This is a genomic window from Actinacidiphila sp. bgisy167 (assembly GCF_057707665.1).
In genome coordinates this window covers 1-47,776 of the sequence record NZ_JBYIQP010000050.1, presented here as the reverse complement: position 1 = coordinate 47,776, position 47,776 = coordinate 1, and the positions used below count along the sequence as shown (strand labels likewise).

Annotated in this window: 50 protein-coding genes; 20 read left to right on the top strand and 30 right to left on the bottom strand. The window is 73.3% G+C overall.

Annotated features, from left to right (window positions below; all coding sequences use genetic code 11):
• Positions 1-159 precede the first annotated feature (159 nt).
• A complete protein-coding gene (locus AC3ET4_RS19530; protein ID WP_431951065.1) occupies positions 160-1,128 on the bottom strand; it encodes an alpha/beta fold hydrolase in 969 nt (322 codons plus the stop codon).
• 265 nt (positions 1,129-1,393) lie between these two features.
• Between AC3ET4_RS19530 and AC3ET4_RS19525 the strand changes: the two genes are divergently transcribed.
• The 4 genes from AC3ET4_RS19525 (at position 1,394) to AC3ET4_RS19510 (ending at position 3,297) form a co-directional block, all read left to right on the top strand.
• Positions 1,394-1,612, top strand: a complete 219-nt coding sequence (locus AC3ET4_RS19525; protein WP_431951063.1) for a hypothetical protein — start codon at positions 1,394-1,396, stop codon at positions 1,610-1,612.
• Positions 1,613-1,712: 100 nt separating this feature from the next.
• Complete coding sequence (locus AC3ET4_RS19520; protein ID WP_431951061.1) at positions 1,713-2,348, top strand: TetR/AcrR family transcriptional regulator; 636 nt, start codon at positions 1,713-1,715, stop codon at positions 2,346-2,348.
• Between the two features lie 135 nt (positions 2,349-2,483).
• On the top strand, positions 2,484-2,714 hold the full coding sequence (locus tag AC3ET4_RS19515; protein WP_319158819.1) for a DUF3107 domain-containing protein: 231 nt from the start codon (positions 2,484-2,486) through the stop codon (positions 2,712-2,714).
• Between the two features lie 307 nt (positions 2,715-3,021).
• Positions 3,022-3,297, top strand: a complete 276-nt coding sequence (locus AC3ET4_RS19510) for a hypothetical protein (RefSeq protein WP_431951059.1) — start codon at positions 3,022-3,024, stop codon at positions 3,295-3,297.
• A gap of 49 nt (positions 3,298-3,346) precedes the next feature.
• Here AC3ET4_RS19510 and AC3ET4_RS19505 read toward each other — a convergent pair whose 3' ends face one another.
• The gene (locus AC3ET4_RS19505) at positions 3,347-4,093 is read right to left on the bottom strand and encodes a ferritin-like fold-containing protein (RefSeq protein ID WP_431951057.1); all 747 of its coding nucleotides are present in this window, start codon (positions 4,091-4,093) and stop codon (positions 3,347-3,349) included.
• Positions 4,094-4,570: 477 nt separating this feature from the next.
• On the opposite strand from AC3ET4_RS19505, the gene AC3ET4_RS19500 reads away from it, so the two are divergent.
• Positions 4,571-6,244, top strand: coding sequence for a DEAD/DEAH box helicase (locus tag AC3ET4_RS19500; RefSeq protein ID WP_431951075.1), 1,674 nt, complete (start codon positions 4,571-4,573; stop codon positions 6,242-6,244).
• 142 nt (positions 6,245-6,386) lie between these two features.
• Positions 6,387-7,286 (top strand): alpha/beta fold hydrolase, encoded by a 900-nt coding sequence (locus tag AC3ET4_RS19495; RefSeq protein WP_431951055.1) that lies wholly within the window; start codon positions 6,387-6,389, stop codon positions 7,284-7,286.
• Positions 7,287-7,352: 66 nt separating this feature from the next.
• On the opposite strand, the gene AC3ET4_RS19490 is transcribed toward AC3ET4_RS19495, so the two are convergent.
• Positions 7,353-8,261 carry an NYN domain-containing protein gene (locus AC3ET4_RS19490; RefSeq protein WP_431951053.1) on the bottom strand — a complete coding sequence of 303 codons (909 nt, stop codon included), beginning with the start codon at positions 8,259-8,261 and terminating at the stop codon, positions 7,353-7,355.
• Positions 8,262-8,493: 232 nt separating this feature from the next.
• Here AC3ET4_RS19490 and AC3ET4_RS19485 point away from each other — a divergent pair, with 232 nt between their 5' ends.
• Positions 8,494-8,634 (top strand): hypothetical protein, encoded by a 141-nt coding sequence (locus AC3ET4_RS19485; RefSeq protein WP_488175947.1) that lies wholly within the window; start codon positions 8,494-8,496, stop codon positions 8,632-8,634.
• A 278-nt stretch (positions 8,635-8,912) separates the two neighbouring features.
• Here AC3ET4_RS19485 and AC3ET4_RS19480 read toward each other — a convergent pair whose 3' ends face one another.
• The 4 genes from AC3ET4_RS19480 to AC3ET4_RS19465 all read right to left on the bottom strand — a co-directional run bounded on the left by AC3ET4_RS19480 (position 8,913) and on the right by AC3ET4_RS19465 (position 12,001).
• Entirely contained in the window at positions 8,913-9,527 is a 615-nt protein-coding gene (locus tag AC3ET4_RS19480; protein WP_431951051.1) for a MarC family protein, read from the bottom strand.
• Between the two features lie 107 nt (positions 9,528-9,634).
• Positions 9,635-10,501: a PHP domain-containing protein gene (locus AC3ET4_RS19475; protein ID WP_431951049.1), complete on the bottom strand. Its 867-nt coding sequence runs from the start codon at positions 10,499-10,501 to the stop codon at positions 9,635-9,637.
• A gap of 96 nt (positions 10,502-10,597) precedes the next feature.
• On the bottom strand, positions 10,598-11,236 hold the full coding sequence (locus tag AC3ET4_RS19470) for a DUF6758 family protein (protein ID WP_431951047.1): 639 nt from the start codon (positions 11,234-11,236) through the stop codon (positions 10,598-10,600).
• Positions 11,237-11,410: 174 nt separating this feature from the next.
• Positions 11,411-12,001, bottom strand: coding sequence for a suppressor of fused domain protein (locus tag AC3ET4_RS19465; protein WP_431951045.1), 591 nt, complete (start codon positions 11,999-12,001; stop codon positions 11,411-11,413).
• A gap of 445 nt (positions 12,002-12,446) precedes the next feature.
• Between AC3ET4_RS19465 and AC3ET4_RS19460 the strand changes: the two genes are divergently transcribed.
• Positions 12,447-13,559: a magnesium and cobalt transport protein CorA gene (locus AC3ET4_RS19460; protein ID WP_431951043.1), complete on the top strand. Its 1,113-nt coding sequence runs from the start codon at positions 12,447-12,449 to the stop codon at positions 13,557-13,559.
• A 72-nt stretch (positions 13,560-13,631) separates the two neighbouring features.
• Here AC3ET4_RS19460 and AC3ET4_RS19455 read toward each other — a convergent pair whose 3' ends face one another.
• A complete protein-coding gene (locus tag AC3ET4_RS19455; protein WP_431951041.1) occupies positions 13,632-14,579 on the bottom strand; it encodes a DMT family transporter in 948 nt (315 codons plus the stop codon).
• A gap of 147 nt (positions 14,580-14,726) precedes the next feature.
• Between AC3ET4_RS19455 and AC3ET4_RS19450 the strand changes: the two genes are divergently transcribed.
• Complete coding sequence (locus AC3ET4_RS19450) at positions 14,727-15,260, top strand: hypothetical protein (protein ID WP_431951039.1); 534 nt, start codon at positions 14,727-14,729, stop codon at positions 15,258-15,260.
• 138 nt (positions 15,261-15,398) lie between these two features.
• On the opposite strand, the gene AC3ET4_RS19445 is transcribed toward AC3ET4_RS19450, so the two are convergent.
• Positions 15,399-16,100 (bottom strand): hypothetical protein, encoded by a 702-nt coding sequence (locus tag AC3ET4_RS19445; RefSeq protein ID WP_431951037.1) that lies wholly within the window; start codon positions 16,098-16,100, stop codon positions 15,399-15,401.
• Between the two features lie 175 nt (positions 16,101-16,275).
• Here AC3ET4_RS19445 and AC3ET4_RS19440 point away from each other — a divergent pair, with 175 nt between their 5' ends.
• The 3 genes from AC3ET4_RS19440 (at position 16,276) to AC3ET4_RS19430 (ending at position 19,318) form a co-directional block, all read left to right on the top strand.
• Positions 16,276-17,586 carry a magnesium transporter MgtE N-terminal domain-containing protein gene (locus AC3ET4_RS19440; RefSeq protein ID WP_431951035.1) on the top strand — a complete coding sequence of 437 codons (1,311 nt, stop codon included), beginning with the start codon at positions 16,276-16,278 and terminating at the stop codon, positions 17,584-17,586.
• A complete protein-coding gene (locus AC3ET4_RS19435; RefSeq protein WP_431951073.1) occupies positions 17,550-18,077 on the top strand; it encodes a DUF1003 domain-containing protein in 528 nt (175 codons plus the stop codon). Before AC3ET4_RS19440 ends, AC3ET4_RS19435 begins: the two co-directional genes overlap by 37 nt.
• Positions 18,078-18,157: 80 nt before the next feature.
• A complete protein-coding gene (locus AC3ET4_RS19430; RefSeq protein ID WP_431951033.1) occupies positions 18,158-19,318 on the top strand; it encodes an Mrp/NBP35 family ATP-binding protein in 1,161 nt (386 codons plus the stop codon).
• 85 nt (positions 19,319-19,403) lie between these two features.
• Here AC3ET4_RS19430 and AC3ET4_RS19425 read toward each other — a convergent pair whose 3' ends face one another.
• From AC3ET4_RS19425 to sigE, 5 genes are all read right to left on the bottom strand, one after another.
• Positions 19,404-20,015, bottom strand: coding sequence for a hypothetical protein (locus AC3ET4_RS19425; protein ID WP_431951029.1), 612 nt, complete (start codon positions 20,013-20,015; stop codon positions 19,404-19,406).
• A 79-nt stretch (positions 20,016-20,094) separates the two neighbouring features.
• A complete protein-coding gene (locus AC3ET4_RS19420) occupies positions 20,095-20,547 on the bottom strand; it encodes a sec-independent translocase (RefSeq protein ID WP_431951028.1) in 453 nt (150 codons plus the stop codon).
• A 161-nt stretch (positions 20,548-20,708) separates the two neighbouring features.
• The gene (locus tag AC3ET4_RS19415; protein ID WP_431951026.1) at positions 20,709-22,241 is read right to left on the bottom strand and encodes a S1C family serine protease; all 1,533 of its coding nucleotides are present in this window, start codon (positions 22,239-22,241) and stop codon (positions 20,709-20,711) included.
• Between the two features lie 69 nt (positions 22,242-22,310).
• On the bottom strand, positions 22,311-23,291 hold the full coding sequence (locus AC3ET4_RS19410) for an anti-sigma factor (protein ID WP_431951024.1): 981 nt from the start codon (positions 23,289-23,291) through the stop codon (positions 22,311-22,313).
• A complete protein-coding gene (gene sigE / locus AC3ET4_RS19405; RefSeq protein WP_431951022.1) occupies positions 23,288-24,064 on the bottom strand; it encodes an RNA polymerase sigma factor SigE in 777 nt (258 codons plus the stop codon). The genes AC3ET4_RS19410 and sigE overlap by 4 nt, the downstream gene beginning before the upstream one ends.
• Before the next feature lie 136 nt (positions 24,065-24,200).
• Here sigE and AC3ET4_RS19400 point away from each other — a divergent pair, with 136 nt between their 5' ends.
• A complete protein-coding gene (locus AC3ET4_RS19400) occupies positions 24,201-24,866 on the top strand; it encodes an O-methyltransferase (protein ID WP_431951071.1) in 666 nt (221 codons plus the stop codon).
• 107 nt (positions 24,867-24,973) lie between these two features.
• Here the strand turns inward: AC3ET4_RS19400 and AC3ET4_RS19395 are convergent, their stop codons facing one another.
• Positions 24,974-25,141 carry a DUF3117 domain-containing protein gene (locus tag AC3ET4_RS19395; RefSeq protein WP_018561471.1) on the bottom strand — a complete coding sequence of 56 codons (168 nt, stop codon included), beginning with the start codon at positions 25,139-25,141 and terminating at the stop codon, positions 24,974-24,976.
• Positions 25,142-25,400: 259 nt separating this feature from the next.
• Between AC3ET4_RS19395 and chcB the strand changes: the two genes are divergently transcribed.
• Positions 25,401-26,219 (top strand): 2-cyclohexenylcarbonyl CoA isomerase, encoded by an 819-nt coding sequence (gene chcB / locus AC3ET4_RS19390; RefSeq protein ID WP_431951069.1) that lies wholly within the window; start codon positions 25,401-25,403, stop codon positions 26,217-26,219.
• 10 nt (positions 26,220-26,229) lie between these two features.
• Here chcB and AC3ET4_RS19385 read toward each other — a convergent pair whose 3' ends face one another.
• Positions 26,230-26,820, bottom strand: coding sequence for a DNA-3-methyladenine glycosylase I (locus tag AC3ET4_RS19385; protein WP_431951020.1), 591 nt, complete (start codon positions 26,818-26,820; stop codon positions 26,230-26,232).
• Positions 26,817-27,197, bottom strand: a complete 381-nt coding sequence (locus tag AC3ET4_RS19380) for a DivIVA domain-containing protein (protein ID WP_431951018.1) — start codon at positions 27,195-27,197, stop codon at positions 26,817-26,819. Before AC3ET4_RS19380 ends, AC3ET4_RS19385 begins: the two co-directional genes overlap by 4 nt.
• A 124-nt stretch (positions 27,198-27,321) precedes the next feature.
• On the opposite strand from AC3ET4_RS19380, the gene folP reads away from it, so the two are divergent.
• Positions 27,322-28,182: a dihydropteroate synthase gene (gene folP / locus AC3ET4_RS19375; RefSeq protein ID WP_431951016.1), complete on the top strand. Its 861-nt coding sequence runs from the start codon at positions 27,322-27,324 to the stop codon at positions 28,180-28,182.
• A 13-nt stretch (positions 28,183-28,195) separates the two neighbouring features.
• Here folP and AC3ET4_RS19370 read toward each other — a convergent pair whose 3' ends face one another.
• Both AC3ET4_RS19370 and dapE read right to left on the bottom strand, forming a co-directional pair.
• Positions 28,196-28,990 carry an LOG family protein gene (locus AC3ET4_RS19370; protein WP_431951014.1) on the bottom strand — a complete coding sequence of 265 codons (795 nt, stop codon included), beginning with the start codon at positions 28,988-28,990 and terminating at the stop codon, positions 28,196-28,198.
• Positions 28,991-29,071: 81 nt separating this feature from the next.
• The gene (gene dapE / locus AC3ET4_RS19365) at positions 29,072-30,139 is read right to left on the bottom strand and encodes a succinyl-diaminopimelate desuccinylase (protein WP_431951012.1); all 1,068 of its coding nucleotides are present in this window, start codon (positions 30,137-30,139) and stop codon (positions 29,072-29,074) included.
• Between the two features lie 63 nt (positions 30,140-30,202).
• Here dapE and AC3ET4_RS19360 point away from each other — a divergent pair, with 63 nt between their 5' ends.
• Positions 30,203-31,219, top strand: coding sequence for a VldE C-terminal domain-containing protein (locus AC3ET4_RS19360; RefSeq protein WP_431951010.1), 1,017 nt, complete (start codon positions 30,203-30,205; stop codon positions 31,217-31,219).
• Positions 31,220-31,502: 283 nt separating this feature from the next.
• Positions 31,503-31,916, top strand: a complete 414-nt coding sequence (locus tag AC3ET4_RS19355) for an ATP-binding protein (protein WP_431951008.1) — start codon at positions 31,503-31,505, stop codon at positions 31,914-31,916.
• 70 nt (positions 31,917-31,986) lie between these two features.
• On the opposite strand, the gene dapC is transcribed toward AC3ET4_RS19355, so the two are convergent.
• Together dapC and fdxA are read right to left on the bottom strand one after the other, a co-directional pair.
• A complete protein-coding gene (gene dapC, locus AC3ET4_RS19350; protein ID WP_431951006.1) occupies positions 31,987-33,099 on the bottom strand; it encodes a succinyldiaminopimelate transaminase in 1,113 nt (370 codons plus the stop codon).
• A gap of 94 nt (positions 33,100-33,193) precedes the next feature.
• A complete protein-coding gene (gene fdxA, locus AC3ET4_RS19345) occupies positions 33,194-33,514 on the bottom strand; it encodes a ferredoxin (RefSeq protein ID WP_431951004.1) in 321 nt (106 codons plus the stop codon).
• Between the two features lie 113 nt (positions 33,515-33,627).
• Between fdxA and AC3ET4_RS19340 the strand changes: the two genes are divergently transcribed.
• Together AC3ET4_RS19340 and AC3ET4_RS19335 are read left to right on the top strand one after the other, a co-directional pair.
• Positions 33,628-34,653: a GNAT family N-acetyltransferase gene (locus AC3ET4_RS19340; protein WP_431951067.1), complete on the top strand. Its 1,026-nt coding sequence runs from the start codon at positions 33,628-33,630 to the stop codon at positions 34,651-34,653.
• 8 nt (positions 34,654-34,661) lie between these two features.
• Positions 34,662-35,486, top strand: a complete 825-nt coding sequence (locus AC3ET4_RS19335; RefSeq protein ID WP_431951002.1) for a transglutaminase family protein — start codon at positions 34,662-34,664, stop codon at positions 35,484-35,486.
• A gap of 214 nt (positions 35,487-35,700) precedes the next feature.
• On the opposite strand, the gene AC3ET4_RS19330 is transcribed toward AC3ET4_RS19335, so the two are convergent.
• The 4 genes from AC3ET4_RS19330 to AC3ET4_RS19315 all read right to left on the bottom strand — a co-directional run bounded on the left by AC3ET4_RS19330 (position 35,701) and on the right by AC3ET4_RS19315 (position 39,487).
• Positions 35,701-37,803: a hypothetical protein gene (locus AC3ET4_RS19330; RefSeq protein WP_431951000.1), complete on the bottom strand. Its 2,103-nt coding sequence runs from the start codon at positions 37,801-37,803 to the stop codon at positions 35,701-35,703.
• A gap of 192 nt (positions 37,804-37,995) precedes the next feature.
• Entirely contained in the window at positions 37,996-38,352 is a 357-nt protein-coding gene (locus AC3ET4_RS19325; RefSeq protein WP_431950998.1) for a DUF6113 family protein, read from the bottom strand.
• Positions 38,349-39,242: an N-acetyl-1-D-myo-inositol-2-amino-2-deoxy-alpha-D-glucopyranoside deacetylase gene (gene mshB, locus AC3ET4_RS19320; protein WP_431950996.1), complete on the bottom strand. Its 894-nt coding sequence runs from the start codon at positions 39,240-39,242 to the stop codon at positions 38,349-38,351. Before mshB ends, AC3ET4_RS19325 begins: the two co-directional genes overlap by 4 nt.
• 50 nt (positions 39,243-39,292) lie before the next feature.
• On the bottom strand, positions 39,293-39,487 hold the full coding sequence (locus AC3ET4_RS19315) for a hypothetical protein (protein WP_431950994.1): 195 nt from the start codon (positions 39,485-39,487) through the stop codon (positions 39,293-39,295).
• A 189-nt stretch (positions 39,488-39,676) separates the two neighbouring features.
• Here AC3ET4_RS19315 and AC3ET4_RS19310 point away from each other — a divergent pair, with 189 nt between their 5' ends.
• Positions 39,677-41,809, top strand: coding sequence for a S9 family peptidase (locus AC3ET4_RS19310; RefSeq protein WP_431950992.1), 2,133 nt, complete (start codon positions 39,677-39,679; stop codon positions 41,807-41,809).
• A gap of 160 nt (positions 41,810-41,969) precedes the next feature.
• Here the strand turns inward: AC3ET4_RS19310 and AC3ET4_RS19305 are convergent, their stop codons facing one another.
• Genes AC3ET4_RS19305 through AC3ET4_RS19285 form a run of 5 tightly spaced genes read right to left on the bottom strand, consistent with a single transcriptional unit; the run spans position 41,970 to position 47,576 of the window.
• A complete protein-coding gene (locus tag AC3ET4_RS19305) occupies positions 41,970-43,019 on the bottom strand; it encodes an ABC transporter ATP-binding protein (RefSeq protein ID WP_431950990.1) in 1,050 nt (349 codons plus the stop codon).
• Positions 43,003-44,028, bottom strand: coding sequence for an ABC transporter ATP-binding protein (locus AC3ET4_RS19300; RefSeq protein ID WP_431950988.1), 1,026 nt, complete (start codon positions 44,026-44,028; stop codon positions 43,003-43,005). The genes AC3ET4_RS19305 and AC3ET4_RS19300 overlap by 17 nt, the downstream gene beginning before the upstream one ends.
• The gene (locus AC3ET4_RS19295; RefSeq protein ID WP_431950986.1) at positions 44,028-45,032 is read right to left on the bottom strand and encodes an ABC transporter permease; all 1,005 of its coding nucleotides are present in this window, start codon (positions 45,030-45,032) and stop codon (positions 44,028-44,030) included. The genes AC3ET4_RS19300 and AC3ET4_RS19295 overlap by 1 nt, the downstream gene beginning before the upstream one ends.
• On the bottom strand, positions 45,025-45,948 hold the full coding sequence (locus AC3ET4_RS19290; RefSeq protein WP_431950984.1) for an ABC transporter permease: 924 nt from the start codon (positions 45,946-45,948) through the stop codon (positions 45,025-45,027). The genes AC3ET4_RS19295 and AC3ET4_RS19290 overlap by 8 nt, the downstream gene beginning before the upstream one ends.
• Before the next feature lie 5 nt (positions 45,949-45,953).
• Positions 45,954-47,576 carry a peptide ABC transporter substrate-binding protein gene (locus AC3ET4_RS19285; protein ID WP_431950982.1) on the bottom strand — a complete coding sequence of 541 codons (1,623 nt, stop codon included), beginning with the start codon at positions 47,574-47,576 and terminating at the stop codon, positions 45,954-45,956.
• Between the last annotated feature and the right edge of the window lie 200 nt (positions 47,577-47,776).

The window sequence follows — 47,776 nt, the reverse complement described above, 5'->3', positions numbered from 1 at the left end:
CCCCCCCCCCCCCCCCCCCCTCCCCCCCCCCTCCCCCCCCCCCCCCCTCCCCCCCCCCCCCCCCCCCCCCCCCCCCCCCCACCCCCGCCGTCGGCTATGCCCGGTACGTCGTCGCGGCGGCCGTCTCGGCCGCCGGGTGCGCTGTGCCTGCCCATGAAGTCAGTGATCCGTCCGCGCGTCCGTGGCGTCCAGCAGCTCGCGGAAGGCCCGCTCCACCGCATCGGGGTGCTCCATCATCGCGACGTGCCCGCTGTCGGGGAGCAACAGCAGCCGCGCGTCAGGGAACGTCCGGGCGGCACGGTACGCCATCCGGGGGGCGACCAGCTTGTCCCGGCCCCCGTACACCAGCAGCGTCGGCGCGAGGACCCGCTCGGCCTGCCGCCACAGGTTGTGCTGGCCGCCGAGGGTGTAGGCGTCGACGATGCCGCGTGTCGAGCGGGTCAGCGCGTCCCAGAAGTAGGGCAGCTCCAGCCGGCGGCCGTACTCCGCGGCGTGCTCGGCGAAGGCCTCCTCACCGACCTTCGCCGGGTCGCCGTAGCAGAGCGCCAGCAGCTGGCGGGTGCGGCGCTCCACGGACCAGCCGCGGGTGGCGCGTCTCACCACCGTGCTCACGCCCGGCAGTCCGAGGACGGCGGTCGGCCAGGCGCCGCGCTGCGGCGGCACCTCCGGCAGGGCGGGCGAGATCAGGGTCAGGGTGCGGACCAGGTCGGGCCGGGCCGCGGCCACCTTGGTGGCGACGGCGCCGCCCAGCGAGTTGCCGACGAGGTGCACCGGCCCGCGCCCGGAAGCCTCCAGCAGGCGCACGACGGCGCGCGTGTGCCCACCGATCGAGTAATTGCCGTCGTCCGGCGGCGGGGAGTACCCGAAACCGGGCAGGTCCACGGCCTCGCAGGACACACGGTCGGCCAGCAGGCGCATCAGCTCCGACCAGTTGGCCGAGGACCCGCCCAGGCCGTGCACGAAGAGCGCGGGCGGCAGCCTTTCGGCCTGCTCCACCCGCACGCGTACGGCCAGCGTCCTCCCCGCAAGCGCCACGGTCCGCACCGTCTCCCCGTCCCCGGCTCTGGCTCCCGAAGGGGGTACGGGCACGGCGGCGAGTGCGGCTTCGGAGGACTCCGTCGAGGACATGGCCCAATGTTACGAGGTGATCACGCGTGCGCTCTTGTGTTCGCCCTCACAGCCCCTCGACGATTCCGCGCGGTGTCGCGACGCCCCCGTGGCCGGCGCCGCCCGCGCTTGTCGCTCTGCGCACGGGGTTCCCGTCTCCTACCCTCGCAGAGAGGGAAGGAGGGAAAGGGAAGGAGGGAAGGAGGGAAGGAGGGACAGAACGGGAAGGAAGCGGACAGTGGGTAGCAGCGGGGGACGGCAGCACACGACCAGACGGGAGGTCCCCGTGTCCGACGACATCGAGGGCTTCGAGGACGACGCCATCGACGACCTGGAGGACGCCGAGGCCGACATCGAGGCGCCCGAGGCGGACATCGCCGAACAGCATCTCGACCTGCTGCAGCACCGCGACGTCCCGATCACCGAGCGCCCGGACGACGCCGATCCCGCGGACGTCGCCGAACAGCGCCGGGTCGTGGAGCTCGACGAGGACGACTACCGCTGAGTTCCACCTGGTGAGAATGTGCGTTCGCACAGCGCATGGCCCCACTACCGAAAAAGTACGATGGCACCCGCAGCGCAGAACGACACCACTTGGAGGCGGCGTGACAGCCATCGAGCAGACTGAGGCGCGCCCCCGCGGCACCCGCCTGCCGCGCCGGGCTCGGCGGAACCAGCTGCTGGGCGCGGCCCAGGAGGTGTTCGTCGCCCAGGGCTACCACGCCGCCGCGATGGACGACATCGCCGAGCGCGCGGGCGTGAGCAAGCCCGTGCTGTACCAGCACTTCCCCGGCAAGCTCGAGCTCTACCTGGCCCTGCTGGACCAGCACTGCGAGGCCCTGCTGGACGCCGTGCGCACCGCGCTGGCCTCCACCACCGACAACAAGCAGCGCGTGGCGGCGACCATGGACGCCTACTTCGCGTACGTGGAGGACGAGGGCGGCGCCTTCCGCCTGGTCTTCGAGTCCGACCTCACCAATGAGCCGGCCGTCCGCGAGCGCGTCGACAAGGTCGCGCTGCAGTGCGCCGAGGCGATCAGCGAGGTCATCGCCGAGGACACCGGGCTGACCACCGAGGAGTCCATGCTGCTCGCCGTCGGACTCGGCGGCGTCTCGCAGGTCGTGGCCCGCTACTGGCTCTCCAGCGGCAGCTCCATGCCCCGCGACACCGCGGTGCAGCTGCTGACCTCCCTCGCCTGGCGCGGCATCGCGGGCTTCCCACTGCACGGCGCCGAGCACTGACCCCACTCCCGCGGCGGCTGTTCGCTCTGGGCGTGCCCGTCGGCCGGTGGCCCGGCGCGCGGCGCGGCTAATGTGTCTGCGTACGGCGCGATTTCCAACCGCGCACACCGCAGACCGTTCGGAGGGACGAAAGCCGTGGAGGTCAAGATCGGCGTGCAGCACGCGCCGCGTGAGATCAGCATCGAGAGCGCGCAGACGGCCGAGGAGGTAGAGAAGGCCGTCGCGGAGGCGCTGACCGGCACCGGCAAGCTGCTCAGCCTCACCGACGAGCACGGCAAGCGCGTGCTCGTGCCGGCCGACCGGCTGGCCTACGTGGAGATCGGTGAGCCGGCGGCGCGCCGGGTGGGCTTCGGCGCCCAGCTCTAGCTCCGGCATCCGCCTCCGGAGCGGCTCCCCGCCGTCGCGGGGAGGCGCTTCCCGGGCGGCGGCACGGGACGGCGGGCCGGCGAGCCGGCGTGCCGCCCTCGCGGAGGGCTTCTCGGACGCGGCGGACGACTCCCCCGGGCACGGCCCGGCAGGGCACGGACGCCCTCATCCGAGGACGGCCGCGGCCTCGCCCCCCTACCGGAACGCCTGACGGCGGGTCGTCCCCGAATGGGGTGACCCGCCGTTTCGCCAGGTGGCGCCGAGGGGTAGGACCCGTAGGACCGAAGTCTCCGGGAGGGGCCGCGCCATGCTGTGGGAAGCGCTCGCGTACGCCGCCGTCGGACTGTCCGTCGCGTTCGCCGCGACGCGGCTGCTCCCCCGCCGCCGCCTTCCCGCCGCGACCCTCGTGCTGGCCACGGGGACGGTCGCCGCGGTGCTCGGCGGCCTCGTCACCCGTACGGTCCTGGGTTCCGACCGGTTCCTGATCAGCCTCGCCGTGTCGGTAGGGGTCGCGGCGGCCCTGCTCTCCCTGCTGGTGCGCCCGCCGCGCGCCGCCCGCCGCTCCGCGCCGCGCGCCGCCTGAGGCCGCGTGACGGCACGGACCGGGCGGTCCGCGCCGTCGTCCCCACCGCTCAGGCGGACAGGCTCAGCGCCGCCATCCGCTTGGTGTGGGCCTCGGTGATCCGGGTGAACATCCGGCCGACCTCCGCGAGGTCGAAGCCGTCGGCGACCCCGCCCACCAGCATCGTGCTGAGCGCGTCGCGGTCCGCCACGACCCGCTGCGCCTGCGACAGCGCCTCGCCCATCAGCCGGCGCCCCCACAGCGCGAGCCGCCCGCCGACCCGGGGGTCGGCCTCGATCGCGGAGCGCACCTTCTCCACCGCGAAGGAGGCGTGGCCGGTGTCGTCCAGCACCGCCAGCACCAGTTCCCGGGTGTCGGTGTCCAGCCGGGCGGCCACCTCGCGGTAGAAGTCGGACGCGATGGAGTCGCCGACGTACGCCTTGACCAGGCCCTCCAGCCAGTCCGACGGCGCGGTCTGGCGGTGGAACTCGTCCAGCGCGGCGGCGAAGGGCTCCATCGCCGCGGTCGGGTCCGCCTCGATGGCGGTGAGCCGTGCGCGAAGCTGCTCGAAGTGGTGGAACTCGGCGGACGCCATCGCCGCGAGCTCCGCCTTGTCCGCCAGGGACGGCGCGAGCTTCGCGTCCTCCGCCAGCCGCTCGAAGGCGGCGAGCTCGCCGTATGCCAGGGCCCCGAGCAGGTCCACGACCGCCGCGCGGTACTGCGGGTCCACGGAGGCGGCGGCCCAGTCCTTCGCGGCGACGGCCGTTCCGGAGGAGGTCTCGGCAGGGGTCTTCGCGGGGGTGTCAGGCGTCTCCATGCTGCGCACAATAGCCAACCCCACCAGCGCGGCAACCACCTCGTACGGCCCGTCGTGCGGGAGCCGCGGCACGACCTGTCCCACAGAGCGTGAAATCCATCCGCCGCAGGTGCGTGATTCCGGGGTACAGTGATATGGACCCGCCAGGTGACCCGGCGGGTCACGCATGAATGGATGCCCGGTCGGTGGCCCGATCGGCTCCTACCGACCGCCCTTCCCCGTGGGGAGGGACAGCTTCGCGGCGCGCACGAGGGCAGTGGTCCCGCGCACCTCGGCCATCGACGGCCGGACGACACTCCGCGCGGTCAGCGCAGTTCCTTGCGCCCGACCCACCCCGGAAACCGCTCGACGCCGCGTCCCAACAGAAGAGGCAGCATCCTGACCACCACCACGACCTTCCGCGATCTGGGGATCCTCCCCGAGACCGCCGAGGCCCTCGAGGCCGTCGGCATCACCACTCCCTTCCCGATCCAGGAGATGACGCTCCCCGTCGCCCTCGCGGGCAACGACGTCATCGGCCAGGCGAAGACCGGCACCGGCAAGACCCTGGGCTTCGGCCTTCCGCTCCTGGAGCGGGTCGTCGTCCCGGCAGACGTCGAGGCCGGGCGGGCCAGGCCCGAGGACGTCGTCGACGGTCCGCAGGCCCTGATCATCGTCCCCACCCGCGAGCTGTGCACCCAGGTCACCAACGACCTGCTCACGGCGGGCAAGGTGCGCAACGTCCGCGTCCTGGCGATCTACGGCGGCCGCGCCTACGAGCCGCAGGTCGAGGCCCTGAAGAAGGGCGTCGACGTGATCGTCGGCACCCCGGGCCGACTGCTCGACCTGGCGGGCCAGAAGAAGCTCGACCTGCGTCACGTCCGCGCGCTCGTCCTCGACGAGGCCGACGAGATGCTGGACCTGGGCTTCCTCCCCGACGTCGAGAAGATCATCGAGATGCTGCCGGCGAAGCGGCAGACCATGCTCTTCTCCGCGACCATGCCGGGCGCCGTCATCGGCCTCGCCCGCCGCTACATGTCGCAGCCCACGCACATCCGGGCCACCTCGCCGGACGACGAGGGCGCGACCGTCGCCAACATCACCCAGCACGTCTTCCGCGCCCACTCGCTGGACAAGGCCGAGCTCGTCTCGCGCGTCCTGCAGGCCGAGGGCCGCGGGCTGGCCATGATCTTCTGCCGCACCAAGCGCACCGCCGCCGACGTCGCCGAGCAGCTCGAGCGCCGCGGCTTCGCCTCCGGCGCCGTGCACGGCGACCTCGGCCAGGGTGCCCGCGAGCAGGCGCTGCGCGCCTTCCGCAACGGCAAGGTCGACGTCCTGGTCTGCACCGACGTCGCCGCCCGCGGCATCGACGTCGAGGGCGTCACGCACGTGATCAACTACCAGACGCCGGAGGACGAGAAGACCTACCTCCACCGCATCGGCCGCACCGGCCGCGCGGGGGCGTCCGGCACCGCGATCACCCTGGTCGACTGGGACGACATCCCGCGCTGGCAGCTGATCAACAAGGCGCTGGACCTGCCCTTCAACGAGCCGGAGGAGACCTACTCCACCTCGGCCCACCTCTACGAGCTGCTCGGCATCCCCGACGGCACCAAGGGCGTGCTGCCGCGTGCGGAGCGCACCCGTGCCGGGCTCGACGCGGAGGAGGTCGAGGACCTCGGCGAGACCGGCGGCCGCGGGCGCGGCCGCGGCGGCCGCAAGTCCGGCCCGGCCGCCTCGGCCGAGGCGGAGGAGCTTCCGGCCCGCACCCGTACGCCGCGCCAGCGCCGCCGCACCCGCGGCGGGCAGGCGATCGGCGAGGCGCCCGCCGAGGCGGAGGCGGTCGTCGAGACCGTGGCCCCGGCCGCCGAGGGCCCGGACATCGAGACCCCGGCCCCGCGCCGTCGCCGCCGCACCCGTGCGGGCGCCGCCGGGACCACCACGGGTGCGGGCGCCGAGACCGCCGCGGACGCCGCCCCGGCGGCCGAGGAGGTCCCCGTCCCGCGCCGCCGCCGTACGCGGTCCGGTGGCGCCGCCACCGGCGCCAAGACTCCGCCCGCCGCGGAGACCGCGGCCCCTGAGGCCGCCTCCTCCGAGGGCGAGGGCGCTGCCAGGACGGTCCGCCGCCGCCGCACACGGGCGGCCAAGCCGGCCGACGAGGCCACCGGCTGACGCGACGCGTCCGCACCGCATCCGCACCGCCGACGGCCGGGCGCCCCTGATCGGGGCCCCGGCCGTCGGCGTCCTGCCCGGTCCCGCCCGGGACCGGGGCCCGCGTCCCGTGCGGACCGTCCGGCCCCGCTAGCCTCGGCCCATGAGCCGACCGCCCTTCCTGACGCTGCCCGAGAACGCCACCGCGCACCTCCTCCAGACGGCGCGCGGCGCCTTCGCCGTGCTGGACGCCCTCCCCCCGGCCGGCACGCCCCGGCGCGGCACCGCCTTGCTGCTGCCCGGGTTCACGGGCAGCAAGGAGGACTTCGTCGCCCTGCTGGAACCGCTCGCGGCCGCCGGCTACCGCGTGGTCGCCGTGGACGGCCGGGGCCAGCACGAGTCGCCCGGCCCGCGGGACGAGGCGCCGTACGCGCAAGGAGAACTGGCCGCCGACGTGGTCGCGCAGACCGCGGCCCTCGCCACCCCGGCCGGGGAGCCGGTGCACCTGCTGGGGCACTCGATGGGGGGCCTGGTCGCCCGTGCCGCCGTCCTGGCCGCGCACGACGGGGGCGGCGCCCTGCCCTGGGCGTCGCTGACCCTCATGAGCTCCGGCCCGGCCGCCATCGAACCCGCCCAGCAGGCCCGTACCAAGTTGCTGCTGGAGGCGCTGTCGTCGATGGACATGGAGGGCGTGTGGCGCGCGATGCGCGAGCTGGACGCCGAGGATCTCGAGGGCACGGCGCGCGCCTCGGGTGCGGTCGAGGAGTTCCTGCACCGGCGCTGGCTGGCGACGGTGCCCGAGCAGCTGATCGTCACCGGCCGGCAGCTGATCGACGAGCCGGACCGGGTGGCGGAGCTGGCGGCGGTCCCGCTGCCGAAGCTCGTGCTCTCCGGCGCGGTCGACTACGCCTGGCCCCTCCCCTGGCTGGACGCGATGGCCGAACGCCTCGGCGCACGCCGCGTCGTCGTCGAGGACGCCGAGCACTCCCCCAACGCCGAGCAGCCGGCGCGGACCGCCCGGGCCCTGCAGGACTTCTGGAACAGCGCCGAGGCCGCGGACTAGCCGCGCCCGCAGGTACGCGTGCGGGTTCGCCCGCAGGCCCGCCTGCAGGCGGGCCTACAGGCGGGCCTACAGGCGGGCCTGCAGGTGCTCCCAGAAGCCGTCGCGCAGCACGCGCCGCAGGTCGGCGTGACCGCGCAGCGAGATGTTGAGCATGCCCTCGGCCTCGACGAGCAGTTCCTGGTCGAAGGCCGGCGGCAGGTACGGGTGCCCCGGCAGCAGCTCGGCCAGGGCGTCGCGGCCGCGGGTCGCCAGCCACTGCGAGGCGACCCGGGCCCCGACGAAGTGCACGTCCTCGCGGGTGGGGATGGGACCGGTGGGGATGGCCGCGTCTCCGTAGACGGGGACGGTGCGCCGGGTGATGTAGGGCTTGCAGAAGTCCAGGTCGAGGGTGCGGAGGCTGTCGACCTCCCACAGCAGCGGGTCGGCCTGGTTGCGGCCGTCGGCGGCCTCGATGCCCCACAGGTGGACACGGGCGCCGTAGCCCTGGGCGGCCTCGACCGCGGACACCAGGTCCTCGTCGCCGCCGATCAGGACGGCGTCGCTGATGGCGCGGTGCCGGGCCAGTGACTCCAGGTCGCTGCGGATCAGGGAGTCGACGCCCTTCTGCTGGCGGCTGGCGTTGAGGTTGCCGAGCCGCACCTTGACGTCGGGCAGCTCGGCGATGCGTTCCTGCTCGGCGGTGTGGATGCGGCGGCGGGCCCCGTCGTACCAGTAGACGCGCAGCAGGCGGCTGTCGGCGAAGAGCGTGCGGGCCCGGTCGATGAAGGCCTCGATGATCCCCTCGGCGTCGAGTTCGAAGGCCCTCCGGTCCTCGGTGCCCGCGACGAGGCGACCGGCCGCGGCGTACACGTACCCGGCGTCGACGAACACGGCGTGGGTCGCCGGGGTCGTGGCGACCTCGGCGAGCACCCGCTGCAGGAGCTCGTTCGTGCGCTCGATGCCGGCGGCGATGGCGGAAAGGGCGTCGTCGTTCATAGAGATGACATTGTCCGGCGCTTGTGTCCGCACACACAACCGGAACCAGGACCGCCGGTACCGGTGGTTACCCGCGAGTAGAAGCGTGGCGGGAAAATTTCCTTAGGACAAGGAAGGTTTTCGCCGGTACAACAGTTGTCGATACATGAATGACCCCGGCAGGTAACGGCTGCGAAGCAGCCCCGTACTCCAATGGAGGAGTGCCCGGACGAAGGGAGAAGCCGTGAACACCATGCGCTTCGAGATCATGCGCCTCAACGACCAGGACGGCCGTGCCGTCGACTGCACGGTCGTGGACGCCGCCTCCGTCGATCAGATCGTTCAGCAGGCCGCAGCGCTCGGCCAGCGCGTCTACATCCGCCCAGCCGAGTAAGAGGTCGCGCGGATAGGCGGGGTGGAGAAAGGAGCGGGTCGAGGGCCGAGCCCGGCAAGGCGGAGAAGGGAGACGCAGCGGAGCTGCGGCGACCGACGACAACGCCGCCAGGCGAGAGCCACCGACCCGCGACGCCGGCCCGCCTATCCGCGCGGCCTCCAAGGCCCCGTCACCACGCCGGCACGGCGCGGCCGCACGGCCGGACACCCCGCACGCGAAAGGGCCCCGTTCACACGGAACGGGGCCCTCGTCGCGCCCGGACGCCCCTCGACGGACCGTCAGCCCTCGCCGCGGATGAAGCCGAAGACCCCGCCCGCGACCTGCTGCACCGCGATCGCCGAGAGCAGCATGCCGGAGAGCCGGGTCACCAGCACCACACCGCCGTCCCTGATCAGACGGATGATCACCAGCGAGTAACGCATCGTCAGCCAGAGCACCACGTGCATCGCGGCGATGGCGACCCATACCGACAACTGCTCCCCGAAGCCGTGCGCGCGCTGCACCGCGAGGATCACCGTGACGATCGCGCCCGGCCCGGCGAGCAGCGGCATGCCGAGCGGCACCAGCGCGACATTGACGTCCTTGGTCTGGGTGGGCTCGTCCGCCTTGCCCGTGAGCAGGTCGAGGGCGATGAGCAGCAGGAGCAGACCGCCCGCGATCATCAGGGCCGGCACCGAGACATGCAGGTAGTCGAGGATCTGCTGGCCGCAGATGCCGAAGACGGTGATGACGCCCAGCGCGACGGCGGCGGCCTGCCAGGCCATGCGGCGCTGGACCTTGACCGCGCGGCCGGAGGTGAGGGCGAGGAATATCGGGGTGATCCCGGGCGGGTCCATGATCACGAACAGCGTGACGAAGACCGAGCCGAACAGGGTGAGCGAGAACAGATCCATGGGCCTAGCGGTGGTGCGGTGGGAGGAAGGTCGGGGCCGGCGGTGCTCGGCGCGTCAGCGCGCGTCAGCGCGCCGCGGGGACGGCGGGCGGGCGGCGGGTAAGCGCGTCACGGCATGATCGGCGCCGCGCCGGTGGCCCGCCGGACGAGCTCCCGGTAGACCTCGGGGTCCGTGGTGTACTCGCCGAGGCGGACGGTCTTGCGGGTGCCGTGGTAGTCGCTGGACCCGGTGGTGAGCAGGCCCAGTTCCGCGGCGAGGGAGCGCAGACGGGCGCGGGTCGGCTCGTCGTGGTCCATGTGGTCCACCTCGATGCCGTCCAGCCCGGCGGCCGCCAGGTCGCGGATGACGCTCTCGGGCACGCAGGTGCCGCGCTTGACGGCGGCGGGATGGGCGAAGACCGTCACCCCGCCCGCGTTGCGCACGAGCCGGACGGCCTCGAAGGGGTCGAGCTCGTGCTTCTCGACGTAGGCGCGCCCGCCCGGCCCTATCCACACGGGCGTGAACGCCTCGGCGATGCTGCCGACCAGCCCCGCCTCGATCAGCGCCTGGGCGATGTGCGGCCGCCCCACGGCTCCGTCGCCGGCGATCTCGGCGACCCGCTCCCAGGTCACCGGTACACCGTGGTCGCGAAGCCGGGCGACCATGGCCCGCGCTCGGGGCACCCGGTCGTCGCGGACGAGTTCCCGTTCCCGGTGGAGCTCCGGTTCCTGCGGGTCGAAGAGGTAGGCGAGCAGATGCAGGCTCACCCCGTCGATGCGGCAGGACAGCTCGGCGCCGGTGACCAGCGTCGGGGCCGCGGCGCCCGCGGCACGCAGTTCACCCAGCGCCTTCTCGGCCTCGGCGTAGCCGCCGACCGTGTCGTGGTCGGTCAGGGCCACGACGTCCAGCCCGGCCGCGGCGGCGGCCCGGACCAGCTCCGCGGGGGTGTCCGTGCCGTCGGAGGCGGTGGAGTGGGCGTGCAGGTCGATGCGCACTCAGGTCACTCCAGACGCTCGGTCCTCGCTGCTCGCTGCTCGGACGGAATCAAGGGTTGCGATTACCAGGATAACTGCCTGGCCAACCTCTGATTCTCAGGAGAGCAGGCGAGGGGAGAGCGCCCCGCACGGTACGAGATCGATTTCCGCGCCGGCCTCGCGCAGATCGGTCAGTATCAGTTCGTCGTACATGAGCAGGCCCGACTCCTCCGGCCACACGACCGCCCACAGCCAGAGCCCGAAGGACTCCCCCGCGAAGACCGCGCGGTCCGGGGGCGTCCCGTTCACATGCCACAGACCGGTCGGCCTCCCGGCCGCGATCACCTTGGCGGCGGGCGGCTTGCCGAGGCACATCGCCGGACCCGGGTCCGGCCCCGGGATGCCGGCGAACCTCGCCCCGAGCCCGACCCCGGGCTCCTCCGCCACCAGCACCATCTCGCCCTGCCCGCCGAGCGGCCCCGGCCCCGAGCAGGCCAGTGCCGTGGCCCGCCCGCCGCTGCGGTCGTCCCCCGCGGAGACGACTCCCGTGAACAGCCAGCCGACCGGCAGGGGCCAGGGCATCCATACCGGGACGCGCGCACGGCCCACGACCACGCCGAGGGCCTGCACGCTCGGCGGGACGACAGGCTGCAACGGGTACACGGCCCCGTGCTCGTCGCACTGCCAGGAGTCGGCGAAGAGCCCGGGCGCTCGGACCCGGCCACCGCACTTCGGGCAACTGGGTTCGCCCCTCATACCGCCCCACGGTCCTCCGGCGGCGTGCCCGCGTCAAGGACGATCACCCGTCCGGGTTCGGCCCGTGGCGCGGCCCGGCGCCACACCTTTCCCGCCGGCCACGCCTCCCGCCGGCGGCACTCCCGCTCGGGTCGCGCGGGCCCGGACTGACATCACGTCAGCAGCGGCCGGGGCTCAGTCCGTCAGCGCGACCGCGGCGCGGTGCGGGTCGCGCAGGTCGGTCCCCTCCCGCAGCCACCGCTCCTGCAGCGCCCCCGCGCCCCGCACCCGCTTCCAGGCGGCCTCGTTCGCCGTCATCGGCAGCAGCGGGAAGAAGCGCACGGGGTCCATCGGCGCGCCGAGTTCCACATCCGGCACGAGACCGCCGGGCTCGGCGACCAGGACGGCCGAGAACGGAGCCCCGGGCCACAGCGGTTCGCCCACGTCCAGCGAATTCCCCGGCGCCACGACGACCCCCTCGACCTGAGGGCCGGCCGCCAGCACCGCGAGCGGCCGCAGGACCTTGTCGGTGTCGGCGCCGCGCCCGGCGCGCAGGGTGAGCACGAGTTCCGCGCGCGGACCGCGCACGGGGTCCGCGACGACGGCGACGGGATCGTTCATCGGCGCGCGCGCCATGCCGAGCGTCACATACCGCAGGAGCTCGCCGTCGCGGAAGCGCAGCACCTCGATCCGTTCGGCGCCTACGAAGGTCACCGCGGCGCGGGCGTCCGGCTCGCCGAAGGCCGTGCGCAGGCGCGCCTCCACAAGCCCCAGTACATCCACCATGGGGCGAGCATAGGGCCCGTATGGAAGGGGTAAAGGCGCGGTTCCGCGCCAAGGCCGCCTGCTATGGTGAGGCGTCGGCTACGCCGCTCGAGGCGTGCTCGTCTTCCCCAAGCGGGGATCGGCCGGAGGAGGTGGGGCTGCGATGGATCCCAGTCGACCGTGCAGTACCGGCAGCTCTTCCGCCCGGCAACCCTCCTGATCCCCCGCGTTCCGTACCCGGTCACCCGGGCGTGAAACCAGAGAACCACGGAACCGCCGGAGATTCCCGGGATTTTCCGCGGACGCGCGCACACATCGCGTGACGGTGCCGCGTGCCCGCTCCCGAGACCCGCACGGGTCCCGCCCCGCCGCTTCCGGAAGAGCTCCCTGAACTGCGCAGTGATCAACGGTGATCACCCCTCCCTGATCCGCATTTCAGCTCGGCCAGTCCGTGAAGGAGCTTGCCATGTCGATGATCCGCGACCTGCGCGCAGTCGTCCGCCCCGCCCTGCGCAAGAGCAGCACGTCATACGACTACGGCCCGGACCGCTCCCGCACCGTCACCGACAGGCCCAGCTCGGTCGTGGACTGCGCCGTCTACCAGGAGGGCCGCCGCAACGGCGACCACCTCTCGCCGCGCGAGGCGCTGGAGAAGGTGCGCGGCGGAGGCGGCTTCGTCTGGATCGGCCTGCACGAGCCGTCGGAGCGGGAGTTCGCGGAGATCGCCGAGGTGTTCGGCCTGCACCCGCTGGCGGTGGAGGACGCCGTCCACGCGCACCAGCGGCCCAAGCTCGAGCGCTACGACGACACGATCTTCATGGTCTTCAAGACCATCCGCTACGTCGAGCACGCCGAACTCACCGCCACCAGCGAGGTGGTGGAGAGCGGCGAGGTGATGGTCTTCACCGGCCGGCACTTCGTCATCACCGTCCGGCACGGCGGCCACGGCTCGCTGCGCGCCCTGCGGCACCGCCTCGAGGACGACCCCGAACTGCTCGCCAAGGGCCCCTCGGCCGTGCTGCACGCCATCGCCGACCAGGTCGTGGACGACTACCTGGCCGTCAGCGAGGCCGTCCAGGACGACATCGACGAGGTGGAGATCGACGTCTTCTCCGCCCAGGGCAAGTCCCCGCGCGCCACCGACGCCGGGCGCATCTACCAGCTCAAGCGCGAGGTGCTGGAGTTCAAGCGGGCGGTCTCCCCGCTGCTGCGCCCGATGCAGATGCTCAGCGAGCGGCCGATGCGCGTGGTGGACCCGGAGATCCAGAAGTACTTCCGGGACGTCGCCGACCACGTCGCGCGCGTCCACGAGATGGTGGTCGGCTTCGACGACCTGCTCAACTCGATCCTGCAGGCCAATCTCGCCCAGGCCGCCGTCGCGCAGAACGAGGACATGCGCAAGATCACCTCCTGGGCGGCGATCATCGCCGTCCCGACCATGATCTGCGGTGTGTACGGGATGAACTTCGACCACATGCCGGAAGTCCACTGGCGCTACGGATATCCGATGGTGCTGGTAGCCATCGGCGGGATCTGCCTCACCATCCACCGCATCCTGCGCCGCAACGGCTGGCTGTAGGGGCCCGGCCCCTACCAGGAGGCCACACGGATGGGCGGGCCGGCGTCGCGGCCCCGCCTCTCCGCGCGACCTCTAAGCGGCCTTCCGGCGGTCCGCCAGGATCACCAGGGCGAGCCCGGCGAGGATCACCGCGAGCGCCGGGTAGGCCGCCACGGGCGGGGTCTGGCCCAGCCAGATCGCCGCCACCAGGGCGGCGCCCGGCGTCTCCAGCAGGATCGCCGTGGACGTCGTCGACGCCCCGAGCCCGCGCACCACACGGTTGAGCAGGCTGTGGCCGAGCAGTTGCGCGGCGACGGTCAGCGCGACGAGCTTGGCCCAGGCACCGCCGTCGTAACCGCCGAGCGCCGAGCCCGAGGCCAGGCAGACGGCCAGCAGGGCCACGGCCGTGGTGGAGTAGCAGACATAGGTGTACGCGGTCGTGCTGACGGTCCGTCGCACCTCCGCGCCGAGCAGCACATAGCCGGCCGCCGCGATGCCGCCGCCCAGCGCCAGCGCGTCCCCGGCCAGGGCGCGCGGCGACAGCGACAGGTCGACGCCGGTCAGCAGCACCACTCCGGCCACCGCGAGCGCCGAGCCCAGCCACACCATCCGGGGCGGGCGGTGACCGCGGATCCACAGGAACAGGGTGGTCCACACGGGCGTGGTGGTGCCCAGCGCCGTGGCGGACGCCACCGACGTCATGGTGAGGCTCGGCAGCCAGAGGCCGAAGTGCAGCGCCAGCACCAGGCCGGAGGCGAGCGAGAGCTTGAAGGGCCGTCGGCCCATCCCCAGCAGCTCCCGCCGGTGCCGCAGCCACACGAAGGGGCTCAGCACCCCGATGGCCATCGCGTTCCGCCAGAAGGCGATGGCCAGCGCCGGCGCGGCGGTCGCGGCGACCAGCGGCGCGGACAGGGAGACCCCGGCGATGGCGACGGCCAGGAGCGCGAAGTCCAGCGGCACCTTCGCGTGGAGGGCCGCGCCCGGCTCGGCGTCCGCCGTCGATGCGGCGGGCGTGGTTTCGGCGGACGGCGCGGCGGACACGCGGGGCACTCCTCGGGGGCGGGGGGGGCAGGGCGGGCGGTGACGTCCTTAGCGTAAGGCCCGTACGGGGCCTGAGCTCCTGTCGTCTCACCATGTGTGCAGCACCACTGCGGCGCCCGGCGCGGGCCACGCCATAGGGTGGGACGCATGACCGACACCGTGACGCAGCCGCAGCTGGACCAGGCCCTGATCGATGAGGCCGCGAAGAAGTCCGGTCTGCTGTGGGCCGACGGTCAGGCCCTGTGGCACGCCTGGGTCGACGGCGCCGTGGTGGTCGTCGGCGGCGGTCCCGGCGAACAGCCGCTTCCAGGCCCCGGCCTGACCGACGGCGGCACCGCCACCGTCACCGTCCGCAGCAAGGACAAGGGCGGCCGGCTGGTCGTCTTCCCGGTCCGGGTCACCGAGCTGCGCCCGGACGGTGCGGCGTGGACGGCCGCGGTGGAGGAGCTCAAGGGCAAGCGGCTCAACGCGCCCGACGCGGAGACGATGACGGGGCGCTGGGCCCGCGAGTGCCGTGTGCTGCGCCTGGAGCCCGCCGGCGCCCCCCTGGAGCGTCCGGGCGCGATGCCGGACGCCAGCGGCGCGGCAGCCCCGGCGCCGACGAACGCGATCACCCGCCGCCCGATCCCGGCAGGCCTCCCGAAACTCGTGCTGCGACGCCGCAAGAAGAACAACGTGTGACCGCGGTGCGGGGCACGCGGCCTGAGCCCGCCTCCCCCCGCCCGAACCCCCCGCCGCAGCCGAGCGCGACGCCCGCGTGCACCCCCCGGCGCGACCCCGGCGCCGACGAAGGCGACCACCCGCCGCCCGGTCCCGGCCCTACCGCATCACGGCCTTGCCGTAGTCGACGACATCGTCCTCGTCCGGCGCGCGCAGCGTGAAGTCCTTGCCCCAGTCGTCCATGGTCAGCGTCCCGGCGCCGCCCGCGCGTTCGTAGCGCAGCGGATACGGCTTGCCCTCCAGGGACACGTCGAGCGTGCCTCCCTCGCCGCCGTCCGCGGTGACGGCGATGGTGCGGACGCCGTCGACCGTGCGGTGGTCCCCCACGGCGAGCGCGCCGTGCAGCACGAAGAGGCCGTCCAGCAGCACCTTCTTGTCGGTGAAGCCGCTGAACTGGTCGTACGCGGGGTCCGCCGCGGGCACCTTGACGTACTTGTTCTTGAGCTTGGCGCCGACCTGGTCGCCGTAGAAGCCGGCGCCCGCCTTGAGGTAGAGGTCGTCGCCCACGCGCAGCAGCTCGAAAGTGCTGCCCTCGGAGGTGACCTCGCCGAGGCCGCCGTTGCCGCGCAACCGCATGTCGAGCGTGTAGACGCGGCCGCGGCTGACGACGGTGCCGCTCAGCCGTACCGTGGCGGCCGCCGCGGCGGCGGCCCGGGCGCGCTTCTCGATGCTCTTGGCCGGCAGTCTGCCGACGCCGTTGGTCCCCGCGTCCGGATCACCCGAGCACCCCGTCGCTCCCACGACCAGGAGGACCGCGCCCAGAAGACTCACCAGGACGGACGACGTGCGGCCGGGGATCACGTGTTCTCTTCCTCCTGCGGGTGTACGCGCCCGTCACACCGGGGCAGCGGCGAACCGGAGCCGAAGCTACCGCAGCGTACCGCTGGCCGGGTGAACCGTGGTGAACGCCGTGCGAAGCCCCCGTGGAGAGCAGCATCGCGCGCCCCGCCGACCGGCGCGGCGTTAGCCTGGCGGCATGCCAGCGGGAACCTCCCGGGTGTTCGTCTCGCACCTTTCCGGGGTGCGGGTCTTCGACCCCAACGGCGACCAGGTCGGCCGGGTCCGGGACGTCGTCGTGATGCTGCGGGTCGGGGGCCGGGCGCCGCGTGTGCTGGGACTGGTGGTGGAGGTCGTCAGCCGCCGCCGGATCTTTCTGCCGATCACCCGGGTGACGGGCGTGGAGTCCGGCCAGGTGATCACCACGGGCGTCGTCAACATGCGGCGCTTCGAACAGCGCCCGAGCGAGACCCTGGTCCTGGGAGAGCTGCTCGACCGCCGGGTGACCCTCGTCGAGACCGGCGAGGAGGTGACCGTGCTGGACGTGTCGATGGTGCGGGCGGCCGCACGCCGCGAATGGACGATCGACAAGGTCTTCGTCCGCCGGGGCAAGGGCGGCCCGCTGCGGCGCGAGATCACCGGGCGCGTGCTTCCGTGGCGGGGTGGGGGCGGGCGGCGGGCCGGAGGGGAGACGCTGACGGTGCCGTGGTCGGCGGTCACGGGCTTCTCGCTGGACGAGCACGCGCAGGGCGCGGAGGCGCTGCTCGCCACCTTCGAGCAGCTGCGCGCGGCCGACCTGGCGAACGTCCTGCACCACCTGTCGCCCAAGCGCCGCGCCGAGGTCGCCGCCGCCCTCGACGACGACCGGCTCGCCGACGTCCTGGAGGAGCTGCCGGACGACGACCAGGTGGAGATCCTCGGCAAGCTGAAGCAGGAGCGCGCCGCCGACGTGCTGGAGGCGATGGACCCGGACGACGCCGCCGACCTGCTGGCCGAGCTGCCGGAGGAGGAGCAGGAAAGGCTGCTCGGTCTGATGGAGCCGCACGAGGCGGCCGACATGCGGCGGCTGATGTCGTACGAGGAGCGCACCGCCGGCGGCCTGATGACCACCGAGCCGATCGTGCTGCGCCCCGACGCCACCGTCGCCGACGCCCTGGCGCGGGTCCGCAACCCCGACCTGTCGCCCGCACTCGCCGCCCAGGTGTACGTGTGCCGGCCGCCGGACGAGACCCCGACCGGCACGTACCTGGGCACGGTGCACTTCCAGCGACTGCTGCGCGACCCCCCGTTCACCCTGGTCAGCGCGCTCATCGACAGCGACCTGCAGCCGCTGCCGCCGGACACCCCGCTGTCCGCGGTCACCAGCTTCCTCGCGGCGTACAACATGGTGTCCGTGCCGGTCGTGGACGACGGCGGCTCGCTGCTGGGCGCCGTCACCGTCGACGACGTCCTCGACCACCTCCTGCCGGAGGACTGGCGGGAGACGGAGCTGCACGAGGTGCCGCGGTGAGCGACGAGCGCCCCCGCGTCCGCCTCGACCAGCCGCAGGTACGGCGGATCAGCCCGCTGCCCGCCTACGACCCGGAGGCGTTCGGGCGGCTGTCGGAGAAGATCGCCCGTTTCCTGGGGACCGGCCGCTTCATCGTCTGGATGACGGTGGTGATCGTGGTGTGGGTGGCGTGGAACGCGCTGGCCCCGCGCCACCTGCGCTGGGACCCGTATCCCTTCATCTTCCTCACCCTGATGCTGTCGCTGCAGGCCTCGTACGCCGCGCCGCTGATCCTGCTGGCGCAGAACCGGCAGGCCGACCGCGACCGGGTCAACCTGGAGCAGGACCGCAAGGCGAACGAGCGCAGCATCGCCGACACCGAGTACCTGACCCGCGAGGTGGCCGCGCTGCGGCTGGGCCTGGGCGAGGTCGCCACGCGCGACTGGATCCGCTCCGAGCTGCAGGACCTGCGCCGGGACATCGGACCGCGGCAGCGGGCCGACGCGGAGTGATCGCCCAGCGTGCGGTCGCGGCCGCACGGACCCGTGCACGGGGGTCCTCCCGGGCACGGTACGGGACGTACCATCGACGCATGGCTACCGATCCTCCCCCAGGCTCCGCCCCCTCGCCCGACGCGGTGCGCGCCGCGCTCGCGACGGTGAACGACCCCGAGATCCACAAGCCGATCACCGATCTGGGCATGGTCAAGTCGGTCGACATCGCGGACGACGGCGCGGTGCGGGTCGGCGTGTACCTGACGGTTTCGGGCTGTCCGCTGCGGGACACCATCACCCGCTCGGTCACGGCCGCCGTCGCGAAGGTCCCCGGCGTCACCGGGGTGGCGGTCGAGCTGGACGTGATGAGCGACGAGCAGCGCCGCGAGCTGGCCACCTCGCTGCGCGGCGGCCAGGCGGAGCGGGAGATCCCGTTCGCCAAGCCCGGTTCGCTGACCCGGGTGTACGCGGTCGCGTCCGGCAAGGGCGGCGTCGGCAAGTCCTCGGTGACGGTGAATCTGGCGGCCGCGATGGCCGCCGACGGCCTGAAGGTCGGTGTGGTCGACGCCGACATCTACGGCCACAGCGTGCCGCGGATGCTGGGCGCGGACGGCCGTCCGACCCAGGTCGAGAACATGATCATGCCGCCCTCGGCCAACGGCGTGAAGGTCATCTCCATCGGCATGTTCACCCCGGGCAACGCCCCGGTGGTGTGGCGCGGCCCGATGCTCCACCGGGCGCTGCAGCAGTTCCTCGCCGACGTGTACTGGGGCGACCTGGACGTCCTGCTGCTCGACCTGCCGCCCGGCACGGGCGACATCGCGATCTCCGTCGCGCAGCTGGTCCCGAACGCCGAGATCCTCGTGGTCACCACGCCCCAGCAGGCGGCGGCCGAGGTCGCCGAGCGCGCGGGCACCATCGCGGTGCAGACCCACCAGAAGATCGTCGGCGTCATCGAGAACATGTCCGGGCTGCCCTGCCCGCACTGCGGCGAGATGGTCGACGTCTTCGGGACCGGCGGCGGCGAGCGCGTCGCCGAGGGGCTGACCCGCACCACCGGCGCCACCGTTCCCGTGCTCGGCCAGATCCCCATCGACGTGCGCCTGCGCGAGGGCGGCGACGACGGCCGCCCGGTCGTGCTGACCGACCCGGAGTCCCCGGCCGGCTCGGCGCTGCGGGCCATCGCGGGCAAGCTCGGCGGGCGCCAGCGCGGTCTCGCGGGCCTGTCGCTGGGCATCACCCCGCGCAACAAGTTCTGATCGGCACGCCGGGCCCACCGGGCCGGGGGTGACCGCCGAAGACACCCTCAGGGGCGCCTCCCTGCCGGGAGGCGCCCCTGCCGTCTCACGCCCGGTACGCGCCGATGTCCTCCACCTGGGCGAGGCCGAGCCCGTAGGCGCTCATCCCCTGCCCGAAGGCGCCCAGGTGCACCCCGCGTGCCGACCCGGCCAGCACCCAGCCGTACTCCGACTCGCGGTAGTGGAAGGGCGTGGGGACGCCGTCCACCGGCAGGGTCAGCGCCGACCAGGCGGAGCCGTCGAGGTGGTCCGCGAGGTCCCAGGCGATGGCGGTCTGCTGCTCGAGCCAGTCCTGCCGCAGGTGCCGCTCCATCCGGGTGGGCCAGGTGCAGCTCAGCAGCCCGGAGCCCGCGAGCCAGGCCGCCGTGGCGACGGAGGTGGCCTCCAGCACGCCGGTGCCGTCCGAGGTCTGCCGGAGCGGGCGCTCGGGCACCGTGACGACCACCACGAAGCGGCGGTTGCCGGGGGTGGGCTCGACCTTCACGGACGGCTCGTCGCCGTGGCCGGTGGAGCCGTGCTCGACCGTGCCGTCGGCGTTCAGCCCGACGGGGGCGAGCCAGCGCTCGCCGGTGAAGGCCTCGTCCAGCCCGTACCAGGGGAAGTCGGCCTTCAGGTGGCCGTCGGACGTACGATCCGCTGGGTCAGCTGTGGTCTCCATACGCGCGGCGCCTCCTCCATAAGGTCAGACCAGAGGGAGAATAGCCACTCACACCGCGTGAACGAGGCAGGCCCCCGTGTCAGGTGGCGTCGGAGTCGAAGGGCGGGGCCTCGCCGGGCGTCAGGCCGTCGCGCTTGCGCAGCAGGTCCGGGGTGCCGGAGGAGCCCGAGGTGCTCGCGGAGCCCGAGGCGCCCGAACCGCCGCTCTCGCGGCCGTGCACGGCGTCGGTGACCGCCGACAGCTCCTCCTTGAAGTCGAATCCGTTGCGGATCTCCTTCAGGCCCAGCTCGTCGTTGTCCAGCAGCTGCTTGCGGACGAAGTTCTTCGGGTTCAGGTCCTCGAACTCGAAGTCCTTGAACTCCGGACCCAGCTCGTTGCGGATGTCGGCCTTCGCGCTGTCCGAGAATTCCCGCACCTTGCGGACGAACTGCATCACGTCCCTGATGACCTTGGGCAGCTTGTCCGGCCCGAACACGAGAACGGCCAGGATCACGAGCGCGACGACCTCCAGCGCGCCTATGTCTGAAAACACCGTGCAGCTCCTCGTGGTCCTCGGCCGGCGGACGGAATCCGCGGGTCTCACCGTACCTGCCCCTACCGTCCACACGGGAGTGGGCAGGGTCAACAGTAGGCCGCGCCCCGGTAAATCCCGAACATCCCGTGCTGAGAGGCCGCGCGGACAGGCGGGGCCGCCTAGTCTCCGCTGGCAGAGCCCAGCGTCAGCTTCACGGCGCGCTCCTTGCCGTCCCGCTTCACGGTCAGCCGCAGCGTGTCGCCGGGCCGGTGCGCGCGGATCCGCACGATCAGCTCCTCGCCGCTGTGCACCCGCTTGCCGTCGACGGCGGTGATCACGTCGCCCGGCTCGATGCCCGCCTTGGCGCCGGGGCCGTTCGGGGTCACCGAATCGCCCTCGCCCTGGCCCTCCGGGCTGACCTGGGCGCCGTCACCGGAGTACGCCAGGTTGATGCTCACGCCGATCACCGGGTGCGTGGCCTTGCCGTCGTTGATCAGCTGCTCGGCGACCCGCTTGGCCTGGTTGACCGGGATGGCGAAGCCCAGGCCGATGCTCCCGCCCTGGCTGCCGTTGCCGAAGGGGTCGGTGCCGCTGTCCGCCGAGCGGATGGCGCTGTTGATGCCGATGACCAGGCCCTTGGCGTCGACCAGCGGCCCACCGGAGTTGCCGGGGTTGATCGGGGCGTCGGTCTGGATGGCGTCGACATAGCTGACGTCGCCGCCGTCGGTCTCCCCGCCCGCGGTGATCGGGCGCTGGGTGGCGCTGATGATGCCGGAGGTCACGGTCCCCTCGAGGCCGTAGGGCGCGCCGATGGCGACGACCGGGTCCCCGACCTGGGCGGCATCGGAGTCGCCGAGGGTCAGCGGGTGCAGTCCCTTGACGCCGCCCACCTTGATGACGGCCAGGTCGTAGCCGGTGTCACGGCCCACGATGGTGGCGGGTTCGACCTGGCCGCCGTTGAAGGTCACCGAGATCGTGCCGCCCTTGGCGACGCTCTCCACCACATGGTTGTTGGTGAGGATGTGCCCCTGGCCGTCCAGGACGAAGCCGGTGCCGGTGCCCTCCCCGCCGTCGCCCTTGACGTGGATGTAGACGACGCCGGGAAGGACCTGGGCGGCGATGCCCGCGATGCTGTCCGGAGGCCGGGTGCCGGCCTGCGCGGTGGCCTGCGGCAGGGTCACGTCCGGTGCGCCGCCGCTGTCGTGCACATAGGCGCCCAGCGCCCCGCCGATGCCTCCGGCGATCAGGGTCACGGCGACCAGGGCCGCGGCCAGCGGGGCGCGGCGGCTGCCCGTGGGCCGCGCGGGCGGCTGGGGTCCTGCGGGGCTGCCGGGAGCCGCCCAGGGGTCGTGGCGGTGCCACTGGCCCACGGACAGCGGCGGCGGGGACGCGGGCGGGCCGGCGGGCGGCGCGGCGGCGGGGTGGTACGGCGGGGGGGCCGCACCGGCGGGGTGCTGCACGGGCGGCGCGGGGGCCCATGGCCCGGGCTTGCCGTACGGCGGGGTGTCGTGAGGGTCCCGGGCGTGCCCGGGAGCCGCCTCCGCGGAGGCGGCGTCGGTGGCGTCCGGCGCGTCCGGCGCCTCCGCCACGGCGGGCGCCTCGGGCGCCTCGGGCGCGTCCGGGGCCGGCCGGTCAAGCGGCTCAGGGGGAGCCGGCGCGACCGTCTCCGGCCGGCTCCACCACTTCGGCCCTGCGGCCTTCCCCTCGTCCACGGTGCTCCCCTACGACGACCAGTCCTCCCTGGATTGAACCAGGAGTCGGCCCTGCCCGCAGCCGACCGCTCAGCGGGTCATGGTGAAGTGGCCGAGCAGGGGGGCGACCGCGTCGCGCGTGACGGGCGCCGCGGGGGAGGGCGCGGCACCGCTCGGCGCGCCGACCGAGGCGGCGACGGGGCCGGTGGCCGAGGGCGCGACGGCGGGCCCCGGGGTGACCCCGGGGACGACGGAGGCGGTCGAGCCACGGCCCGGCCGCTCGGCGCCGGCCAGGCCCAGGGGCCTGGTGACGGTGCCCGCGGGCACGGGGCCGTCCGCCGCCCCGGAGCCGTACGGGTGCATGCCCTCGGCCACGGGGGGCACCACGTCGCTGGTGGTCATGTTCCACACGTCGGCGGCCGCACGCGCGCTCCCGCCCGCGAACGGTGTCGCGGGGGCACCCGCACCCGCGCCGCTGCGGGAGAGCGGGGTGCCGCCCGCACCTTCCACGGCCGCGTCCAGCGGCAGGGCGCCGCCGAGCGCGATGGCCGCCATGGAGACCGCGCCGGCCGCGGCGAAGGCGAAACGGCGCCGGCCGCGGACCGCGGCGGGGGACGCCGGAGCGGCGGGGCCGACAGGCGTGACCGCTCCGCCGGAGCGGCCGCTCTCGTGGATCGGGAAGCCGCCGGAGCCGGAGGGGGGCAGCGGCAGGGAGAACTCCTCGCGCGCCTTGCCGAAGAGGCCGCCGCCCAGGCGCTCACCGCCGAGGCTGGCCGTCTCGATCAGCCCGCCGTCCCCGAAGGGCCCTCTTCCGCCGTCGCCGTCGTTCCCGGGCAACTCCTGGAGTCGGGCGAGCAGGGCCGCCGAGAGGGCGGGCGGCGCGGTGGCGGCCACCACGTCCTTCATCCGGCGCTGCTCGTCGGCCGCGGTCTTGCAGTCGGGGCAGGTCGCCAGGTGCGCGAGCACCCGGTCGCGGGCGTCGTCGTGCAGCTCGCCGTCGACGAAGGCGGCGAGATGGTCACCCAAGTGCTGGTCGGCACAGGCGAGGTGCCGGCTGACACCGCTGCTCACGTGCTCCCGCCCTCCAGGGCCGGCCGGGCGGCGGCCAGGACGGGCGCGGGACCGGGACGGGTGGCCGGCGCCCGGTGCTCCAGCGCCTTGCGCAGGTGGGAGCGGCCGCGGTGGATGCGGCTGCGCACGGTGCCCAGCTTGACCCCGAGCGTGGCGGCGATCTCCTCGTAGGACAGGCCCTCGATGTCGCAGAGCACCACGGCCGCGCGGAACTCCGGGGCGAGGGTGTCGAGCGCCTGCTGGATGTCCGCGTCGAAATGGGTGTCGGCGAAGTGCTGCGCAGGGGAGGGCTCGCGGCTCGGCAGCCGCTCGGCGGCGTCGTCACCGAGGGCGTCGAAGCGGATCCGCTGACGACGGCGGACCATGTCGAGGAAGAGGTTGGTGGTGATGCGGTGCAACCAGCCCTCGAAGGTGCCGGGGGTGTACGTCGACAGCGAACGGAAGACCCGGACGAAGACCTCCTGGGTGAGGTCCTCGGCGTCGTGCTGGTTTCCGGTGAGGCGGTACGCGAGGCGGTAGACCCGGGCACTGTGCGTGCTGACGATCTCCTCCCAGGAAGGGGGGGTCCACGCCTGGTTGTCCCCGTCGGTGGCGAAGGTCGCGTTCGCGGCCACAGTCGCGGACTCGTCGTTGCGCGGACGGTCGTCAGCAGTATCGGTCACGGATTTCGGCTCGCCGGCCGACCTGCGGAAGCGCGAGAGCACTCCGCGGTGACCCGCAGCAGCCGCACCTCCCCTGTCGGCTCTGGTGGTGTCCAGTAGAGCCCCTACCATAGCCACCTCGCCCGTTAGCTCCGGATAAATGCCGGGCTCACCGCACCCGGCCCCTGTCGTTCAGGCCCGTCCCCCACACCAACGAGCGGTCCCATCTGCGGGTTCCCGACCGCAACGGATACAGTCGCCGGGCGGGCTGCAACCGTCAGGCGGACAGGAGAGGGCAATTACCGGCAACCGGCAGGCGAGCTGGGCGTTCGCGGACGCTTTCGTCGCCGAGGACGACGCGCTGATACGCGCCCGCGAGCGGGCGCGTGAGGCAGGCGTGCGCCCTGTCTCCCCCGGCACCGGCGCGGCGCTGCGGCTGCTGGCCGCCGCCACCGACGCCAAGGCGGTCGTGGAGATCGGCACCGGGACCGGGGTCTCCGGGATCCACCTGCTGCACGGCATGCGTCCCGACGGCGTGCTGACCACCGTCGACACCGAACCCGACCGCCAGCAGCTCGCCCGCACCGCCTACCGGGAGGCGGGGTTCGCGGGGAACCGCGCCCGCTTCATTCCCGGCCGGGCGCTGGACGTCCTCCCCCGCCTCGCCGACGGCGGCTACGACCTGGTGTTCTGCGACGGGGACCGGCAGGAGTACCCGGACTACCTCGGCGAATCGCTGCGCCTGCTGCGGCCCGGCGGACTGGTCTGCTTCGAGGGGGCCTTCGCGCAGGGCCGTTCCATGGACGCCGCCCACTCGGAGCCGGAGGTGATGCGGCTGCGCGAACTGATGCGCACGGTACGGGACAACGCGGCCCTCGCCCCCGTCCTGCTGCCGACCGACGACGGACTGCTCTGCGCGGTACGGCGCGACTGAGAATCCCCCCGCCCGGAATGCGCCTGTTTCCGGACCGGCTCCCGCACGAGGAAACAGGCGGGCCCCCGGCGAGACGCCAGGGGCCCCAAGGCTTGATTGACCGGTTGTCAGGCGATGGCCTTCTTCAAGGCTTCGCCGAGTGCATCCGCCTCGTCCGGAGTCAGCTCGACGACAAGCCGTCCGCCGCCCTCGAGCGGAACGCGCATGATGATGCTCCGCCCCTCCTTGGTCACCTCGAGCGGGCCATCACCCGTCCGCGGCTTCATGGCCGCCATGCTCGTTCCCCTTCCTGAAACCAGCTCTTCGCAACCGGCGGCCCAGGCGCCACCGGACTCGAACACATTGGTTCTCGGCCATTATCCCGCATCGGGTGACCTGATGACCAACATCGGTTCCCATCCGTTCGAGAACCCCGTTCCGCAAAACCGTCCATTTCGGTGATCGCACTGCGCGGCGGGATTGACGGGTCTCATGTCGGCGCCGGGGATCTCCGGCATGCTGGCCCCGAACGTGAGCCGCGACGAAGGGGACCACATGGCCGACACCGTGCTGTACGAGGTGAGCGACGGCCTCGCCACCATCACCCTCAACCGCCCTGAGGCGAGGAACGCTCTGGACGTCGACACCAAGGCCGCCCTGCGGGACGCCCTGCGGACGGCGGGCGCCGATTCCGCGGTGCGGGCCGTGCTGCTGACCGCGAACGGGCAGGCCTTCTGCGTCGGCCAGGACCTCAAGGAGCACATCGCGCTGCTCGAGGAGGCCGGCGGCGCGGCGGGGACGCCCGCGGCCGGGCGCGGGGGCGCGATGTCGACGGTGCGCGAGCACTACAACCCGATCGTCACCGCGATCGCCACCATGCCCAAGCCCGTCGTCGCCGGGGTCAACGGGATCGCCGCGGGCGCCGGCGCGGGCTTCGCCTTCGCGTGCGACTACCGCGTGGTCGCCGACACCGCCGCTTTCAACACCTCCTTCGTCGGCGTGGGCCTGTCCGCCGACTCCGGCACGTCCTGGACGCTGCCCCGGCTGATCGGCCGCAGCCGCGCCGCCGAACTGCTGCTCTTCCCGCGCACCGTCAGCGCGCAGGAGGCACACGAGCTGGGCATCGCCAACCGCGTGGTGCCGGCCGGTGAGCTGGCCGCCGAGGCCGCCTCGGTCGCCCGCCGGCTCGCCGAGGGCCCGACGGTCGCCTACGCGGCGGTCAAGGCCTCCTTGGCCTACGGTGAGGCGCACTCGCTCGTCGACACCCTGGCCAAGGAGGACGAGCTGCAGACGGCCGCCGGCGCCTCCGAGGACCACCGGATCGCGGTCGACGCCTTCCTGAAGAAGGAGAAGCCCCGCTTCCTCGGCCGCTGAGCCGCGCCGCTCAGCGGCGGGCGCAGCAGTCGGCCAGGTGGTCGTCCACCAGGCCGCAGGCCTGCATCAGCGCATAGGCGGTGGTGGGGCCGACGAAGCGGAAGCCGCGCTTCTTGAGCTCCTTGGCCAGCGCGGTGGACTCCGCCGTGACGGCCGGTACGTCCGCGACCGTGCGGGGTGCCGGACGTCCGGCGGGGTCCGGTGCGTACGACCAGACCAGGGTGTCCAGGCCGCCCTCGTGGGACTCGCGCAGCGCCAGGGTGGCGTGCGCGTTGGCGATGGCGGCGTCGATCTTGGCGCTGTTGCGGATGATGCCGGTGTCGGCCAGCAGCCGCTCGCGGTCCTGGTCGGTGAAGGCGGCGACCGCCTCCGGAGAGAAGCCCGCGAAGGCCGCGCGGAAAGCCTCGCGGCGCCGCAGGATCGTGATCCACGACAGGCCCGACTGGAACGCCTCCAGGCACAGCCGCTCGAAGAGCGCCGCCTCGCCGTGCACCGGCCGGCCCCACTCGGTGTCGTGGTACGCGACGTAGTCGTGGGTGGACAGCCCCCACGGGCAGCGCGCCAGGCCGTCCGGCCCGGTCACCACGCCGCCTTCGCTCACAGCCCGCTCCCGGGAGCGGCCGGGCCCTCGGGGTCCCGCGGGACCTCGGGGGCGTCCTCGGCCGACGGGCCGCCGCCCAGCCGGGTCGCGTGGGCGCCGGCCAGCGCGGCCTCCAGGTCGGCGATGTGGGCGTCGCGCTGGGCCAGTTCCGCGCCGAGGCGGTCCAGCACGTCGTCCACGTCCACCATCCGGTAACCGCGCACGGTCACCGGCAGGCGGAGCCGCTCGACGTCCGCGCGGCCCACCGGCCGCTCCGGGGGCAGCCGGTCGTCCACCCGGTCCGGCTCCACGTCACGGAGCACCCCGCCGTCGCCGAGCACCGCGAGAGCGACGGCGGCGACCACCGCGACCAGCGCGATGAGCATGAACCAGAACAAGACCTCTCCCGGGGTCGGCCCGACGTGTACGCCACGATCGTGCCATGTCGCGCCGTGCGTGCGGGCCGCGGTCGGCGACTATCTTCGATCGGCGTACGACATTTCGAGGGAGGCGGGCGCAAACATGCTGCGGCTGGGCACACGGGAGTTCGGCGACCACGAGCCGGTGATCATGGCGATCGTTAACCGGACGCCGGACTCGTTCTACGACCAGGGCGCCACGTTCACCGACGCTCCGGCCCTCGACCGCGTCGAGCGCGCGGTCGCGGAGGGGGCCGCGATCATCGATGTCGGCGGGGTGAAGGCGGGCCCGGGCGAGGAGGTCTCCGCCCAGGAGGAGATCCGCAGGACGGCGGGCTTCGTCGCCGAGGTGCGCCGGCGCCACCCCGACGTGGTGATCAGCGTCGACACGTGGCGCCACGAGGTCGGCGAGGCGGTCTGCGAGGCCGGTGCGGACCTGCTCAACGACGCCTGGGGAGGGGTCGACCCCCGGCTCGCCGAGGTCGCCGCGAAGCACGGCGTCGGCCTGGTGTGCACCCACGCGGGCGGCGCGCTGCCGCGGACCCGGCCGCACCGGGTGGGCTACGAGGACGTGATGGCCGACATCCTGAAGGTGACGGTGGGCCTCGCCGAGCGGGCAGCCGCGCTCGGCGTGCGGCGGGACGCCATCCTCATCGACCCCGGCCACGACTTCGGGAAGAACACCCGGCACTCGCTGGAGGCGACGCGGCGGCTGCCGGAGATGACGGCGACGGGCTGGCCGGTGCTGGTCTCGCTGTCCAACAAGGACTTCGTCGGCGAGACCCTGGACCGGCCGGTCAAGGAGCGGCTGATCGGCACTCTGGCGACGACCGCCGTCTCGGCGTGGCTCGGCGCACAGGTGTACCGGGTGCACGAGGTCGCCGAGACGCGTCAGGTGCTGGACATGGTGGCCTCGATCGCGGGGCACCGGCCCCCGGCGGTCGCCCGGCGGGGGCTGGCGTAGCGCCGCCGGCGGGTCAGTCGCCGATCTCCTTGGTCACCAGGGCGACCGCCTCGTCGACGTCGTCCGTGAGGTGGAGGAGTTCGAGGTCGACGGGGGACGCCTTGCCGCCGTCCACGACGGTGTCGCGGACCCAGTCGACCAGGCCGCGCCAGTAGGCGGAGCCGAACAGGACGATGGGGAACTGCGTGACCTTGCGGGTCTGCACCAGCGTCAGGGCCTCGAAGAGTTCGTCGAGGGTGCCGAAACCGCCCGGCAGGACGATGAACCCGGAGGCGTACTTGACGAACATCGTCTTGCGGACGAAGAAGTAGCGGAAGTTCACGCCGATGTCCACATAGGGGTTGAGCCCCTGCTCGAAGGGCAGCTCGATGCCCAGGCCCACCGAGACCCCTCCGGCCTCGCAGGCGCCGCGGTTGGCCGCCTCCATCGCGCCGGGGCCGCCGCCGGTGATGACGGCGAAGCCGGCCTCGGCCAGGGCGCGGCCGATGCGGACGCCGGTCTCATAGTCGGCCGTGCCCTCCGCCATCCGGGCGGAGCCGAAGACGCTGACCGCCTTGCCGAGTTCGGCGAGCGCGCCGAACCCCTCCACGAACTCGGACTGGATGCGCATCACGCGCCACGGATCGCTGTGGACCCAGTCCGACGATCCGCGGGTGTCCAGCAGCCGCTGGTCGGTCGTCGACTTCTGCACCTGGCCCCGGCGCCTGACGACGGGCCCGGTGTGGCGCTCGGGCCAGCCGCGCCCCGTGGGGCGGCCCTCCGCCGCGGCTGTCTCGGCGGCGGCCGCCTCCTCCGCGTCACGGTTCATGTCGCGCTCCTTTCGCTGCCGTCCGGTCAGGGTACGGCCGCGTCCACTCGGCGGATCAAGAACGCGCCGCTGAACTGTCCGTTACGACAGCCAGGCGCGCAGCTTCTCCTCCGCCTCCAGGACGGCGCTGACGGCGACGTGCTCCTCGCGGGTGTGGGCGAGCGCGGGGTCGCCGGGGCCGTAGTTCACCGCCGGGACGCCCAGCGCGGAGAAGCGGGCCACGTCGGTCCAGGCCTCCTTGGGCGCGGGCTCGGTGCCGATGGCCTCGACGAAGGCGGCCGCCGCGGGGTGGGACAGGCCCGGCAGGGCGCCGGGGGCGCTGTCGGTGAGCCGTACGTCGAAGCCGTCGAACACCTCGCGGACGTGGGCGAGCGCGTCGGCCTCGGAGCGGTCGGGGGCGAAGCGGAAGTTGACGACCACCGCGCAGGAGTCCGGGATCACGTTCCCGGCGTGACCGCCCTCGATCATCACGGCGTTGAGGCCCTCGCGGTAGGTGAGTCCGTCGATGACGGCCTTGCGGGGCGCGTACGCGGCGAGCCGGGCCAGCACCGGCGCGGCCTTGTGGATGGCGTTGTCGCCCAGCCAGCTGCGCGCGGAGTGGGCGCGGCGGCCGGTGGTCTCCACGCGGACCCGCAGGGTGCCCTGGCAGCCGCCCTCGACCTTGGCGCCGGTCGGCTCCAGCAGGACGGCGAAGTCGCCCGCGAGCCATTCCGGGTGGTTCTGCGCGAGGCGCTTGAGGCCGTTGTGCTCCGCCGCGATCTCCTCGGCGTCGTAGAAGACGAAGGTCAGGTCGCGGGTGGGGGCGGGAAGGGTGGCGGCGAGCCGCAGCTGGACGGCGACCCCCGACTTCATGTCGGAGGTGCCGCAACCCCACAGGATGCCGTCGGCGTCGAGGCGGGAGGGCACGTTCTCGGCGATCGGCACGGTGTCCAGGTGCCCGGCGAGGACGACCCGCTCGGCCCGGCCGAGCCGGGTGCGGGCGACGACGGCGTCCCCGTCCCGGTCCACCGTCAGGTGCGGCAGGGCGCGCAGGGCGCTCTCCACGGCGTCCGCCAGCGGCTTCTCGGCGAGGCTGACGGAGGGGATGTCGACGAGCTGCGCCGTCACGGCGGCGGCGTCCTGACTGAGATCGAGCACGGGCCGTTCCATGCCGCCGACCCTACCGGGAGCGGGTCGGGGGCCCGGCGGAGCGGGCTTCGGTACGGTGTGCGCGTGCCGAAGCCAGCGTCGCCCTCGACACCCTCCGCACGCCCCTCGCGCAGGCGCGCGCGGGCAGCCCGAACGGTCACCGCAGGCCTGGTCCTGCTGGGGGTCGCGAGCTATGTCGCGTACGACCACCTGACCGGTGTCAGGGGCGTTCGCCGTCCGGGCTGCACGGTGACCACCGAGGCCGGCAGCCTCACTTTGGAGCCGCAGCAGGCGGCGAACGCCTCGACGATCGCCGCGGTCGCGACCTCGCGGGGGCTGCCGGAGCGCGCGCTGACGATAGCGCTGGCCACGTCCATGCAGGAGTCGGCGCTGCGCAATCTCGATCACGGGGACCGCGACTCGGTCGGCCTGTTCCAGCAGCGCCCCTCGCAGGGTTGGGGAACGGCCGCGCAGATCATGGACCCGGTCTACGCCTCCAACGAATTCTTCGACGGCCTGGTGAAGATCCGCGGCTATTCCCGGCTGCCCCTGACGGAGGCCGCGCAGAAAGTGCAGAAGAGCGGCTTCCCGCTGGCGTACGCCAAGCACGAGGGGGACGCCGCGCTGCTGGCCGCAGCGCTGACCGGCCGGCGCCCGGGTGCGCTCAACTGCGTCACCCCCGTCACCCCGGTCACCCCTGTCGCCGCGGGCGAGGCCTCCGGAGGCGACCCGGCGAAGGTGCGGGCGCGGCTGCTCCGGGAGTTCGGGTCTCGTGTGGTGCCGCGGATCACCGAGACGTCCGCCGGGGCGGGCGACGAGGCCGCCCGGGACGCCGAGAACGCCGCCGCGGGCGGGCGGCCCGACCGGCGCACGGTGTCCGTGGCCTCCGCCGCCGCGGGGAGCGGGGGGCGCGGCGACGGGCTCCGGCAGGGCTGGGTGCTGGCCCACTGGGCGGTGGCGCACGCGGGCGAGCTGAAGGTGGAGAAAGTGTCGTTCGGGGACCGCGAGTGGTCGGCCAGGACCTCCGACCGGGGCTGGACGGCTCTTTCAGGCGTCGGGCGGCCGGCCGCGGGCGACGTCAGGATCACCGTCGCGCAATAGTGCGAGTAATCACCCGCAGGCGGGTGATTGATACGCCAAACCCATCAGATGCGAATCCCTGCGTCCGGGGTGCGAAAAACACGCCCGACCAAGGGCCGTTACGTTTCCGCGGCGGTTACCACCGCGCCCGAATTGCTCCGCTTTACCACTTCGAAATCAGCGCGCATTACCAACTCTTTACCCTCGGCGGCCGAAACCTTCGAGCCCCTTCACGCGGTAGTCACGGCGTCCGCCCCGCGGACACACCACGTCGAAACTGTCGTCTCTCCGTAAAAGGAGCACCATGTCTCTCCCCCTCGCGCGTCGGATCGCCCGGGCCGCCCTGCTGGTCGGCGCGGCCGCGGCGCCTCTCATCGGTGCCGGCGCCGCGTCCGCCGCCGAGCTTCCGCAGGTCGGCAAGGTGGGTGGGCTGACCAACATGGACAAGGCCCCCGAGCTCGCCGGCACCGTGAACGGCGTGGCCAAGCAGTCCGGCGCGGTGCGGACCGTGCAGGAGACGCTGCCCGCGACGACCGAGACCGTCGGCGGCTTGGCCAAGAGCACCCAGCCCACCGTCCAGGGCGCCGCGACGCAGGCCGCCAAGACCGTCGGCGGCACCGCCTACGAGCTCGGGAAGTCCGCCAAGGCCCCGGGGCTGCCCGGCGGCATCCCCTCCACCGGCCAGGCGCCCCTGAAGGGGCTTCCCCTCGGCGGCTGACCACCCACAGCGGCGCGAAGGGCCCGGGGGCGCTGCTCCCGGGCCCTTCGCGCGGTCGTGCCGCCGCGGCTCAGGCGGACAGCCTGCGCACCGCCGCCGCGACCCGCTCGTCGGTGGCCGTGAAGGCGACGCGTACGTACCGCTCCCCTGCAGCGCCGTAGAAGTCGCCCGGCGCCACGAGGATGCCCTGCTTGGACAGGTCCGCGACGGTGTCCCAGCAGGACTCGTCGCGCGTCGCCCACAGGTACAGACTCGCCTCGCTGTGCTCGATGCGGAAGCCCGCGGCCTCGAAGGCCTCCCGCAGCATCGCCCGCCGCCGTGCGTAGCGCTCCCGCTGCCGTGCCACATGGGCGTCGTCCCCGAGCGCGGCGATGGTGGCGGCCTGCACCGGAGCGGGCGTCATCATGCCGCCGTGCTTGCGGATCTGCAGCAGCTCGCCCAGCACGGCGGAGTCGCCGAGCAGGAAGGCGGAGCGGTAGCCGGCCAGGTTGGAGCGCTTGGACAGTGAGTGGACGGCCACGATCCCCTCGTAGGAGCCGCCGCAGACGTCGGGGTGCAGGACGGAGACCGGGTCGGCGTCCCAGCCCAGCTCCAGGTAGCACTCGTCGCTGAACACCAGCACTCCGTGCTCCCGCGCCCAGGCGACGGCACGGGTCAGCTCGTCCTTGGACAGTACGCGTCCGGAGGGGTTGGAGGGGCTGTTGAGCCACAGCAGGCGCAGCCCGGCCGGGTCCTGCTCGGTCGGCTCGTCGTAGACGACCGGCTCGGCGCCCGCCAACCGCGCGCCGACCTCGTAGGTGGGGTAGGCGAGCCGCGGGTAGGCCACCTTGTCGCCCGCGCCGAGGCCCAGTTGGGTGGGCAGCCAGGCGACCAGCTCCTTGGAGCCGACGACCGGCAGCACATGCGCGTCGGTCAGCCCGGTGGCGCCCAGCCGGCGGCCGGCCCAGCCGGTGATGGCGGCGCGCAGCTCGGGCGTCCCCCACACGGTCGGGTAACCGGGGCTGTCCGCGGCCGCGGACAGGGCCTGCTGCACGAGGTGCGGGACCGGGTCGACGGGGGTGCCGACCGACAGGTCGACGATGCCGCCGGGGTGGGCGGCGGCCGTGGCCTTGTACGGTTCGAGCCGGTCCCACGGGAAGACGGGGAGTCGGGACGAGACAGGCTGTGCCACGGTGGTGCTCACTTTCGGTTCCTCGCAGGCCCGCGGCCTGCCGCTGCCTGAAACGCGGCGGTCCCGCACGGCGGTGTGCCGTACGGGACCGCCCGCGATTGTCGTGTCACGCGCCCTGCGGCGGCAGGGCGGCGATGAAGGGGTGGTCGCGCTCGATCAGCCCGAGCTTGGAGGCGCCACCGGGCGAGCCGAGCTCGTCGAAGAACTCGACGTTCGCCTTGTAGTAGTCCTTCCACTCCTCCGGGGTGTCGTCCTCGTAGAAGATGGCCTCCACCGGGCAGACCGGCTCACAGGCTCCGCAGTCGACGCATTCGTCCGGGTGGATGTACAAGGACCGCTGGCCCTCGTAGATGCAGTCGACGGGGCACTCCTCGATGCATGCCTTGTCCTTGACGTCGACACAAGGCTGCGCGATGACGTAGGTCACGCTGTCGTTCCTCCTCGGTAGGGCTGTCTCGCGCGGGAGCGCGGCGTCGTCGATGCCCGCCCCTAGTATCTCCGTTCTTGGGCAGCAGACGAACAGGAGGGGCGGTCATGGGCATGGATTTCACCGCCGGAGGCAGGTTCGAGGTGCGCATAACCCCTTCTGACGTGGGCAAACGCGTTTCGGTACGGAGGATCGCGGAGATCGTCGACGGGCGGCCGGTTTTCGCCGACGCCGTCGGAGTTCTCACATCCTGGGACGAAGGGGTACTGGTGGTCACCCGCCGGGACGGGGCGTCCGTGCGCATCGCGGAATCCTCCCTGGTGGCGGGCAAGATCGTGCCCGCGGCGCCGGCGCGTCGCGGCGCCCGCGCGCCGCGCGCGACGGCCCGGGAACTGCAGGAGTCGGCCTCCCGCTGCTGGCCTGCGCGGGAGACCGCCCGGCTGGGCGGATGGACGCTTCGGGCGGCGGGCGGCTTCACCCGGCGCGCCAACTCGGTGCTGCCGCTCGGGGATCCGGGTGTCCCGCTGGCGGAGGCCGCGGCACGGACCGCCCGCTGGTACGGCGACCGCGGCCTGCCCGCGTACGTGCAGGTCACCACCGGCGGCGAGGACTCCGACGAGACGCTCGCACAGGCGCTGGTGGGCATGGGCTGGACCGCGGAGGGCCACGCCCTGCTCTGCACGGCCCCTCTGGCGCCGATCGCGGACCTGCCGGGCGCCGAGGCCGTCCGCCTGTCTCGCGAGGCCGACGGCGGGTGGCTGGATCGCTACCACCGCACGGGCGCTTCGGGCGACGTGGCTTCGAAGGTGCTGGGCGGCGGGCCCTCGGTGTGGTTCGCCGCCGTGCCGGCGGACGGCGACCCGGCCGTCACGGGGCCCGCGGCGATCGGACGCTGTGTGGTCGACGGCCGCTTCGCCTCCTTCGGCGCCGTCGAGGTGGCCCCGGACCACCGCCGGCGCGGACTGGCCGGGGCCGTGATGGCCGCGCTCGCCCGCAAGGCCCTGGACGAGGGCGCCTCCGGCGCGTACCTGCAGGTCGAGACGGGCAACGAGGCCGCGCGCGCCCTCTACGACAGCATGGGCTTCACCCCCCATCACGCCTATCACTACCAGCGCGGCCCGCTGTCCGCGGAAGGGTGAGCCCCCGTATGGACGACACCCTCAGGCAGCGCTTCGCCGAGGCTGCCCGCGAGCCGCGCCCCGACCTCGCCGAGCTGTGCCTGCTCATCGGGGCCGCGGCCGACCCGGCCCTCGACGAGGCCGGGACGGACGCGGCGCAGATGGAACTCGACCGCCTCGCCGGCCTCCTGCCGTACGGCCTCACCACTGCCGTCGACTGGGCGGGCGCCACCGCGGAACTGCTCGGTGGCCGTTGCGGGTTCGGCGGTTCCCCGGCCGACTACCAGCGGCTGGAGTCGTCCCTGCTGCACCAGGTGCTGTGGCGGCGGCGCGGGCTGCCGATCCTGCTGTCGGTGGTCTGGATGGAGGTCGTCCGGCGTGTGGGCGGCCCGATCCACGGCGTCGCCCTCCCCGGGCACTTCATCGTGGGCTTCGGCGACCCCGCGGGCGCCTTCGTGCCCGCCGACCCCTTCGACGGCGGCCGGCGGCTCGGCGAGGAGGACGTACGCCTGCTCGTGGCGGGCGCGACGGGAGCCGCGCCGTCCTCGGTGGTGCTGGAGCCGGCCGACCCGCTGGAGATCGTGCTGCGGGTGCTCAACAACATCCGCGCCTGGGCCTCCGCACGTCCGGAGCAGCTCGCCACACAGCTGTGGACGGTGGAACTGGCGCTGTTGCTGCCCCACCACCCTGCTCGCCTGCGCTTGGAGCGGGCGCAGCTGCTGGTGCGCGCCGGGGACTTCGCTCGGGGCGCCGTGGAGATGGAGGCGTACGCGGACGTGCTCGCGGAGGCGGAGCCCTCCGCCGCGGCGGCGGTGCGCCGCCAGGCGCGGGCCGCCCGCGCTCTCCTGAACTGAAGGCGCCGGGGGTGCGCGGGGCGGGTGTGGCCGGTGATCGGCGCGGGCCGGCGGTGCTGACGTGGTGCCGGTCCTCGGGGGCGGGTTGGTCTCGCGCCCTCGGGCGCCGGACGGCGGGAGAGCCGCGGGACCCAGAGCGCGGATGAGACGGGTGTGGCCCTCGGTACGGGTACCGGGGGCCACACCCGTCACACGCGGGTCGGGCGACCGGGGGTCAGGAGGTGCCCTCGATGGTCACCGTCTTCTTGGCGGCGTCGGTGGTCTGCAGCGCGGGCAGCATCGCGGAGGCCACGTCCTCGGGGGTGACGGCGGTCTTGCTGCCGTCACCGCGTTCGACCAGCACGCCGTCGAAGGCGCCGCCGTACAGGTCCTTGAGCACCTTGCGGTCGATGTACGGGGTGAGGTTGCCGTTCTGGTCCGGCACCATCGTGAGGATCTGCGACAGCGACTTCTGGGGGCTGAACGGGATCTGCGCGGCACCCGCGCGGACCGTGACGAACCCGGACATGGCGGTCTTGCCGAAGCCGTCGACGGCCTTGTCGAGCGCCTCCTGGGTCACCTTGGGCTGGACGGTGGTGACCTTCAGGCCGACCACGCCGGCCTTGCCCGTGGCGACCTGCGTGGCGTAGGCCGTCTTCACGGCGTCGATCGAGGCGCCCACGTCCACACCCTGGTGGGGCTTGCCGGGGACGGCGACCGCCTTGCCCTTCACGAACTTGACCATGCCCTCGGAGCCGGGGCCCCCGAGCTCCTGGGAGAGCTTCTCCAGCTGGGCGCGGAGCTTCTCGTTGTCCGTGGTCAGCACGGGCTCGGCCGCCCGCGTGCCGCCGAACAGCGAGCCGATGACGGTGACCGGGTTGTAGTCGCGGTGCGCCAGGTTGCGGACCGTCGCGTCGGTGTCGAGGACGAGTCCGGCGGCCGTGGGCTTCAACGACTGGCGAGCGTCGCCGACGGTGACGGTGATCGCCGCGTTCTTGCGGGCGCCCAGCCGCTCGTCGAGGAGCGCGACGGCCTGGTCCTTGGTCTTGCCGCCGATCTCCACGCCGTAGACGGTCGTGCCGGCCGGCACGTCGGCGTGGTCCATCAGCAGGCCGGCGCCGTAGGCGAGGCCGAGCAGGCCCAGCACGCCGACGCCCACCAGTATGAGCTTGGAACGGCCCTTGGGCTTGGGCTCCGCAGTGTTCTGGCGGCCGGCGGGCGCCGCCGGCTCGTCCTGCTCGAAGCGGTACATCTCGCCGCCGGCCGGGGCGGGCCGGTTGGCGGACGGCCCCGCGGGGGGAACCGCCGGGATGCCGCCGACGAGCGTGTCCCCGGGCAGCCGGTCGGCTGCGGGAGGCGGGAACGGCGTGGGACGCGGCGAGCGGCCGGCCGCGGGGCCCGCCGGGGGCACGCGCATGTCACCGGTGACCGGGCCCGCGGTGGGGCCGGACGGTGGCTGCTGCCCCGGGAAGGGCTGGCCGGCTCCGGGGCCACCCGCGGGTCCCGCAACGGGCCCCCCGGGGAACGGGCGCTGCGCCGGGGCCTGGCGTCCGGGACCGGCCGGGCCGCCGAAACCACCGGGGCCCTCAGGACCACCCTGCACCGCCGGGCCCCCGGGACCGCCGAAACCGGCGGCGCCGCCGTTCGGGCGCGGGATGCCGCCGCGCCGGGGCGCGCCGGAGCCGTCGGCCGGCCCCGGAACCGGGCCGCGCTCCGCGGGGCCGGGCTGGGCGGGGATGTCGCCGAGCCGCATCGGCTGGGTGACCTCGGGGGCGGAGAACTCCTGGGCCGCCTCGGGGGCCGGGGCAGAAGCCGGTGCGGGTGCGGGCGCGGGGGCACCCTTCCGCGGGGCGAACCAGTCACTCGCCGACTTCTCGGCCTTCGGCCCGGGAGCCGGCTCGCCGGCGGGCTGCGGCGCGGGGCCGGATGCCGGGGCGCCCTGACCGGCCCCGGTGCCGCTGCCCGTACCGGGGCCCGGGCCGCCGGCCGGCCGGCCCGCGGGCCGCGGCGCCGACTCGGCCGCGGAGGCGCCCGGCGCGGACCAGGCGGACGGCTCGCCCTCCTCGCCGCCCTCGACGGGCGTGCGGACGACGACCGGCGGGATCGGCCGGGATCCGGGGATGTTGATACGCACCCGGGTGGTCAGCGTGGTCTCGGTCTTGGCCTCCTCCGCGGCGGGAGCCTCGGCCGGCTCCCCGTTCGCGGCACCGTCGCGCGGGTCCTCCTGCGGATGCAGCGACGGAAACGGCCGGGTTCCGTACGGCGGGGTACCCGACGGGTAGGCGGCTCCTCCCCGCCCCTGGGGGCCGGGGGACGGACGATCAGTTTCACGACTCAAAGCAGGCTCTCCCGGTTCGCTTCGCCACCCGTCACGGCCTTTCCGCGGGCGGCCCGGCGGCGCGCACCACCATACTGGGCGCCGCGTCGAAGCCGCTGCCCGCTGAATGGAGACCGCCCCTGCAAAAGGGGCTTATAGGACGTCGCGCGTCACACGGACGACGTTCGCTCCCTCACGGACGCAACGTGGCGCCTATCGTGCCTCACGTGATCCACTGCCGTCGGCGCGGGGCTGCACAAGCGTGGCCGACATCACGCCTGCCAACGCTCCGCCCAGCAGGTAGACGTACGGGCTGATCCCGTTGGCGAACAGGAAATCACCCTCCGGGCGGGCGGAGCTGAGCAGCATCACGGTGATCAGCCAGACCGCCGCCGGGACCACCGCGCCCAGCCGCGTGCCGGTGAGTCTGGCGCCGCCGTGGAAGAGCGCCGCGCTCCCGGCGAGCGCGAGCAGCAGCCCGCCCGGGAACCAGGCGGCCTGGACGAGCGACCCCGCGACGGCGACCAGGACGCCCAGGACGGCGAGCAGGGGGTAGGCCGCGCGCCTCATGCCCCGGTCCCCGCGAACAGGTCGTCCTCCAGGCTCCCGGCCGGCGCGGGCACGCCCGCGACCAGACGGTAGAACTCGGCCCCGAACAGGGGCTGCCCGAGGTCGTTGGAGAGCGCGAAGAACGGGCCGTCCACCGCGATCTGGGTGGCGTGGGCCTTCATCGCCGCCGCCTTCCGCTCGGAGTAGCGGCCGTCCACGTCGATGGCCGCGGTCACCAGGTCGTCGTCCACCACGCCGGGGACGTCGTCGGCCGTCGCGATGCCCTCGAAGGGGATCTGCCGGCCGGCCGCGCGCAGGCGGGCGAAGCCCTCCTCGACCACCCGGCGCGGAACGCAGTTCCAGTAGATCTTGGCGATGGAGTGCGGCTCGCCGAGGTCGCGGCGGTAGGTCGGCTCGGCGGACAGCTCGGCGGCGCGCATGGCGACCCGGTGCGCCTTGATGTGGTCGGGGTGGCCGTAGCCGCCGTCGGGGTCGTAGGCGACCAGGACCTGCGGACGGACCTCGCGGATCACCTCCACGAGGTACCCGGCGGCGAGGTCGAGATCGGCCTGCCAGAAGCTGTCGGGCCGGTCGTTCTGGGGCGCGCCCATCATCCCGGAGTCCCGGAAGCGGCCCGGGCCGCCGAGGAAGCGGTGGTCGGTGACGCCGAGTTGGACCATGGCGTCGGCGAGCTCGCCGATCCGGTGGGCGCCGAGGGCGTCGTCGCGGTCGGACGCCAGATGCGCCAGCTCGGGCGGGATGACCTCGCCCTCCTCCCCGAGGGTGCACGTCACCAGGGTGACGCGCGCGCCCTCGGCGGCGTACTTCGCCATGGTGGCGCCGTTGTTGATCGACTCGTCGTCGGGATGCGCGTGGACGAACAGCAGTCGCCGGGCGGGCAGTGCGGTCATGAGAAGAGCCTAGGGCAGTCACCCCGCCTCATCCGCGGCGAGCCACCAGCTCAGAACTTGAAGTCGCCGATCATGCCCGCGACGTTGGTGGTGAGGTCCCGGATCGTCGGCGCGATGGAGGAGCTTGCCAGGTAGAACCCGAGCAGTACGCAGACCACCGCATGCCCCGCCTTCAGACCCGCCTTCCTGACCAGCAGGAAGACGACGATCAGCAGCAGCAGCACCGCCGAAATCGAAAGTGCCACAGCGGCTCACCTCCAGGGCCTCGTATTCCGACAGCAGTTGCCAACCGGTTGTTACCCACTCTCGGGACGGGATCATAACTTTGTGGCGCGCCGCATAGCTCGTCGCACGGGAGCATGCGGGGGCGCATGGCCGGATCTCGCGGTCGGCGTGCGCTGGGCGCGCCGAAAGGGCAATGGCACACTCCCTCCATGACGCAAGCGCTCTCGTTCCCCCGGCAGTACGCCCGCACGCAGCGGTTCTCGCTCGGCGCCCCCCGCTCCTTCACCGTGTCGCCGGACGGCGGCCGCATCGCCTTCCTCCGCTCCCGTTCCGGTACCGACCGCTCGCATCTGCTGTGGGTGCTCGACGTGGAGTCCGGCGCCGAGCGGGTCGCGGCGGACCCCGCGCTGCTGCTGTCCGGCGCCGCGGAGGAGTTGTCGCCGGAGGAGAAGGCGCGCCGCGAGCGCAGCCGGGAGGGCTCGGCCGGGATCGTCGGCTACGCGACCGACGACGCGGCGGAGCTGGCCGCCTTCGCCCTGTCGGGACGGCTGTTCACGGCGGAGCTGCGGGCCGGAACCGCCCGGGAGCTCGCCGTACCGGGCCCGGTGGTGGACCCGCGCCCGTCGCCGGACGGCCGCCGGGTGGCTTATGTGGCGGACGGCGCGCTGCGCGTGGTGGCCGCCGACGGCAGCGAGGACCGGGCGCTGGCCGAACCCGAGGGGCCGGAAGTCACCTACGGGCTGGCCGAGTTCATCGCCGCCGAGGAGATGTCCCGCAGCCGCGGCTACTGGTGGTCCCCGGACGGCACCCGCGTGCTGGCGGCCCGGGTGGACTCCTCCCCCGTCCAGCGATGGTGGATCGCCGACCCGGCGAACCCCGGGCAGGCGCCGGCGGAGGTCGCCTATCCGGCGGCGGGGACGCCGAACGCCGAGGTGACGCTGGTGCTGCTGACGCTGGACGGCGCCGCCGTCGCGGTGGAGTGGGACCGCGAGCGCTACCCGTACCTGGCGCAGGTGCACTGGTCGGCGGGCGGTCCGCCGCTGCTGCTCGCGCAAACGCGTGACCAGTGCGAGCAGGTGTACCTGGCGGTGGACACCGCCACCGGCGCCACCCGCGAGGTGCACCGGGACCGCGACGGAATCTGGCTTGATCTTTTCGCCGGGGTGCCCGCGTGGCTGTCCGGGGAGCGGCTCGTGCGGATCTCCGACGAGAACGGCTCGCGATCACTGTACGTCGGCGAACAGCCCTGGACAGGACCGGAATTGCACGTGCGTGCGATGCTCGGAAGCGATGGCGACGCCATCTTGCTGTCCGCATCCGCGGGGCACGGCGCCAAGGACCCGGAGTACGGCGAGATCCATGTGTACCGCGCCGACGGCGGCCCCGGCGGACCGGTCCGGCTGAGCGGTGCGCCCGGTGTCCACTCCGCGGTGCACGCCGGGGGCGTCATGGTGCTGTCCTCCGCGTCCCTGGAGTCGGCGGCCACGGCCGTTCGGGTGCTGCGGGACGGCGAACAGGTGGCGGAGATCGCCTCGCACGCCGAGACCCCGGTCCTCACCGCGCGCCCGGTGCTGGTGGGCGCCGGCGAGCGCGGCATCCCGGCGGCGGTGCTGCTCCCCTCCGGCTACCGGGAGGGCGACGGACCGCTGCCGGTGCTGATGGACCCCTACGGCGGGCCCCACGGCCAGATGGTGCTGCGCACGCAGCGCATCCACCTCGAGCCGCAGTGGCTGGCCGACCAGGGCTTCGCGGTGGTCGTCGCGGACGGCCGGGGCACCCCCGGGCACTCCCCCGCCTGGGAGAAGGCGATCGCCGGCGACTTCGCGGGCGTCACCCTCGACGACCAGGTCCACGCGCTGCACGCACTGGCCGAACGGCACCCGCTGGACCTGACCCGGGTGGGCATCCGCGGCTGGTCCTACGGCGGCTACCTGGCGGCGCTCGCGGTGCTGCGCCGCCCGGACGTCTTCCACGCCGCGGTGGCGGGCGCACCGGTCACCGACTGGCGGCTGTACGACACCCACTACACCGAGCGCTACCTCGGCCACCCCGGGGAGCAGCCGGCGGTGTACGCGGCCAACTCGCTGGTCACTGACGCCGGGCTGGCGGACCCGGCGGACGAGGTCCGGCCGCTGATGATCATCCACGGTCTCGCCGACGACAACGTGGTGGCCGCGCACACCCTGCGGCTGTCCTCCGCGCTGCTGGCGGCCGGCCGCCCGCACGAGGTCCTGCCGCTGTCCGGGGTCACCCACATGACACCGCAGGAGGAGGTCGCGGAGAACCTGCTCCTGCTCCAGGTCGACTTCCTGCGGCGCTCGTTGGGTGTCGCGCGGCGCTAGGCCGCGCCGGAACGCACGGCAGCCGGCCGGAACGACCGAGGGTCGTTCCGGCCGGCTCACGGCACCCGCACGGCCGTACACATGCCAGCATGGGGCGTCCGTATATCGGACGTGCGTCCATCACGTTGCGCGCGTGTAAGACGGCGGCCGCCCGCCGCGCTCAGCGCCCCGGGGGCTCCGGCGGCAGCACCCGTTTGTCCTCGGCGAAATGGCACGCGCTGTCGTGCGCCGCCGGAGAGTCCACCGCCCGGAAGGCCTCGGGCACCGCCAGCGCCGGCACCTCCAGGGCGCAGCGTTCCCGTGCCTTCCAGCAGCGCGTCCGGAAACGGCAGCCGGACGGCGGGTCGGCCGGCGAGGGCACGTCACCGCTGAGCACGATGCGCTCACGCCGCCCGCGCGCCCCGGGATCCGGGACCGGCACCGCCGACAACAGGGCCTGGGTGTACGGGTGGGTCGGGTGCTCGTAGACCTGGGTGTCGTCCCCGGTCTCGACGATCCGCCCGAGGTACATCACCGCCACCCGGTCCGCGATGTGCCGCACGATCGACAGGTCGTGCGCGATGAAGACGTAGGAGAGGGCGAACTCGGCCTGCAGTCTCTCCATCAGGTTGACGACCTGCGCCTGCACGGAGACGTCCAGCGCCGAGACCGGCTCGTCGGCGACGATGACCTCGGGGCGCAGCGCCAGGCCGCGGGCGATGCCGATGCGCTGCCGCTGGCCGCCGGAGAACTGGTGCGGATAGCGGTTGACGTGCTCGGGGTCGAGGCCGACGACGTCCAGCAGTTCGCGCACCTTGCGGCGCCGGTCGCCCTTCGGGGCCACCTCGGGGTGGATCTCGTACGGCTCGCCGATGATGTCGCCGACCGTCATGCGCGGGTTCAGCGAGGTGTACGGGTCCTGGAACACCATCTGGATGTTCCGGCGCACGGCCCTCAGGGCGCGGCCGGACAGCTTGGTGACGTCCTCGCCCCTGTAGAGGATCTGCCCCCGGGTGGCCCGCTCCAGATGCACCAGCAGCCGGGCCAGGGTGGACTTCCCGCACCCGGACTCGCCGACGACGCCCAGGGTCTCGCCGCGGCGCAGGTCGAGGTCCACGCCGTCGACCGCCTGGACCTCGCCGACCTGCCGCTTGAAGAGGATTCCCTGGGTGAGCGGGAAGTGCTTGACCAGCCCCCGCACCTGGAGCACGGGGTCACCGCTGCCGCTCACCGAGGCACTCCCTCCAGAAGTGGCAGGCGCTGCCCTGCCGGGCGCTGATCCGGTACAGCGCCGGCTCGTCGGTGGCGCACACGTCGCGGGCGAGCGGGCAGCGCGGGTGGAAGGGGCAGCCGGTCGGGATGTGCAGCGGGTTCGGGGGCAGGCCCTTGATCGCATGCAGCTCCCGGCCCTTGCGGTCCAGACGCGGGATCGACTCCAGCAGGCCCCTGGTGTAGGGGTGTGCGGGGCGCTGGTAGATCTCGTGGACGGGCGCGGTCTCCACGATGCGCCCCGCGTACATCACGGCGATGTGGTCGGCGACGTCGGCGACGACGCCGAGGTCGTGGGTGATGAGGATCAGGCCCATGCCGTACTCGCGCTGCAGCTCCGCCAGGAGTTCCATGACCTGTGCCTGCACGGTCACGTCGAGCGCGGTGGTCGGCTCGTCGGCGATGACCAGCTCGGGCTCCAGGGCGAGCGCCATCGCGATCATGACGCGCTGGCGCATGCCGCCGGAGAACTGGTGCGGGTAGTCGCCCACCCGCTCCTTCGCCGCCGGGATGCGCACCCGGTCCATCAGCTCCACCGCCTTGGCACGGGCGTCCTTGCGGGACATCCCCCGGTGCACCCGGAACATCTCGCCGAGCTGCTCGCCCACGGTCAGCACGGGATTGAGGGCGGACAGCGCGTCCTGGAAGATCATCGCCATCCTGGCGCCGCGGATCCTTCGGCGCGCCTCGCGGCCCATGGCGAGCAGGTCCTCGCCGTGGAAGAGGATCTCGCCGCGGGTGACGAACCCGGGCGGCGAGTCGAGGATGCCCATGACGGCCTGCGCGGTCACCGACTTGCCGGAGCCCGACTCGCCCAGCACGGCCAGCGTCTGGCGGGAGCGCACCGCGTAGGAGACCCCGCCCACGGCCCGGGCGACGCCGTCCCGGGTGCGGAACTCCACGTGCAGGTCGCGCACCTCGAGCAGGGGCGGCTCGTCCCGGGCCGTGTCGGCCGGCGTCTGCCCGTCCATCAGCGCAGCTTGGGGTCGAGGGCGTCGCGCACCGCGTCACCGAGCATGATGAAGGCGAGCACCGTCACGCTCAGCGCTCCGGCCGGCCAGAGCAGCATGTGGGGTGCGTTGCGGATCTGGGTGGAGGCCTGGGAGATGTCGATGCCCCAGGAGACGGTGGGCGGTTTCAGCCCGACGCCGAGGTAGGACAGGGTGGCCTCCAGGGAGATGTAGGTGCCGAGCGCGATGGTCGCGACGACGATGACGGGGGCGACGGCGTTGGGCGCGATGTGCCGCAGCAGCAGCCGGGTGTGTCCGGCGCCGAGCGCACGGGCGGCCTCGACGTAGTCGTTTCGCTTCACGGTGATCACCGACCCGCGGGCGATGCGGCCGATCTGCGGCCAGCCGAGCAGCACGATGAACCCCACCACCGGCCAGACGGTGGTGCCGGTGACGACGGAGAGGAAGACCAGGCCGCCGAGGACGATCGGGATGCCGAAGAAGATGTCGCTCACCCGGGAGAGCACCGCGTCCGCCCAGCCGCCGTGGTAGCCGGCGAGGCCGCCGAGGAGCGAGCCGAGCAGGGCGGCTCCGACGGTGGCGCAGATGCCGACGGTGACCGAGGCGCGGGCGCCGTGGACGACCCGGGTGTAGACGTCGCACCCCTGGGTGTCGAAGCCGAAGGGGTGGCCGGGGGCGGAGCCCTTCTGGGAGTTGTCCAGGTCGCAGCTGAGCGGGTTGCCGGGAGCGATGAGCTGCGGCCAGAGGGAGATGACGACGAGGAAGACGATGATCAGCGCGGCGATCACGAAGACCGGGTTGCGCCGCAGGTCCCGCCAGGCGTCCGACCACAGGCTGCGCGGCCGGTCCGTGCCGGGCCCGCCGGCCGGGGCGGCCGGGGGCCTGCCGGGAGCGGGTACCCCCCTCTCCAGGGTGCGTGCCTCGTCCTGGCCCAGTCCCATGGCGGCTCCCGTCCCGCCGGCCGGCTCCACGGCCTCGTCGGGGTGGTTGCGCGGCTCAGGCATAGCGGATCCTCGGGTCGAGGACGGCGTAGAGGAGGTCGACCATCAGGTTCGCCAGGAGGAAGACGATCACGAGGATCGTCACGAACCCGACCACCGTGGCCGAGTCCAGCCGCAGGATGCCCTGGTAGAGCTGGTAGCCCACGCCGTGGATGTTGAAGATGCGCTCGGTGACGATGGCCCCTCCCATCAGCGCCCCGATGTCGGTGCCGATGAAGGTGACCACCGGGATGAGGGAGTTGCGCAGCAGGTGGCGGGTGATCACCCGGCGTCTCGGCAGTCCCTTGGCGACGGCGGTCCTGACGTAGTCGGCCCGGACGTTCTCCACGACCGAGGTGCGGCTGAGCCGGGTGACGTAGGCGAGCGAGGTCAGGGCGAGGACGAACGCCGGCACGACCAGCTCGTCGAGGCGGGCCTGCGAGGAGACCGAGGGCGCGATGACGTGCCACTTGACGCCGAGCAGGTACTGCAGCACGTAGCCGGTGACGAAGGTCGGCACGGAGATGACGACCAGGGTGCCCAGCAGCGTCGCGGTGTCCTCCAGGCGCCCGCGGCGCAGCCCGGTGAGGACGCCGAGGGTGATGCCGGCGACGATCTCGAAGAGGATGGCGAGGACCGTCAGCCGCAAGGTGACGGGCAGCGCGGTGGCCAGCAGTTCGGTGACCGGCTGCCCGTTCCAGGCGACCCCGAAGTCGCCGCGGAAGATCTGCCCCATGTAGCGCAGGTACTGCTGCCACAGCGGGTGGTCCAGATACAGGTCGCGGCGGATCTGCGCGGCCGTGGCGGGGTCGCAGGCGCGGTCGCCGCACCGTGCCTGGACGGGGTCGCCGAGCGCGTACACCATGACGAAGATCAGCACGGTGGTGCCGGCGAAGACGGGGATCATCTGCAGCAGACGGCGGATGACGTACCGGCCCATGGGCGTCAGCCGACCTTGATCTGGTTGAAGACGGGCACGCTGAAGGGGTTGAGGGTCACGTCGGAGAGCCGCTGCGACCAGGCCGCGCTGCCGTTCTGGTACCACAGCGCGATGGCCGGGACCTGCTGCGGCAGGATCCGCTCGGCCTGCTTGAAGGTGTCGACGGCCTTGGCGGGGTCGCTCTCGGCGTTCGCCCGGTCGACGAGCCGGTCGAAGCGGGGGTCGCTGAAGTGGGCGTCGTTGGACGAGGCGCCGGTGTAGTAGAGCGGCTGCAGGAAGTTCTGGATCAGCGGGTAGTCCATCTGCCAGCCGGCCCGGAACGGGTTCTTCATCCGCTGGTTGACGATCTGGTTGCGGAAGTCGGCGAAGGTGCCGACGGGATCGCCGACGCAGGCGTCGTCCTTGCCCAGGGCGTTGTTGATGCTGTTGCAGACCGCGTCGACCCACTCCTTGTGGGAGCCGCCGTCCGCGTTGTAGGTGATCCTCATGGTGCCGCCGGGGAGGCCGCCGCCCTCCTTGACCAGTTGCCTGGCGCGGGCGGGGTCGTACGCGCACGTGCGGCCGCACAGGGTGTCGTCGAAGCCGCCGTCCGCGCCGAGCACGGGCGAGGTCCAGTCCCCCGCCGGGATACGGGTGTTCTGGAAGATCTGCCGGGTGATCTGCTCGCGGTTGATCGCCATGGAGATGCCCTGGCGGAGCTTCTCGGAGTCCGGACCCGACCATGCCTTGTCGTAGAGCGGAAAGGCGAGGGTCTGGATGATGCCGGCCGGGGTGTTGAGGTAGCGGCCGTCCAGGTCGGTCTCGACGTTCCTCAACTGGGCGGCGGGCACGTCGTCGACCAGGTCCAGGTTGCCGGCCTGCAGATCGGTGTAGGCGGTGTTGGTGTCGGTGTAGACCTTGAGGTCCACGCCCTTGTTGACGGCCGCGTCGGAGCCCCTGTAACCGTCCCACGCGCGCAACCGCATGCCCTGGCCCTTGGTGTAGGACTCCACGCGGTAGGGGCCGTTGCCGACGGGTTTGCGCAGCCAGCCCGCATGGTCGGTGAAGAAGGCCCGTGGCAGCGGCATGTAGGCGGCGTAGCCGAGGGTGTCGGGCCAGGTGGAGAACTTCTGGTTGAGCCTGACGGTGAAGTTCAGGTCGTCCTGCCGGGTGAGGCCGGACAGCTCGGCGGCGGCGGGTTTCCCGGACCGCGGATGGACCTTGTCGTAGCCCTCGACGTACCGGAAGAAGGAGGCGTTGATCTGCTTGTTCGTCACGAGCGCCGCGTAGTTCCAGGCGTCGATGAAGGAATCGGCGGTGACCTTCTCGCCGTTGCTGAAGGTCCAGCCGGCCTTCAGCCTGATGGTGAAGGTCCGCTGGTCCGTGGTCGTGATCGAGTCGGCGATGACGTCCTCGGCGGCCGCCGTCCGGGGGTTGTACTTCTTCAGCCCGCGGAAGATCATGTCCAGCACCTTGCCGCCCTGCACCTCGTTGGTGTTGGCCGGCTCCAGCGGATTCTGCGGATCGGTCCACGCCGCGCTCAGCACACCGGAGCCGCTGCTCCGGGCGCCGTCCCCGCCGCCGCAGCCCGTCGCCACAAGGGCGGCCACGGCCGCACCGGCGGCCCACCTCGCCGCGCTCCTGCGCATCGGATGCCTCCTCGGGGAGCTCTGTGCCATGAAGGACACGAGGTCCACCATGACACCGCAAACCCAGGCATATTGCACAGCGGCTCACCGACCCGGTCGGTGCGGCCCTGTGACGCCCCGGAGCGTCACAGGGCCGCGAACGCCCGAGGGGGGGGGGGGGGGGGGGGGGGGGGGGGGGGGGGTGGGGGGGGGGGGGGGGG

What these genes read in the sequence shown, in the direction of transcription:
- AC3ET4_RS19460 (WP_431951043.1), top strand. Translation starts at nt 12,447, where the DNA reads ATGTCGATGATCCGCGACCTGCGCGCAGTCGTCCGCCCCGCCCTGCGC.
- AC3ET4_RS19325 (WP_431950998.1), bottom strand. Translation starts at nt 38,352, where the DNA reads ATGAGGCGCGCGGCCTACCCCCTGCTCGCCGTCCTGGGCGTCCTGGTC.
- AC3ET4_RS19340 (WP_431951067.1), top strand. Translation starts at nt 33,628, where the DNA reads ATGGATTTCACCGCCGGAGGCAGGTTCGAGGTGCGCATAACCCCTTCT.
- AC3ET4_RS19485 (WP_488175947.1), top strand. Translation starts at nt 8,494, where the DNA reads ATGCGCTTCGAGATCATGCGCCTCAACGACCAGGACGGCCGTGCCGTC.
- AC3ET4_RS19290 (WP_431950984.1), bottom strand. Translation starts at nt 45,948, where the DNA reads ATGGGCCGGTACGTCATCCGCCGTCTGCTGCAGATGATCCCCGTCTTC.
- AC3ET4_RS19480 (WP_431951051.1), bottom strand. Translation starts at nt 9,527, where the DNA reads ATGGATCTGTTCTCGCTCACCCTGTTCGGCTCGGTCTTCGTCACGCTG.
- AC3ET4_RS19335 (WP_431951002.1), top strand. Translation starts at nt 34,662, where the DNA reads ATGGACGACACCCTCAGGCAGCGCTTCGCCGAGGCTGCCCGCGAGCCG.
- AC3ET4_RS19500 (WP_431951075.1), top strand. Translation starts at nt 4,571, where the DNA reads ATGACGCTCCCCGTCGCCCTCGCGGGCAACGACGTCATCGGCCAGGCG.
- AC3ET4_RS19450 (WP_431951039.1), top strand. Translation starts at nt 14,727, where the DNA reads ATGACCGACACCGTGACGCAGCCGCAGCTGGACCAGGCCCTGATCGAT.
- AC3ET4_RS19530 (WP_431951065.1), bottom strand. Translation starts at nt 1,128, where the DNA reads ATGTCCTCGACGGAGTCCTCCGAAGCCGCACTCGCCGCCGTGCCCGTA.
- mshB (WP_431950996.1), bottom strand. Translation starts at nt 39,242, where the DNA reads ATGACCGCACTGCCCGCCCGGCGACTGCTGTTCGTCCACGCGCATCCC.
- AC3ET4_RS19490 (WP_431951053.1), bottom strand. Translation starts at nt 8,261, where the DNA reads ATGAACGACGACGCCCTTTCCGCCATCGCCGCCGGCATCGAGCGCACG.
- chcB (WP_431951069.1), top strand. Translation starts at nt 25,401, where the DNA reads ATGGCCGACACCGTGCTGTACGAGGTGAGCGACGGCCTCGCCACCATC.
- AC3ET4_RS19440 (WP_431951035.1), top strand. Translation starts at nt 16,276, where the DNA reads ATGCCAGCGGGAACCTCCCGGGTGTTCGTCTCGCACCTTTCCGGGGTG.
- AC3ET4_RS19465 (WP_431951045.1), bottom strand. Translation starts at nt 12,001, where the DNA reads ATGGTGGATGTACTGGGGCTTGTGGAGGCGCGCCTGCGCACGGCCTTC.
- AC3ET4_RS19370 (WP_431951014.1), bottom strand. Translation starts at nt 28,990, where the DNA reads ATGAACCGTGACGCGGAGGAGGCGGCCGCCGCCGAGACAGCCGCGGCG.
- dapE (WP_431951012.1), bottom strand. Translation starts at nt 30,139, where the DNA reads ATGGAACGGCCCGTGCTCGATCTCAGTCAGGACGCCGCCGCCGTGACG.
- folP (WP_431951016.1), top strand. Translation starts at nt 27,322, where the DNA reads ATGCTGCGGCTGGGCACACGGGAGTTCGGCGACCACGAGCCGGTGATC.
- AC3ET4_RS19300 (WP_431950988.1), bottom strand. Translation starts at nt 44,028, where the DNA reads ATGGACGGGCAGACGCCGGCCGACACGGCCCGGGACGAGCCGCCCCTG.
- AC3ET4_RS19310 (WP_431950992.1), top strand. Translation starts at nt 39,677, where the DNA reads ATGACGCAAGCGCTCTCGTTCCCCCGGCAGTACGCCCGCACGCAGCGG.
- sigE (WP_431951022.1), bottom strand. Translation starts at nt 24,064, where the DNA reads ATGGTAGGGGCTCTACTGGACACCACCAGAGCCGACAGGGGAGGTGCG.
- AC3ET4_RS19355 (WP_431951008.1), top strand. Translation starts at nt 31,503, where the DNA reads ATGTCTCTCCCCCTCGCGCGTCGGATCGCCCGGGCCGCCCTGCTGGTC.
- AC3ET4_RS19470 (WP_431951047.1), bottom strand. Translation starts at nt 11,236, where the DNA reads ATGAGGGGCGAACCCAGTTGCCCGAAGTGCGGTGGCCGGGTCCGAGCG.
- AC3ET4_RS19510 (WP_431951059.1), top strand. Translation starts at nt 3,022, where the DNA reads ATGCTGTGGGAAGCGCTCGCGTACGCCGCCGTCGGACTGTCCGTCGCG.
- AC3ET4_RS19425 (WP_431951029.1), bottom strand. Translation starts at nt 20,015, where the DNA reads ATGGAGACCACAGCTGACCCAGCGGATCGTACGTCCGACGGCCACCTG.
- AC3ET4_RS19395 (WP_018561471.1), bottom strand. Translation starts at nt 25,141, where the DNA reads ATGGCGGCCATGAAGCCGCGGACGGGTGATGGCCCGCTCGAGGTGACC.
- AC3ET4_RS19295 (WP_431950986.1), bottom strand. Translation starts at nt 45,032, where the DNA reads ATGCCTGAGCCGCGCAACCACCCCGACGAGGCCGTGGAGCCGGCCGGC.
- AC3ET4_RS19505 (WP_431951057.1), bottom strand. Translation starts at nt 4,093, where the DNA reads ATGGAGACGCCTGACACCCCCGCGAAGACCCCTGCCGAGACCTCCTCC.
- AC3ET4_RS19430 (WP_431951033.1), top strand. Translation starts at nt 18,158, where the DNA reads ATGGCTACCGATCCTCCCCCAGGCTCCGCCCCCTCGCCCGACGCGGTG.
- AC3ET4_RS19285 (WP_431950982.1), bottom strand. Translation starts at nt 47,576, where the DNA reads ATGCGCAGGAGCGCGGCGAGGTGGGCCGCCGGTGCGGCCGTGGCCGCC.
- AC3ET4_RS19495 (WP_431951055.1), top strand. Translation starts at nt 6,387, where the DNA reads ATGAGCCGACCGCCCTTCCTGACGCTGCCCGAGAACGCCACCGCGCAC.